The organism is Streptomyces sp. NBC_00414 (assembly GCF_036038375.1).
Lineage (GTDB): Bacteria > Actinomycetota > Actinomycetes > Streptomycetales > Streptomycetaceae > Streptomyces.
Genome location: NZ_CP107935.1, coordinates 8,655,232 through 8,712,116 on the forward strand (window position 1 = coordinate 8,655,232; position 56,885 = coordinate 8,712,116).

The following is a 56,885-nucleotide window of genomic DNA, read 5'->3' on the forward strand; positions in this document are numbered from 1 at the left end:
CGCAGACCACCGGATGAGGCACCGACCACGGGGTGTCGCCCACGCCCGGCGCCGGAGGGGGCCCGTCGACCAGGACGGTCTCGGGTCCGGCTCCCATCACGGCGTCGATCGAAGCGGCGATCTCCGCCACCGTGGGCGCGTCGGGGTCCACGGCGTTCAGGACGCGGGTGCCCGGACGCGCGGCGGCCAGCCGGACCAGCTCCGCGACGGTGTGGACGCTCACCGGATGGAAGCGGCTCACGCCCCCGAAGGCGAGGACGCGCCGAGCCCGGCCGTCCAGATTGCGTTTGACGAAATACAGCTCGCGGGGCGTTCGGCAGTGCGGCCCGTGAACGGCGCCCGCCCGCAGCACCGTGGTCGGCAACCGGTCCGCGGCGGCGAGGAGTTCACGCTCAAGCCCCGCCTTGCGGGTGCTGTACGAGGACTCGCCGGGCGTGATCGTCCGTTGGCCCTCCGCCAGGGGCACCGGGTACCGGGGGAACCCGTCCGGCTCGTCCTGCGAGTCGAAGTTACGGCCCTTGTCGTCCTCGTACACCGACACGCTGGAGATCACCACGGCCGATCCGACGCGACCGGCCAGACCCGCCAACTGGCGTGCGTGCTCGGGTCCGTAGGCCACCATGTCCACCAGCACGTCGCAGTCGTCGCCGACGGCGGCGGCCAGGGCGGAGTCGTCGGCGCGGTCCACCCGCGCGGTCCGTACCCCGTCGGGCCAGTCCTCGGGCCGCTCCTCGTCCGGTACGCCGCCTCGCGAGAGAGCCGTCACCTCCCAGCCGTCCCGGGCCAGCGCGCCCACGGCCGCCCGCCCGATCTGTCCCGTCGCCCCGATCACCACAGCTCGTGTCATGGACCGACCGTACGAGCCGCGGACGCCCGGTGCCCGGCGGATCTGCTGCGGGCAGAGCGTCAGCGCAGCGGCATGCGCGGGAACTTGCGCGCCTTCGCCTTCTCGGCCGCCTCCTCCGCCTTCACGTCGGCCGCGTACCGGTCCACGTACTCCTGCTCGGAGAGAGTGAGGATCGCGTACATGATCTCGTCGGTGATGGCGCGAAGGATCGCCTTCTCGTTCTCCATGCCCGCGTAGCGGGAGAAGTCGAGGGGCTTGCCGAAGCGGATCGCCACGGGGTGGATCTTGGGGATCTTCCGGCCCGGGGGCTGGGCCTCGAACGTGCCGATCATCGCGCACGGGATGACGGGCACCTCCGCCCTCAGTGCCATCACCGCGACGCCGACCTTGCCCTTGTAGAGGCGGCCGTCGTGCGAGCGGGTGCCCTCCGGGTAGATGCCGAGCAGCTCGTCCTTGCTCAGCACGCCGAGCCCCTCACGGATCGCCGCCTTGCCCGCCTCCTTGCCGGAGCGGTCCACGGGGATCTGCCCGGCGCTGCGGAAGAAGAACGCCGTCAGCCGGCCCTTGATGCCGGGGCCCGTGAAGTACTCGGCCTTGGCGAGGAACGTGATGCGCCGCTTGAGGATCGCGGGCATCAGGAAGTGGTCCGAGAACGACAGGTGATTGCCCGCGACGATGGCCGCGCCCGTCGCCGGTACGTGCTCCAGGCCCTCGATCCGGGGCCGGAAGACCAGCCGCAACAGCGGTCCCAGGATCACGTACTTGAGAACGTAATAGAACAACGGGTCGCTCCTCGCTTCGCCGGATCGGCTCAACCGCTGTGTTCTAGCTGGTCAAGAGGTGTGCTGCGGGACGCCAGTGTATGTGCAGGCATCGGCCCCTGTAACCGTCCCTGATCGGACTCATGCTGGCCCGCCGAACCCCTGCCGCACCACCCGCCGACGCGCCGGGTGGCTCGTTCCCGACGGCTTTGCACCCTCGGCTCCCACTTGCTCACGGGGCGTCGCGTGAGGTCTCGCCGTCCCATGAGTCGGCCACCGGGGACAGGTCCTCAAGGAGCCGCCGGAGGTCCGTGATCAGACCGTCCAGCGCGGGCGCGGTCCCGGGACGGCCGTCGGCCACGACCGAGGCCAGCCGGTGCTGGGCCGCCGTCGCCGTGTCCAGGGCGCGGTGGCGCTCGTCGGCCGTGCCGTCCCGCGAGTCGAGGACGTCACCGGCCGCCCGCAGCAGCGGCGACAGGATGCCCGGTACGGGGTCGGGGAGCGCGGCGGCCTCGGACAGCGAACGCGTGGCAGCCCTGATGCGCTCGGTGATCCGGTCCCAGGTGAAGTCCCGGTCGGCGGGCGGCGGCGCGGCCGCGGAGGCCGAACGGCGCAGCCTGCGCCCCGGGTTGAAGCGGTCGCTCTCGTCCGACCAGCGTCGCGCGGTCCGCAGTTCCGTCACCACGTCGGTCAGCCGCACCGCGCTGTCGTACCAGCCGCGGGCCCGCTCCTGGTCGTACGACTCCTCGACGCCGTCGGCGACCGTGTGCAGCAAGTAGGCGCAGTCCTGCGGCAGTCGGCCGCGCAGATGGTGGACGCGGCGGGAGTGGACCGGCGGCCGGACACCGGCGTTCACGGCGATTCCGATGGCAGCTCCGAGCAGGGTCTCCAGCAGCCGGTGCATGATGTCGAAGCCGCTGTAGGAGCCGTAGGCGAGGACGAACAGCGCGGCCGTCGGCGCGTAGAGGCCCTGGGTGCCGAGCCGCGCGTAGTTGCCGAGCAGCACCGTCAGGGGCAGCGCCAGCGCCATCGCGGCCATGGTGTTGTGGGTCAGCGCGAGGGCGCCGGCGGCGAGCAGGGTGCCGGTGAGGACCACCACGACCTGCTGCAGGGCGGTCAGCAGCGAACGGTAGACGGTGCTCTGCACCAGGAACAGCGCGGTCCACGGGGCCAGGAGTGCCATCGGCGCGTTCCACCACCAGCCGGCGAGCGCCCAGGCCAGCAGCGCGGCGCCCGCCGCCTTGAGGGACTGGACCGCGGTGTCGCGCTCCGGCCCGGCCTCGGCGAAGCACCGGCGCACCGAACGCCCGACGGCGGCGGCCTCCCAGGTGAGGGCATGCCACACGTGATGTTCCCCTTACTTTCATTGCGCATCGGCGACGACCGCCGGGGAGGCGCGAGGTGTCTCCGGGGGCGCCCGGCCCAGGTACCCACCGTCCGGGGATGCACGCGGGCCGGTCCCGCGGGAGGAGTGTCGGAAAGCGGAGAAAGGGGACTCGGGCGACAGAAGTGGACCACGAACACGATCGCTGGAGGAGTCACACCATGCGTGCACTGACCTGGCAGGGCAAGCGGGACGTCCGGGTGGAGACCGTGCCGGATCCACGCATCGAGAAGCCCGACGACATCATCGTCAGGATCACCTCCACCGGCCTCTGCGGTTCCGACCTCCACCTGTACGAACTCTTCGGACCCTTCATCGACCCCGGCGACATCCTCGGCCACGAGCCGATGGGCATCGTGGAGGAGGTGGGACCGGACGTCACCGCCTTCGCCCCCGGTGACCGGGTGGTCATCCCCTTCAACGTCTCCTGCCGCGACTGTTACATGTGCGACCAGGGGCTCCAGTCGCAGTGCGAGACGACCCAGGTCCGCGAGCGCGGCAGCGGCGCCTCGCTGTTCGGGTACACCAAGCTGTACGGGCAGGTGCCGGGCGCGCAGGCGGAGTTCCTGCGGGTGCCGTTCGGCAACAAACTCCCCATCAAGGTCCCCGAGGGGCCTCCCGACGACCGCTACGTCTATCTGTCGGACGTCCTGCCCACCGCCTGGCAGGCGGTGGAGTACGCGGCCGTTCCGCAGGGTGGCAGCGTCACGGTGCTGGGCCTCGGGCCCATCGGTGACATGGCCACCCGCATCGCCCAGCACCGCGGCGCCGGCCTGGTCATCGGCGTGGACCCGGTCAAGGAGCGTCTCACCCGGGCCAGCGCCCACGGAGTCACGTGCTTCGACGCCCGTATGGACGGCAAGGACCTCGCGGAGGCCGTCCGGGACCTCACCGGCGGGCGCGGGACCGACGCCGTCATCGACGCCGTCGGCATGGAGGCGCACGGGTCGCCGTTCGCCAAGGCGGCCCACTGGCTCACGGGCCTGCTGCCCGACGCCGTGGCGCAGCCGATGATGGAGAAGGTGGGTGTCGACCGCATGGGAGCCCTGTACGCCGGCATCGAGCTGGTGCGCCGCGGCGGCACGCTCTCCATCTCCGGTGTCTACGGCGGCGCGGTCAGCCCGATGCCGCTCCTGACGATGTTCGACAAGCAGATCCAGGTGCGGATGGGGCAGGCCAACGTGTGGCGGTGGGTCGAGGACATCCTGCCGCTGCTCACGGACGAGGATCCGCTCGGTGTGGACACGTTCAAGACGCATGAGATGCCGTTGGAGGACGCGCCCAAGGCGTACGCGATGTTCCAGGCCAAGGAGGACGGGATGGTCAAGACGCTCTTGAAGCCGTGACCGGCCACCGGCCCTCGTTCAGGGGCGCGGGGAACTGCGCGAACGGCCCCCACCGGGCGCACCCGACATACGCCCGCCGCCTGCGGAGGCGGGGGCAGGGCGGTCGTGTCGGCTGCGGGCCGGTGGGGGCTTGTCGCGCCGTTCCCCGCGCCCCTGAAAGCGAAGGACTGCGCCGTTCCCCGCGCCCCTGAAGGCCAAAAGACCGTGCCGTTCCCCGCGCCCCTAGGCCGTGCGCAGCACCGTTTCCAGGGTGCCCAGGGCCGTGCGGAGTTCCTCGTTCGTGATCGTGAGCGGTGGGGCCAGGCGGATGGTCGAGCCGTGGGTGTCCTTCACCAGGATTCCCTCGCGCATCAGCGACTCGCTGATCTCGCGGCCCGTACCGATGGCGGGGTCGATGTCGACGCCCGCCCACAGGCCCCGCGCCCGGAAGCCCTGTACGCCCTTGCCGACGAGGGCCGCCAGACCGTCCCGCAGCACGACGCCCGCCTCCTCGGCCCGGCGCTGGAACTCGCCGGTCTCCAGCAGCTCCACCACCGCCGAGCCGACCGCCGCGGCCAGCGGGTTGCCGCCGAACGTCGAGCCGTGCTCGCCCGGCCGCAGCACCTGGAGCACCTCCCGCCGCGCGACCACCGCGGAGACCGGCACGATGCCACCGCCGAGCGCCTTGCCGAGCAGCACCATGTCCGGGACGACACCCTCGTGCTCCACGGCCAGCGTGCGGCCCGTGCGCCCGAGGCCCGACTGGATCTCGTCGGCGATGAACAGGCACCCCGTCCGCCGGGTCAGCTCGCGGACACCCCGCAGATAGCCGTCGTCCGGGATGACGACTCCCGCCTCGCCCTGGATCGGCTCGATCAGCACGGCCGCCGTCGTCTCGTCGATCGCCGCTTCGAGCGCGGCGAGGTCGTTGTACGGGACCACGCGGAACCCCGGCGTGAAGGGGCCGAACCCCGCACGGGCGCTCTCGTCGGTGGAGAAGCTGACGATCGTCGTCGTACGGCCGTGGAAGTTGTCCGCGGCCACCACGACGGTCGCTCGGTCGGCGGGGACGCCCTTCACGTCGTACGCCCACTTGCGGGCCACCTTGATGGCACTCTCCACGGCCTCGGCGCCGGTGTTCATCGGCAGCACCATGTCCAGACCGGTCAGCCGGGCCAGCGACTCGGCGAACCCGGCCAGCCGGTCGTTGTGGAAGGCGCGCGAGGTCAGCGTCAGCTGGTCGAGCTGACGGTGCGCGGCCTCGATCAGGGCCGGGTGGCGGTGCCCGAAGTTGAGGGCCGAGTAACCGGCCAGCATGTCGAGGTAGCGACGGCCCTCGACGTCCTCGACCCAGGCGCCCTCGGCGCGGGCGACGACCACGGGCAGCGGGTGGTAGTTGTGCGCGAGGACGGGCTCCTCGGCCCGGATCAGCTCGGCGGACGAGCGCAGGGAACGGCTGGGCGCGACAGTCATGAGCGGATCTCCTGGGTGCAGCACTTGATGCCGCCGCCGGCCTTCTGGAACTCCGAGAGGTCGACGGGGACGGGAACGTAGCCGTGGCGGTCGAGCTCGCCCGCGAGGGCCTCGGCGCGCGGCGCGATGAAGACGTGGCGGCCGTCCGAGACGGAGTTCAGCCCGAACACCATCGCGTCCTCGTGAGTGGCGATCACCGCGTCAGGAAAGAGTAGGCGGAGCACCTCGCGGCTGCCCGCCGAGAACGCCTCGGGGTAGTACGCGATGTTCGCCTCGGGGCCGTCGTCGAGCACGAACAGCGCGGTGTCGAGGTGGTAGAAGCGGGGGTCCACCAGCGTGAGGCTGACCGTGGGGACGCCGAAGAACTCCTGCGCCTCGTGGTGGGCGGCCCGTGCCGTACGGAATCCGGTGCCCGCCAGGAGGACGCGGCCGACGAAGACCAGGTCGCCCTCGCCCTCGCACACCGACTCGGGCTGGTGGACGTCGAAGCCCGCGTTCTTGAACCACGTCTCGTACGCGGTCGACTCCGGGCGGCGCTGCGGGGCGTGGAAGAGCGAGCCGAAGACCCGGCCCGCCACGACCAGCGCCGAGTTCGCGGCGAAGACCATGTCCGGCAGACCGGCGACCGGCTCGACGCTGTCGACGGTGTGGCCGTGGGCGCGGTAGGCGGAGATCAGCTCCGCCCACTGGCCCCGGGCCAGCTCGACGTCGACCTGTGTGTCCTCACGCATCCAGGGATTGATGGCGTACTGCACGGCGAAGTGTCTGGGTTCGCAGACCAGAAACCGTCTGGTACGCGGCACACGGCTCATGGGCACAGAGGGGTTCCTCCGCTTTCCTGAGGTGTCGGGTGGGATGCCTCAACGGTAGAAAGCGGGGGAGCGGCGCGACAAGAATCAGAAATTGCGCGCTGCCGAAGAAATGCTGCGTCTTGGGCCCGTTCGGCGCACGATCGATGCGCGGTTGACCCGAAAGAGTGGAAGAAGAACCGGACCCTCGCCCTCCGACGAACTCACGCCTCCCCGCCCGCGGTCACCCACGCGTCCCCCGGGTCCCGCCGGGCTCACGCCTCCGGAGCCGGCTGGTTCGCCCCCGCCTCCGGGCTCTCCGGCAGCAGATGGGACAGCACCATGAAGCTGACCGTCTTGCGGATGAACGGCTCCACCCGGATCCGTTCAAGCACCTCCTCGAAGTGCTCCACGTCCCGGGCCCGCACATGCAGCAGCGCGTCCGCCCCACCCGTCACCGTCATCGCGGCCGTGATCTCCGGATGGTTGCGCACCACCTCGGCGAGGCGCCGCGGCGGCGCCGCGCCCTCGCAGTACACCTCCACATAGGCCTCCGTACGCCAGCCCAGCGCGGCCGGTTTCACCGTCGCCGTGAACCCCGTGATCACGCCCGTCTCGCGCAGCCGGTCCGCCCGGCGCTTGACCGCCGTGGCGGACAGCCCGATCGCCGCACCGATCTCGGCGAAACTCGTGCGGGCGTTCGCCATCAGAGCGGTGACGATCTTCCGGTCGAGATCGTCGAAGGAAGCGGACGTGGGTCTCATGCGGGCACTGTATCCAGCGGCGATCCGGCCACCACGACCTTGCCCGCCGCATGTGCAGACGTACGAATTGCTCCTACACTCCGGGTTCATGCTGCGCGCCCTCGCCGTCGACGACGAACCGCCCTCCCTCGAGGAACTGCTCTATCTGCTGGACGCCGATCCACGGGTGAGCAGTGTCGAAGGCGCGAGCGACGCCACGACGGCGCTGCGGCGCATCAACCGGGCCCTGGACAGCGGCCCCGGCGGCGACGAGGGCATCGACGTCGTCTTCCTCGACATCCACATGCCGGGGCTCGACGGACTCGACATGGCGCGGCTGCTCGCCGGGTTCGCCAAGCCGCCGCTCGTCGTGTTCGTCACCGCCCACGAGGGATTCGCCGTCCAGGCCTTCGACCTCAAGGCCGTCGACTACGTCCTGAAGCCGGTCCGCAGGGAACGCCTCGCCGAGGCCGTCCGCCGGGCCGTCGAGCAGATGGACGCGGCCCCGCTGATACCCGTGCACGAACCCGACCCGGACCACATATCCGTCGAGCTCGGTGGGGTCACCCGCTTCGTCGCCGTCGAGGACATCACCCATGTCGAGGCCCAGGGCGACTACGCGCGGCTGCACACCGACCAGGGCAGCCATCTCGTCCGCATCCCCCTGTCCACCCTCGAAGAGCGCTGGCGCTCGCGCGGTTTCGTCCGCATCCACCGCCGCCATCTCGTCGCTCTCGGTCACATCAGCGAGCTCCGCCTGGACGCGGGTACCGTGAGCGTCCTGGTCGACTCGGTCGAGCTCCAGGTCAGTCGCCGTCACGCACGAGAACTGCGGGACCTGCTGATGCGCCGGACCGCGAGCTGAGGAGGCCGGAGTTGCCCCACGACCCCACCGACCGCCGGGTCGCCAACGACCGCCGGGTCGTCGTCACCGGCCCGCCGCGTCGTACCCGCCCGCTGAGCCGCTACCGGCCGCGTACCGAGATCGACGAGCAGACCACGCTCGGCCACACCTACGTCCGCTCCCTGATGCGCAGCCAGTTGCGGGCCGCGCTCACCGTCTTCGCCGTGCTCGTCCTCCTCGTGGGCCCACTGCCCCTGGTGTTCACCGCGCTGGGAGACAGTTCGAGCCTCGAATGGATCGTGCTCGGCTTCTGCATCTACCCGCCGCTGGTGCTGCTCGCCCGTTGGTACGTGCGCCGCGCCGACCGCAACGAGAAGGACTTCGTCCGCCTCGTCGAGGACCGCTGAGCCCGTGGACGACCGGCCCGTCAAGGATCAGCGCGTGAGCGAGAACCGCCCGTGAACGAGAACTACGCCGTCCCGGCGGTCGCCCTCGTGGTCGTCGCGACCGTCTTCGTCGGCGCCTTCGGCCTGCGCATATCCCGCACCACCTCCGACTTCTACGTGGCCTCCCGCACGGTCGGCCCCCGCCTGAACGCGGCGGCCATCAGCGGCGAGTACCTCTCCGCCGCCTCCTTCCTCGGCATCGCGGGCCTCGTCCTCGTCCAGGGCCCGGACATGCTCTGGTACCCCGTCGGCTACACCGCCGGCTATCTCGTCCTGCTGATCTTCGTCGCGGCCCCGCTGCGCCGCTCCGGCGCGTACACCCTGCCCGACTTCGCCGAGGCCCGGCTCGCCTCGCAGGGCATGCGCCGGCTGGCCGGAGCCTTCGTCGTCGGCGTCGGCTGGCTGTACCTCCTGCCCCAGCTCCAGGGCGCGGGACTGACGCTGAACGTGCTCACCGGGGCGTCCAAGTCCCTCGGCGGCGTCATCGTCGCGGTCGTCGTGGTGGCGACCGTCGCCGCGGGCGGCATGCGCAGCATCACCTTCGTCCAGGCCTTCCAGTACTGGCTCAAGCTCACCGCCCTGCTCGTCCCCGCGCTCTTCCTCGTCCTCGCCTGGCAGGACGACGGGGCGCCGCGCCACCCCTTCGACGAACCGGCCATGTTCCGCGAGCACCGGGTCGTACGCGTCGACGCCGGACTCGACCTGAAGCTGGACCGGCCGCTCACCGTCACCGCGGACGGCACGGTCGACGACGTCCGCTACGAGAGCAAGCGGGTCCGGCTGCCCGCGGGCGTCCACCGCATCGAGGGGGGCACCCGGCTGTCCTTCGCCAAGGGCGACCCCGTGCCCGTCGCCGACCGCGGCAGCAACGGCGGCATGTCCACCTCACTCGCCGCCGGCCGCGAGGAACGCCCGCTGTACGCCACGTACGGGCTGATCCTCGCGACCTTCCTCGGCACCATGGGGCTGCCCCACGTCGTCGTCCGCTTCTACACCAGCCCGCACGGCGTGGCCGCCCGCCGCACCACCGTCGCCGTGCTGGTGCTGATCGGCTTCTTCTACCTGCTGCCCCCGCTCTACGGCGCGCTGGGCCGCCTGTACGCCCCCGAGCTGACCCTGACCGGTGACGCCGACGCGGCCGTCCTGCTGCTGCCCGACCGGGTCATCGGCGGGCTCGGCGGGGACCTGCTCGGCGCGCTGGTGGCCGGCGGGGCCTTCGCCGCGTTCCTGTCCACGGCGTCGGGCCTCACCATGGCCGTGGCGGGCGTGCTGACCCAGGACGTCCTGCCCTCGCGCGGCGTACGGCACTTCCGGCTCGGTACGGCCCTCGCCATGATCGTGCCGCTCGCGGCGAGCATGCTCGTGGGCGGACTGCCGGTCGCCGACGCCGTGGGACTCGCCTTCGCGGTGTCCGCCTCCTCGTTCTGCCCGCTGCTCGTCCTCGGCATCTGGTGGCACCGGCTCACCCCGCCCGGCGCCGCCGCCGGGATGCTCGTCGGCGGCGGCTCGGCGCTCCTCGCGGTCGCGGCCACGATGGCCGGCTTCCCGGGGACGGGCTCGCTGCACGCACTCCTCGCCTGGCCCGCGCTGTGGTCGGTGCCGCTGGGCTTCCTCACGATGGTCCTGGTGTCCCTGGCGACACCCGGCCGCGTACCGGTCGGGACGGCGGCGATCCTCGCCCGCTTCCATCTGCCGGAGGAACTGGCCGGGGGACAGGTACGTACGGAGGCCAAGGACACCAGGGAGATCAAGGCATGAGCGGATTCCTGGCGGGACTCTGCGTGGCCGTGCTGCCGCTGCTGGCGGTCGGCTTCTGGTTCGGCCGGCGCACCGCGCGCTCGCCGGGCCCCGGAGACCTCGGCACCCCCGTCGAGCACGCCACCTTCGAGACCCTGCACACCGCCTCGCTCGCCGCGCCTCCGCTGCGCGCGGGCCTGACCGGCGAGACGGCCCGCAAGTCCGCGCGACGGCTGCGCACGCTGCTCGGCACCGACGCGCTCTGCCTCACCGACCAGGACACCGTGCTGGCCTGGGAGGGCGCGGGCGAGCACCACCGCGAGCAGATCATGGAGCGGATCGGCGGCCCCCTGGAGACCGGCCGCGGGGAGGCCTTCCGCCTCGTCTGCGACGAGCCCTACTGCCCGCTGCGCTGGGCCGTCGTCGCACCCCTCACCGTCGACGACCGGGTGTACGGGGCACTCGTCGCCTGCGCGCCCCGCGAGTCCGCCGTGCTCGTGCGGGCCACCGGAGAGGTCGCCCGCTGGGTGTCGGTCCAACTGGAACTCGCCGATCTCGACCAGTCCCGTACCCGGCTGATCGAGGCCGAGATCAAGGCGCTGCGGGCCCAGATATCCCCGCACTTCATCTTCAACTCGCTCGCCGTGATCGCCTCGTTCGTGCGCACCGACCCCGAGCGGGCCCGTGAACTCCTCCTCGAATTCGCCGACTTCACCCGCTACTCGTTCCGCAGGCACGGCGACTTCACCACCCTCGCCGACGAACTGCACGCCATCGACCACTACTTGGCGCTGGTCCGGGCCCGCTTCGGCGACCGGCTCGCGGTCACCCTGCAGATCGCCCCCGAGGTGCTGCCGGTGACCCTGCCCTTCCTCTGTCTGCAGCCGCTCGTCGAGAACGCCGTCAAGCACGGCCTGGAAGGCGGTCCGGGCAACGTAGACAAGAGCCGCATCAGCATCACCGCGCAGGACGCGGGGGCCGAGGCGCTCGTCGTCATCGAGGACGACGGCCCGGGCATGGACCCCGGCCGGCTGCGCCGCATCCTGGCGGGCGAGGCCAGCCCCTCGGACGGCATCGGTCTCTCGAACGTCGACGACCGGCTGCGGCAGGTCTACGGGGACGACTACGGCCTCGTCATCGAGACCGCTCCGGGCGCGGGCATGAAAATCACCGCCCGGTTGCCGAAATACCAGCCGGGCGTGCACTCGGCGGGGCTGCTGGCCCGCGAATGACCCGCTCGCGATCGAGGCACCCACCATCGGGTCCCGCGCGAACGAGTCCCCCGGGAAAGAGCCGCAGGGCTTCCCGGGAGACCGGTCGCGCGCTACCTCAGGTGGGCCGCGAGGCCACCATCGCCAGTGTGATCAGACCGAGCACCACCCAGCCGAACCACAGCCAGCCGCTGCTGCCGAGCGCCACCGTGTAGGCCGTGACCATCACCAGGCCGCCGACGGTGAGCACTCCCATGGTCTTCGTGGAACCGGGCATCGCAACACCCTCCTCATGGTTCGTCCTTCTCCATGGTGCCCCCGTCTTGGCGAATTGCAGTGCAGACCACGATATGAGTGCCGGAGTTCCAGCCGCTGTTGCCCACCCAGGACGAGCCCGTATAGACGCTCGGGTCGTAGCCGTAGTCGTTGGGCGGTACGTTTTCCCGGCAGGCCAGGGATGCCTCCCGTTGGGCCTCCTCAAGGGTGGTGTCCCGGCTCATCCGGTGGAAGTCGAGCACCTGCTCCTCGTGCGGGCCCTGGCAGGAGACCAGCTTGGCGCCGGTGTCGGAGACCCGGTCGAGGCAGTCCCGCTTCTGCATGGTGGCCGTGTCCTTGAACACCATGCCGAGCGGGCGGTTGTCCCCGAGCGGGCCGAACAGCGGCTTGCCGCGTGCGTCGAGCAGCAGACAGGCGACGCGGTGCCCGGCGGCGTCGAAGCCGTCCGCGGTCGGCACGACGGCGTAGGAGCGGACGTCCGCGAGCTTCTTGCGGGTCTCCTCGGTGCGCTGCTCGCACTGCGTGGCGCCACCCGAGCGGGCGTCCTCGGCGGACCCCGCCTCGAACACGGCCATCACCTGCCCGTACGTGTTCTGCGTGTCTTTCGTGTCCTCGCCGAGGCACTTCACGAGCTTGAGTTCCGGGTCGCCGACGAAGGGGGTGCTGGTCCACTTGGTCCGGACGCAGTTCCCGTCGGCGAGCGGCTCGGACAGCCCGACGGCCTCCCCGTACGGCTTGGCGTCGTCGTCCTTCCCCGGCGGGTTCGCCAGGGCGTACCAGGCTCCGCCGCCCGCGAGGGCCAGCCCGAGCGCGGTCGCCAGTACGGCCCTCAGGGCGTGGTTGCGCCTGCGGCGGCGTCGGCCGGTGGCCGCCGGGGGAGGACCGTAGCCCTGCCCGGTGGACCACGGGGCCTGAGCCTGTCCGGGAGGCCATGGGAGGGGGGTCTCCTGCGGGGGCGGCCACCCGGCCGGGCTCTCCTGGCCAGGAGAGCCCGAGGACGCCTCCTGCCCGGCGGACGGCGCGTACCACTGCGAGTCGCCCCCGTGGCTCTGCGGGGCCTCGGGACCCGGGGGAGTGCGGGGCGGGGCCGTACGGGTGATCTCGCCCGCCCACGGCGGTTCCGAGCCCGGGTCGAGCTGGGTCCGGGGATGCGGCTGGGGCGTCAGGATCGCGGACAGCGCGGCCTCGGTCTCCTCGGCGGTGATCCGGTGGACCGGGTCCTTGGTGAGCATCGCCGACAGGAGCGGTTCCAGCGCCCCCGCGTGCAGCACGGGGCGCGGCTCCTCCAGGACGACGGCGGTGAGCGCCGCGAGTCCCGACTCACGGTCGAAGGGCCCGTACCCCTCGACGGCGTAGTAGAGCGTGCAGCCCAGCGAGAACAGGTCCGCGGCCGCGGTGGGCGGCCCGCCCTGGGCCCGCTCGGGCGCCAGATAGCCGGCGGTGCCCACCAGGGCGGAGGTCAGCGTCCACCGGGTCTCGTCGCCGTCGGGCTGCACGGAGATGCCGTAGTCGGTGAGCAGGACCCGGGCGTACGGCGATCCCGTGCGGTCCGGGGCGAGAAGGATGTTGGCGGGCTTCACGTCCCGGTGCATGACCCCGCGCTCGTGCCCGGCGGTCAGCGCGTCCAGCACGGCGAGCCCGATGCGGGCGCACTCGGCGGGGGCGACGGCCCCGCGCTGGGCGACCAGGGCGCTGAGGTCCAGCGCCCCGGCCACGTACTCCATCACGATCCAGGGCAGGCCCTCGTGCTCCAGGACGTCGTGCACGGTCACGACGTGCGGGTGGCCGCGCAGGCCCGCGGCGTGCCGGGCCTCGGCGCGGGCCCGGGCCACCCGGGCCGAGCGGTCGTTGTCCGCCTCGCCCGGGTCGCGGAACACGATCTCCTTGAGCGCGACCTCACAGGCCAGCCGCTGGTCGTACGCGAGCCAGACGTGGCCCATGCCGCCACTGCCCAGCCGGTTCAGCAGGAGGTAGCGGCCGGCGATGACCCGGCCGACTCCCGACTGCGGTGTTCCTGATGCCATCCGGTCACTCCCGGGGTTCTGCTCCTCGTGGGCCTATGCCGGGCTCCGGGCCGCCTCGCCGGTGCCCGACCCGCCGGAGGTGGCGGGTGTGCTCGACACCGGCTCGCTCGACACCGGTTCGCTGTCCGTGGGCTCACTGACGGTCGGCTCCACCGGAGTGGGGTCGGTGGGCGGCGAGGCCGTGGACGTGGGACCGACCGTGGGCGGTGTGCTCGACGCGGTCGGGGTCGACGGGTCCGGGTCCGGGGGCGGTGGCTTCGAGACCGGCGTGGACTCGGTGGGCGTCTCGTCGGCGGGCGAGGAAGCCGTCCCGCCGCCGGGTGACGACCGCGTCCCGGACGGTGTCCCGCCGGGTGTCGTGGAGTCCTTGTCCGAGGGCGTACCGCCACCGGGCTCGGACTCCTTGTCCGACGGCGTGCCCTTGCCCGGGGACGATTCGGTCCCGCCGCCCGAAGGCGATTTCGACCTGTCCGACTCGGTGGGAGACGACGGGGTGGGCTCTTCACCGGAGCCGGAGCCGGAGCCGGAGCCCGAACCGGAGTCCGAGTCCACGCTCAGTGTCACGGCCTCGCCGAACGCCAGCGGCGTCCCGGGCCCGGGCGTCGAGCCGGTCACCTGCGCGTCACCCGGCGGGAGTTCGTCCCCGGAGTACGCGGCGGCCAGCCGGAGCCGGGCCAGCGCCTCACCGGCCTGGTCGAAGGTCATCCCGGCCACGGTCGGAACCTCGTGCTGTTCCGTCGCGTCGAACGTGCTGTCCTGCTCGCCCGTGGTGCCGACGGGCCGGTCGATGGCCGTGTCGGGATCGTCCACGTCCAGGAGGGCGATCCGCTCCAGCGGCCGCGGCGCGGGCTTGACGGTCACCACCTCGGCCTTCTCGTAGCCCGCCCACTTCTTGTTGCCGTCCTCGAACTTGACCGAGATCTTCTCGGGATCCTTGTCGAAGGCCTTCAGCGGATTTCCGCACGAGCACTTCACGGCGGGAAGTCCCTGGTCGTTCACCAATACCGCGACCCCGGCCTCCAGCAATGAGTCGTAGGGGACCGCTTTGCCCTTCTTGTAGTCGTGGTTCTTCACGAGAGTGTCGTGACGCAACAGGACCGGTGTGAGGTCGTCGAGGTACTCCTCGATCCGATCAGGCGTAATGCCGACGATCCGTGCCCATTCCCGGGCTTTTTGTTTGTTCTTGGGATCGGTGAGGAAATCCTTGAGCCGTTCGATGTCGCAGACCTGCTGGTCGCGCGTACCCCCGTACAGACCTGGGGTGTTGCCCTGCTGCAGGCCGCTGTGGGCTTCCTCCGGCGCGAGTCCCTTGCGGTCCTTGCCGAGAGATCCGTCCTCTTCGAAAAAAGGTGCGAGTGACGGTATTCCGGCTGCGACGGCCCGCACCGCGAACAGGCGTTGTTCGGTGCATCCGCTGAGGATCAGCACAGCGGCAAGTAGAACGGCGAGCCTTCGGATCACGGTTTTACCGGTCCTCAGCAAGCATGCGTGAATTGTCATGACCGCTCCCCCCGGCGGCGGTTCCCCCGAACCCTGCGGAACGGAAGCAGGGCGTCACGCATCATGCTACTGAATGGAAAAGCCTTTCAGTCAAGGGAATTTAGCAGAGCGCGCGCAGTGACCGAAAGGAGAAAGGGGGTGAAAAGGGGCTCAGCGACCGCGTGCGTTGAGAGTGGCCAGATAGGCGTTGTACGCCTCAAGCTCCTTGTCGCCGTCACGGTCCGCGGCCCGGTCCGTACGCCGTGCCTGCCGCTGCTCGGAGCGGTACCACTGGAAGAGCAGCGCCAGCAGCACGAGCACGGACGGGATCTCGCTGAACGCCCAGGCGATGCCGCCCGCCGCGTTCTGGTCGGAGAGCGCGTCGATGCCCAGCGAGGCGGCCGGGTTCTTGTACGTGTCGACCATCGGCTCGGACGCCATCATCAGCGCGATGCCGAAGAACGCGTGGAACGGCATACCGGCGAACAGCTCAAGCATCCGGATCAGATGGCCGGGCCGGTGGGGGCCGGGATCGACGCCCATGATCGGCCAGAAGAAGACCAGGCCGACGGCGAGGAAGTGGCACATCATCACGACATGGCCCGTGCCGGACTCCATCAGGAAGTCGAAGATCCCGGAGAAGTACAGCGCGTACAGGCTGGCGATGAACAGCGGGAGCGTGAAGGCAGGATGCGTGACGACCCGCATGAACCGGCTGTGCAGCAGCATCAGGAGCAACTCGCGCGGTCCCTTGCGGCCGCGCCCCGCGGTCGGCAGTGCGCGCAGCGCGAGGGTGATCGGGGCGCCGAGCAGGATCAGGATCGGCGACAGCATGCTGATCACCATGTGCTGCACCATGTGCACGCTGAACATGACCATGCCGTAGTCGTTCAGCCCGGTGCAGAGCACGAGCATGACGCTCAGGACGCCGGTGGCGAACGCCACGGTCCGGCCGACCGGCCACGCGTCACCGCGCCGTACCAGCCGTGCGACACCCCACCCGTAGAGCGCGAGCCCCGCGAGGCAGGCGACGAGGAAGAACGGGTCCGGGGACCATTCGAGCCCCCGCCCCAGCGTGAACGGCGGCAGATCCATGGTCGTGCCGTGCCCGCTGTGATCCATCCGCCGGCTCCTGTTTCGTACGGGTTGCGCGCTGTCTGTCCCACCCAGACTAGAACCGCCCCCGGTCACGTCGGCGACCGGGGGCACTTCTTCCGGGGCGCCCCGTAGGGGCGCGGGGAACTGCGCGCTCAGCCACAGGCGACCCGCAGCCTACGAACCCCACCCGCGGCCCCGCAGCTCTCCCGGCTCTCCCGGCTGAGCGTCAGAGCACGGTTTCCGCTTCCGCGTACCGCGAATCCGGCACGGTCTTCAGCGTCTCCACGGCCTCCGCGAGCGACACCATCACGATGTCGGTCCCCCGCAGCGCGGTCATCTTGCCGAACTCACCCCGGTGCACGGCCTCCACCGCGTGCCACCCGAAGCGCGTCGCGAGAACACGGTCGTACGCGGTCGGCGTACCCCCGCGCTGGACATGTCCGAGGATCACCGGCCGGGCCTCCTTGCCGAGGCGCTCCTCCAGCTCGATGGAGAGCTGCCGGGCGATGCCCGCGAACCGCTCGTGCCCGTAGACGTCCTTGCGGCCCTCGTCGTAGGTCATCGTGCCCTCGCGGGGCTTCGCGCCCTCCGCGGCGACGACGATGGCGAACTTCTTGCCCGCGGAGAAGCGTGTCCCGACCTTGGCGGCCAACTCCGCGATGTCGAAGGGCCGTTCCGGCACGACGATCGCGTGGGCGCCCGCGGCCATACCGGAGTGCAGGGCGATCCAGCCGGTGTTGCGGCCCATGACCTCGACGATCAGGACGCGCTGGTGCGACTCGGCGGTGGTCTTCAGCCGGTCGAGGGCCTCGGTGGCCACACCCACGGCCGTGTCGAAGCCGAAGGTGACGTCCGTGACGGCGATGTCGTTGTCGATGGTCTTCGGCACGCCGACGATCGGCAGACCGCTGTCCGACAGGAGGCGGGCCGCCTTGAGCGTGCCCTCGCCGCCGATCGGGATGATCGCGTCGAGCCCGAGTTCCTCGACATGGCCCCTGGCCCGCTCCACACCGTCGCGCAGATGCGCGGGCTGGACCCGGGAGGAACCGAGGATCGTGCCGCCGCGAGCCAGGATGCCGCTCACCGCGTCGAGGTCGAGCTTGAGGTAGTCGCCTTCCAGGAGGCCTTTCCAGCCGTCACGGAAGCCGATGACCTCGTCGCCGTGGTCGACGACGGCGCGGTGTACGACGGACCGGATGACGGCGTTCAGACCGGGGCAGTCGCCGCCGGACGTGAGCACACCAATACGCATAGTCCGAAATACCTTCTCAACGTGGACCGGGGACCGGACCACGCTGTCCGGCAGGACGCCGCCACCCTACCGGCGGCAGGGGGCGGGTCCGCACTGTGCGTCCGCCTGCTGGACGTGCCCGCACAGGTGAGCGGGCACGTTGCCAGACGGGCTGCTCCCGGCGGCTCAGGCAGGCTGCTGAGCAGCCGCGATGCGCTCGGAACGCAGTGCCTCGTACCACCGGTCGTCGATCGGCGGCAGCGCGTTCACGTCGAGCGCCAGCTTGAGCAGCAGATCCGCGATCAACGGGTTCCGGGCGAGCACGGGCCCGTGCATGTACGTACCGAAGACCGTGTCGTTGTACGCGCCCTCCGTGCCGTCGCCCGTTCCGTTGCCCTTGCCGAGCCGCACGTTCGCGAACGGGCGGGCGGTGGGGCCCAGGTGCGTGATGCCCTGGTGGTTCTCGAATCCGGTCAGCGGCGGCAGGCCCAGCCGCGCGTCGATGTCGCCCAGCACGTCACCGACGCACCGCTCGCCCTCGCCGCGCGTGGAGACCACGTCGAGCAGACCGAGGCCCGGCTCGCGCTGGCCCAGGTCGTTGATGAACTCGTGGCCGAGGATCTGGTAACCCGCGCACACCGAGAAGACGATCGCGCCGTTGCCGACCGCGCGGTGCAGACCGCCGTCGCGGCGCAGCCGCTCGGCCGCGAGACGCTGCGGCCGGTCCTCGCCGCCACCGATGAGGTAGATGTCGCCGGAGGTGGGGATCGGCTGGTCGCTGCGTACGTCGAGACGGGCCACGTCCAGACCGCGCTGGCGCGCCCGGCGCTCGACGACGAGCGCGTTGCCCTGGTCGCCGTACGTGCTCAGCAGGTCCGGATAGATCCACACCAGCCGAAGGCTGTTGTCAGTCATTCTCTTCGTCCTCCGGGGTTCAGTTGCCGACACGACGCCTCAGGTCCTGGAAAGCGGTGTAGTTCGCGATGACCTCGATCCGGCCGGGCGGTGCCTGCTGCACGGCCTGGTCGAGGCTGTCGCAGACCTGGAACTGCTGGTTCGCGACCTCCAGGCGTACGGCGAGGTCCAGCTTGCGGTCACCGAGCACGAAGATCGGGTGACCGGTGAGCCGGGTGTAGTCGACGTCCCACAGCCAGGAGGTGTCGGTGCCGTCGGCGCCGCGCGCGTTCACCGAAAGGATCACCGGCGTCGGCGGCGGGTCGATCAGGGAGAACGTCTCCAGCCAGCCCGCCGGGTTCTTGGCGAGCAGCAGGCGCAGGTCGCGCTGCATGAACTGCACGACGTCGTAGCGCCCGGCCACGGCCTGCACCTTGTACATGCGTTCCAGGGCGACCTGGGGCGGCACGCCGAAGACGGCGGCGACGGCGGCCGACGAGGCGGCGTTGGCCTTGTTGGCGCGGCCCGGCAGCTGGAGGTGGATCGGCCACGCCGATCCGTGCGGGTCCAGGACGTGGTCCCCGGAGAGCGCCCAGCTCGGCAGGGGCCGGCGGAAACCGCAGTCGCCGCAGAACCAGTCGTCGCCGGGGCGCTGCATCACACCGCCGCAGGACGGGCACGACCAGGCGTCGTCCTTCCACATCTGACCGGCGGCCACCCACACCACGTTCGGCGAGGAGGACGCGGCCCAGACGACCAGCGGGTCGTCCGCGTTGGCGACCACGACCGCCTTGGACCCGGCCAGGCCCTCGCGCCAGTGCTCGGCCATCATGCGGGTCTCTGCCGCGCGGTCGAGCTGGTCGCGCGAGAGGTTGAGCAGGGCGATGCACTTGGGATCCGTGTCCCGCGCCACCCCGGACAGGTACTTCTCGTCGACCTCGATCACGGCGAACCGCGAGTCGGAGCCGCCTGCCAGCGCCGAGGTGATGCCGGCCGGCATGTTCGCGCCCAGCGCGTTCGACACGACGGGCCCCGCGGCCTGCAACGCCTCGGCGATCAGCCGGGTCGTCGTGGTCTTGCCGTTCGTGGCCGACACCAGGATGACGTCCAAGTGCTGGGCGAGCCTGGCCAGCAGGTCGGGGTCGAGTTTGAGCGCGACCCGGCCGCCGATCACCGATCCGCTGCCGCGGCCCGCGGCACGTGATGCCGCCGCGACCGCTTTGCCCGCTGTCACGGCGAGCTTGGCCCGCGGCGACAGCGGGTCCGAGTTGCCTGCCATCAGTTCCCGATCCTCCTTGCGTACGGCGCCGCGCACTGCCCCCGGCAACGACTGGCCCTCAGCCTATCGAGATCCACTCGCAGGCCCGAACCGCGGCACCTCTCCGGAACCCGCGCGACAGTGAGGACCGTACCCTTGCGGCCATGCGACACGGCTCGATCCCCGGCGCCCGAGGGCGCGTCCTTCCTCTGTCTTTGCTCGGTGACCCCGTGTTGCACACACGGTGTGAAGAAATCACGGAGTTCGGTCCTCAACTGGCGCGACTGGTCGAGAACATGTTCGCGACGATGTACGCGGCGGAAGGGGTCGGGCTGGCCGCGAACCAGGTCGGTGAGTCGTTGCGGGTCTTCGTATACGACTGTCCCGACGACGACGACCGGCGGCATGTCGGGCATGTGGTGAACCCGCGGCTCGTCGAGGCGGACGGGGTGGTACTGCGCGGGCCCGAGGGGTGTCTGTCGCTGCCGGGTCTTGAGGCGGGCACCGAGCGGTTCGACCATGCCGTGGTGGAGGGGGTGTCCCTGGACGGGGCGCCGGTGCGGGTGCATGGGAGTGGGTGGTTCGCTCGGTGCCTTCAGCATGAGTGTGATCACCTTGACGGTGGGTTGTATGTGGACCGGGTCACGGGGTGGCGGCGGCGGAAGGTGCTTTGGCAGGCGGGGCGGGCCGGTTGGGGGCGTTGAGGGTTCGTTGTCGGGTGCGGGTGCGTTGTGGCTGGTCGCGCAGTTCCCCGCGCCCCTGGAAGCGACAAGATTGCGCCGTTCCCCGCGCCCCTGAAGGGCAAAGGCGAAAGACTGCGCCGTTCCCCGCGCCCCTGAAGGGCGAAAAGACTGCGCCGTTCTCCGCACCCCTGGAAGGCAAGAGATCGCGCCGTTGCCCGCGCCCCTGGGAGTCCGCGTGCTCCTGAGGGTGGGTCAGAAGCCCGGGCCGCCTGCTTTGTCGCCCGCTGCTGCCAGGCGGCCCCAGAGGAGGTCGGCCAGGGCGCGGACCAGTTCGGCGCGGGCGCAGGGGCGTTCGCCCAGCCACCAGTCGCCGGCGGCGTGCATCATGCCGACGATGCCGTGGCCCCAGACCCGGGCCAACTGCTGGCTGTTCGGGCCGAGATCGACGCGCTCCTCGATGACCTCGGCCAGCTCCTCGCCCATGCGGCGCAGCAGCGGGAAGGAGTACGCCCCCATGTCGAAGCCCTGCTCGTTCTGCGGGCCGCCTTCGGAGGGGTGCATCAGGAAGCGGTACACCTGCGGGCGGGCCTCGATGGCCGCGAGGTAGGTGTCGAGCGTGGCCTCGACGCGCTCCCGGCGCTCGGCGGGCGCGTCCAGCGCGGCGCGCAGCGCTCCGAGGAGGGCGTCGGTGTGACGCTTGGCGAGGGCCGCGTAGAGTCCGCCCTTGTCGCCGAAGTGGCGGTACAGGATCGGCTTGGTGATGCCCGCCTCCGCCGCGATGGCGTTCATGGAGGCGCCCGGGCCGTCGCGGAGCACCACCCGGTCGGCGGCCTCCAACAGCTCGCGCCGTCGGCGGTCGGCGGACCTCTGCTGATCGGTCCGCTGCGTGGTGTCCATGATGTCTCCCCACCCGTGCTGATTCGGTGACGCCTGCGCAACGTAACACCATGCGCCGACCCCGCCTCGAACGGGCTGCCGACCTGGAACGGGGAGTTGACTTTTACTACCGACCAGTAACAGGCTACCGTTACCGCAAGTAACATGTGAGTGCAGCGCTGGAGGGGACATGGCCGAGTTCACCATGGAGCTCAACGACGAACAGAAGGAGGTGCGGGACTGGATCCACGGCTTCGCCGCCGACGTGATCCGCCCCGCGGCCGCCGAATGGGACGAGCGGGAAGAGACTCCCTGGCCGGTCATCCAGGAGGCCGCGAAGGTCGGCATCTACTCCTTGGACTTCTACGCCCAGCAGTACTTCGACCCCACCGGCCTCGGCATCCCGATGGCCATGGAGGAGCTGTTCTGGGGTGACGCGGGCATCGCCCTGTCGATCGTCGGCACCGGCCTCGCCGCCGTGGGCGTCCTCGCCAACGGCACCGAGGAGCAGATCGGCACCTGGATCCCCCAGATGTACGGCGACGCCAACGATGTCAAGGTCGCCGCCTTCTGCTCCTCCGAGCCCGACGCCGGTTCCGACGTCGCCTCGATGCGTACCCGGGCCGTCTACGACGAGGCCAAGGACGAGTGGGTCCTCGACGGTACGAAGACGTGGGCGACCAACGGCGGTATCGCCAACGTGCACGTCGTGGTCGCGGTCGTCGACTCCGAGCTGGGCTCCAAGGGCCACGCGTCCTTCATCGTCCCGCGGGGCACGCCCGGTCTGTCGCAGGGGCAGAAGTTCAAGAAGCACGGCATCCGCGCCTCGCACACCGCCGAGGTCGTCCTGGAGAACGTCCGCGTTCCCGGCTCCTGCCTGCTCGGCGGCAAGGAGAAGCTCGACGAGCGCCTCGCCCGGGCCCGTGAGCGGGCCGCCAAGGCGGGCAACGGCGAGCGGTTCAAGAACGCGGCGATGGCCACGTTCGAGGCGTCCCGCCCGGCTGTCGGCGCCATGGCGGTCGGTACGGCACGGGCCGCGTACGAGGTGGCCCTCGACTACGCGAAGACGCGCGAGCAGTTCGGGCGGCCGATCATCGACAACCAGGGTGTGGCCTTCCAGCTCGCCGACATGCGTACGTCGATCGACGCGGCGCGGCTGCTGGTGTGGCGGGCCTCCTGGATGGCGGTGAGCGGGAAGCAGTTCACCTCCGCCGAGGGGTCCATGTCGAAGCTGTTCGCCAGTGAGACGGCGAAGAAGGTCACCGGGCAGGCGATCCAGATCCTCGGCGGGAACGGGTACACCCGGGAGTACCCGGTCGAGCGGATGCATCGGGACGCGGCCATCTACACGATCTTCGAGGGCACGAGTGAGATCCAACGGCTGGTGATCGCCCGCACACTTTCCGGCATGCCGATTCGTTGAGGGCCGTGGGCATCTGCGGGTCCGCTGTGGCTGGTCGCGCAGTTCCCCGCGCCCCTAAAGGCAAAAGACTGCGCCGTTCCCCGCGCCCCTCAGGGGCGAAAAGCTGGGGCGCAGCCCCGTTTTTCAGGGGCGCGGGGAACTGCGCGGCCGGCACCAGCGGACCCGCACTGTGCCGGCGAGCGGACGCTCACCCGTGGCGCAGCGGCGTCAGCTGCTCGATGTCGTAGCGCGACCGCAGCTCCTCGATCGCCGCCACGTCCGGCGGACCCCCCGCGTCGAGAATGCGGAGCAACTCGTCGAAGTACCGCTCGTGATCCGGCGGCGGCGAAGCCTGGAAGAACATCTTCGCCGGACTCTCCGTGGGGTTGGCGAACGCGTGCGGACACCCGGGTGGCACGACGATCACCGTCCCCGGCGTCGCCCGCACCACCCGGTTGCCCGAACCCGACTGCCAGCGCTGCCAGTTGCCGGGCGTCCGGACCAGCGGCTCGAAGGCGAGCACGTCCAGCTCGCCTTCGAGCACGTAGAACAGTTCCTCGCTGCGCGCGTGGACGTGCGCGCCGACGTCGAACCCGGGCGGCACGACCACCTCGAAGCTGGACGCCGCCCGGGAGTGCGTACCGGTCACCTTGAAGGTCACGTGCTGGGCCGGCGTCCGGACCGTACGGCCGTGACCCGGTGGCACCAGCAGACCCTCGGGCGGCGTGAGCGCGGTCACCAGGTGACGGGCAGAGCCTCGGGCCCGCGGATCAGCGCGCCGCGCCGCCACGGCACCTCGTCCGCCGAGACCGACAGCCGCAGCGTCGGGATCCGGTCGAGGAGCGTGTTCACCATCAGCTCCGACTCCAGGCGGGCGAGCATGCCGCCCACGCAGTAGTGCGGGCCGTGCCCGAACGCCACATGCGGGTTGGAGGCGCGGTCGAAGTCGATCCGGTCCGGGTCGGGGAAGACGTCCGGGTCCCGGTTGGCGGCCAGGTAGGACACGTAGATCGGGTCGTCCTTCCTGATCCGTACGCCGTGCAGGACGACGTCCTCCGTGGCGATGCGGGACAGACCGACGGCGTTGCGGTGCGGGATGTAGCGCAGCAGTTCGTCGAGGGCCCGGGGGCGCAGTCCCGGCTCGTCGCGCAGCCGGTCGAACAGCGCGGGCCTGGTCAGCAGGATGTAGAGCATCTGCCCGGTGTTGTTGGTGACGGCCTCGCCGCCGATCTGGATCGGGCCCGCGAGCGCCACCGCCTCCTCCTCGGTGATGTCGCCCCGGCCCACCGCCGCGCCGAGCAGCGAGGTGACGTCCTCGCCGGTCGCACCTCGGCGCTCGGCGATGAGCTTGGCGAAGTACACCTCCATGTCCTGCTTGGCCCGCTCACTGGCCTCGGCGCCCTGGCTGGAGGAGAGGATCGACTGTGTCCAGGTGTGCAGGGTGTGCCGGTCGTCGGCCGGGACCCCCATCAGCTCGCAGATGACGGTGATCGGGAAGGGGGACAGGACCCGGTCGATCAGGTCGGCCGGCGGACCGTCCCGGAGCATCTCGTCGACCATGGTGTCGAGGGTCCGCCGGGCGTTCGCCCGCAGGCGCTCCACACCGCGCGTCGTGAACGCCGCGTTCACCGCCCTGCGCAGCCGGGCGTGGTCGGGTTTGTCGACGAAGCTCATCGCGCCCGCCGCCGGGATGAAGTGCGGGGCCAGCCTGGTGACCTGCCGGCCGAGCACCGCCGCACGGCTGAACCGGGGGTCGTTCGTCACCAGCCGTACGTCCTCGTAGCGCGTGACCAGCCAGGCCCAGCCCTCGCCGTTGGGCAGCTGGATCCGGTTGATGGGGCCTTCGCGCATCAGCTCGGACAGGACGGGGTCGAAGTCGACCCCGGTCAGGTCCAGGGCCGGCCAGTGCCGTACCGGGGGTGGGGCCGTCGTCTCTTTGCCGAGGGTCATGTCAGAGGTCATGTCACGCCGTCTCTTCGTCCGTACGGTGCCAGCGGCCCAGTGCCATCTCGGCGGTGATCCCCGGCCCGAAGCCGGCGAGCAGTCCGCGCGCCTTGTGATGCGAGCCCCCCTCGTCGAACAGCCGGCGCAGTGCGTCCAGGACGACGGCGCTGGCGATGTTCCCGTACTCGGTGAGCGTCGCCCGGCTGAACCGGAAGGCCTCCGGAGCCACTTGGAGGAATTTGCTGAGGTCGTCGAGGATGCGCGGACCCCCGGCGTGGATGATGTAGAAGTCCAGGTCGGAGGCGTCCCAGCCGTGCAGGCCCGCGAGGTCCTGAAGGGCGGGGGCGAGCGGCTCCATGGTGGCCGGCACCCGCTTGTCCAGCAGGAAGTGGAAGCCGGTGGCCCGAACGTCGTACATGATCCAGTCCTCGGTCTTGGGGATCAGGTACGAGCCGTTGCGCTCCAGGCGGATGCCCTCGCCGCCCTGTCCGCGGACCACCGCGGCGGCGATGCCGTCCCCGAAGAGGCCGTTGCACAGCAGCGAGCCGACACCGAGGTCGGTCGGCTGGTAGCACAGCGAGCAGAACTCGCAGGCCACGATCAGCGCGTTGGCCTTGGGGTAGGCGGTGCAGAAGTCGTGCGCCCGGTTGATCGCAGCGCCCCCGGCGGCGCAGCCGAGCTGCGCTATGGGTATCTGGCGGGTGTCGCTGCTGAACCCCATCGAGTTGATCAGCCAGGCCGTCATCGAAGGCATCATGAAGCCCGTGCACGACACGTAGATGATCACGTCGATGTCGGCGGCCAGGACCTCCGCGTCGTCGAGCGCGCGCTGGACGACGGCCGGGACACGGGCCTTCGCCTCGGCCGTGTACACCTTGTTGCGTTCCTCGAAGCCGGGGTGCTTGAGGGTCTCCTCGATGGGCTGCACGATGTGCCGGGTGCGTACACCGGTGTTCTCGATCAGCCGCAGCGCGAGCGGCAGTTGGGGGTGATCGGGGTGGCGGGAGCGCGCCAGCTCAAGCGTCTCCTCCATCGTGATCACGTATTCCGGAACAGAGACCGCGGGTCTGCACAAAGTCGCCATGTGCCTGCGCCTTCTCTAGCCCGCCGGGAACTCCCTCTCCCCGGCGGAAGGGTGGTCCCACCACGATCACCCGAGAAGTCCCGTTTATCGCGTCGGACTAGGCCAGACCGGGGACGGGGGCGGTGGACGGCCCCTGGGCGCAGGCCCGCAGGGGCGCGCCCTTCAGGGGCGCGGGGAACGGCGCGGTCTTTTGTCCTTCGCTGTGAGGGGCGCGGGGAACGGCGCGCCCAGCCACGACGCACCCGCACGGTGCAGGCCACCTCACGGTGCAGGCCACCTCACGGTGCAGACCCCCGCACTGTGCGGACCGCCTCAAAGAGCCCCCTCAGCCGGAGGCGCCCCCACTGCTGTGCGCGATGCACGCCACATCGATCCGGTCGGCAAGCTTGGCCAGCTCGATGGTGAGCGCCGCGACCGTGTCCTCGTCGAGCCCGTCCTCCCCGGCCTCGACCAGATGCAGCCACCGCCCCCCCATCGTGCGCAGCAGCTTGCTCACATCGGCGGCAGCCACCTGCAAGGTCCCGCGGTCGTCGACGATCAGAGGCAGGGTCACTTCGCGGTTCACACAGGGGATCGTAGCTGCGGAAGGCTCACGCTCCGTGCCATACGGTGGTGATGTTGCAGAACTCTCGGATTCCGTGGCCCGACAGCTCACGCCCGTAGCCGGACCGCTTGATGCCGCCGAACGGGAACGCCGGGTGGGACGCGGTCATCCCGTTGAAGAAGACCCCGCCGGCCTCCAGGTCCCGTACGAAACGGTCGGTCTCGGCCTCGTCGCGGGTCCAGACGTTGGAACTCAGCCCGAACGGCGTGTCGTTGGCGATGGCCACCGCCTCGTCGAGATCGGCGGCGCGGTAGAGGGTGGCGACGGGTCCGAACGCCTCCTCGTGGTGGATGCGCATCTCGGGGGTGATGTCGGCGAGGACGGTGGGCGGGTAGTACCAGCCGGCACCGTCGGGAAGCTCACCGCCGCACAGCACGGTCGCACCGTTCTCGACGGCGTCGTCGACCAGCTCCGTCAGATCGTCGCGCCCCTGCTCCGTGGAGAGCGGGCCGACGTCCGTGCCCTCGTCCAGCGGATCGCCCACCGTGAGGGCCTTCATGCCCTCGGCGAAGCGCTCCGCGAAGGCGTCGAAGACGTCCGTGTGCACGATGAACCGCTTGGCGGCGATGCAGGACTGGCCGTTGTTCTGCACCCGGGCCGTCACCGCGGTCTTCGCGGCCTTGTCGATGTCCGCCGACGGCATCACCACGTACGGGTCGCTGCCGCCCAGCTCCAGGACGGTCTTCTTGACCTCGTCCCCGGCGACCGAGGCGACCGCGCGGCCCGCCGGTTCACTGCCGGTCAGGGTGGCCGCCTTGATCCGGGGATCGCGCAGGATGTCCTCGATCGCGCCCGAGCCGACGAGCAGTGTCTGGAAACAGCCCTCGGCGAAGCCGGCCCGGCGGAACAGGTCCTCCAGGTAGAGGGCGGTCTGCGGGACGTTCGAGGCGTGCTTGAGCAGCCCGACGTTGCCCGCCATCAGCGCGGGCGCGGCGAAGCGGATGACCTGCCAGAGCGGGAAGTTCCACGGCATGACGGCGAGGACCGGCCCGAGCGGGCGGTAGCGCACGAGGACGCGGGAGGCGCCGGAGTCCTCCGCGTCGGTCTTCGCGCCCTCCTCGTCGGCGAGGAGTTCCTCGGCGTGGTCGGCGTACCACCGCATCGCCTTCGCGCACTTCGCCGCCTCGGCGCGGGCCTGCTTGACGGGCTTGCCCATCTCGATGGTCATCGTCCGGCCGATGTCCGGCGCGTCGCCTTCCAGGAGGTCGGCCGCGCGGTGCATCAGGCGGGCACGCTCCTCGAACGAGGTGGTGCGGTGCGTTCGGAACGCGGCCTCCGCGGTGGCGAGGCGGTGTTCGATCTCCTTGTCGTTCAGGGCGTCGTAGGTTTTGAGGGTTTCTCCTGTTGCCGGGTTCACTGTCGCGATGGGCATGGTGCTGGCCTCCTGGTGCGGTGTGTCGTGTGCGGGTCCGTGGGGGCCGGGCGCGCGGTTCCCCGTGCCCCTGGAGGGGCGCCCTGACGGGGCTGCCCGGGTGGACGCGTGCCCCTCTCGTCAGTGCGTATGCCGTTCCAGGCGGTCCAGGAACTCCGTCTGGGCCTTGATCAGGACCGCTCTGGCGCGGTTCGTGTCCAGCCACTCCACCCGGTCCAGTTCCGGGAACTCCTGGACGCGGCCCGAGCCGCGGGGCCATTCCATCGTGAAGGTGCCGGGGACCACGGTCGCCGGATCGAGGTCCGCCTCGACGGCCCAGACCGTGACGATCTTGCCGTTCGTCTGGGTGACCTCGCCGAGGGGGACGGGCTCGCCGTCGGGCGGCGGCAGGCCCAGCTCCTCCTGGAACTCGCGGCGGGCGGCGTCCCAGGCCGGCTCGTCGGGCCCGTACTCGCCCTTCGGCACGGACCAGGCCCCGGCGTCGCGCCGCGCGAAGAACGGGCCGCCCATGTGGCCCAGCAGCACCTCGACGCCGTTCTCGACACGGCGGAACAGCAGCAGGCCCGCGCTGCGTTTCGCGGCGGCCGGAGTCATGAGGCGACCCCCGGGTGCGCGGCGAGCACCGTCTCGACGGTGTCGGCCTCGGCGGGCGTCTTGTCCTCGCGGTAGCGCACGACCCGGGCGAAACGCAGGGCGACGCCCGCCGGGTAGCGCGTGGAGCGCTGCAGGCCGTCGTACGCGATCTCCACGACCAGTTCGGGGCGTACGGTCACCACGTAGCCGTTCTCCCCGGCGGGAGCGGCGGCGTCGGCGGGGTCGACGGCGAGTTCCAGGAGCCGTTCGGTCTGCCAGGCCAGCAGCACGTCGGTGAGGCCCTTGAACGTCTTGCCCAGCATCGCGAAGGAACCGTCCGGCCTGCGGGCGCCCAGGTGCAGGTTGGAGAGCTTGCCGGTGCGCCGCCCGCTGCCCCACTCGGCGGCCAGCACGACCAGGTCGAGCGTGTGTACGGGTTTGACCTTCAGCCAGGAGGCTCCGCGCCGGCCCGCGCTGTAGGGGGCGTCCAGGGACTTGAGGACGACACCCTCGTGGCCGCGTGCGAGCGTGTCGGTGCTGAACTTCTCGGCGGCGGCCCGCGCCTGCTCGTCCGTGGGATCCGGCACGAGGAGCCGTCGTACGCGCATCGGCTCGGGGACCAGCCGGGCGAGTTCCGCGTGGCGGTCGGCGAAGGGCAGGTCCAGCAGGTCCCGGCCGTCCACGGACAGGGCGTCGAAGAAGACGGGGGAGACGGGCACGGCCTCGGCGGCGGTCGCCACATCCACCCGGGAGCCCACGCGGCCCGCGGTCTCCTGGAACGGCCGGGGCCGCCCGTCCCCGTCGAGCGCGATGACCTCGCCGTCCAGGATGAAGCGGTCGGCCTTCATCTCCCGCGCGGCGTGCGTGAGTTCGGGCAGGCGGTCGGTGATGTCGTCCAGGGTGCGTGTGTGGACACGTACGTCGTCGCCGTCGCGGTGGACCTGGACGCGGATGCCGTCGAGCTTCTCCTCCACCACGCAGGCGCCGAGCTTGTCGAGCGCCTCGGCGACGGACGGGGCGCTGTGCGCCAGCATCGGCAGCACGGGCCGGCCGACGGTGAGCCGGAACGCCTCCGGTCCGTCGGCGAGCAGCCGCTCGGCCACGGTCTGCAGGGAACCCGCCAGCATCACGGCCCTGCGCACGTCGGCGGAGGGCGCGCCGGTCGCCTGGGCGAGGCCCTCGACCGCGACGGCGTCGAGGGCGCCCTGCCGCACCTCGCCGCCGATGAGCGCGCGCAGGAACCGCTGCTCGGGTTCGGTGGCCGCGCCCATCAACTCCCCGACGAGCCGCACCCGTTCCGCCTGTGAGCCGGCGCCCGAGACCGCGCCGAGGTCCGTGAGACGGGCGTCCACCTCGCGGACGGTCATCGTGGGTTCCTCGGCGGGCGGGACGGGCGCGCCGAGGATCTTCCAGCCGACACCGAGCCGCCCCTGCGGGAGGCGGCCCGCCAGATACGGGATGACGATGGGCACGTCGGCCGCCTCCGCGTCCCGGAACAGCTCCGCGAGCAGAGCGACCTTCCGGGACCGCGCCGAGGTGGCGGCGACCTCCTGGGACACACGGGCGAGCCGGGTCAGCAGCATGCCGCCCATGGTGCTACGGAGGCGTCCGGTCCACACCTGGGCGGACCCGTCCCCACCCAGGAGCGGGCACGTCCCTACACCCGCACGGCCGCGTCGAGGTCCGCGAAGAGCAGCTCGCCGTTGATCGTGGCCCCCGCCCGGTAGCCGCCGCTCGCCGCGTTGACGACCTGCTCGCCGAAACCGATCGCGTTGCCCGCCGCCCAGACGCCGGGCACGCTGGTCAGACCCGTCGCGTCGACCGCGGCGTACGAGCCGAACGGGGTCTCCTGGAGTGCGGCGCCCAGCTGCTCCAGCAGGCCGGTGCGGGGCACCGCCCGGGGCGCCACGAACAGCACCGAGCGCTCGTGCGCCGTGCCGTCCGCCAGCCGGACCGCGGTGAGCCGGTCGTCGACGACGTCAAGACCCGCGACCTCACCGGGCACCACGTCGACCCCGGCCGTGGCGAGCCTGCGCAGATCCTCGTCCGCCAGCTCCTCCTCGGCGACCGTGTGCAGGAACAGGGTCACGTCCTTGGACCACTGGGAGACCATCAGGGCCTGGTGTACGCCCATCGGGGTCGTGGCCAGTACTCCGAAGGCCTGGTCCCGGACCTCCCAGCCGTGGCAGTACGGGCAGTGCAGGACGTCCCGGCCGAAGCGCTCGGCGACCCCCGGTACCGTCGGCAGCTCGTCCGCGAGGCCGGTGGCGACGACCAGTCGGCGCCCGTGCACCGCGCGCCCCCCTTCCAGCGTCACGTCGAACTCCCCGGCCGTGTCCCGGGCCACGTCGACCGCCCGGTCCCGGACGAGCTCGACGCCGTACCGCGCGATCTCCTCCCGGCCCACGGCGAGGAACTCGGCCGGCGACATCCCGTCCCGGGTCAGATAGCCCTGCATGTGTGCGGCGGGCGTGTTGCGCGGCTCGCCCCCGTCGATCACGAGCACACTCCGGCGTGCGCGCCCCAGGACGAGCGCTGCGGACAGTCCTGCCGCACCGCCGCCGACGACGACCACTTCGTACGTATCGGTCATGGTGACCACCTCCACCCAGAAGGTCGCCCCACCGGACCCATATTGACAAATGGCTTTGCCGAAACTGCAATAAGGGCATGAGTGAGCACGAAGGTCACGGAGAGCACGGGCAGCGCGGGGAGCAAGGAGAGCAGGGGGATCGCGACACCGAAGGCGTCCTCGCGGAGGTCGGTCCCCGGCTGCGCCGTGTCCGCAAGGAGCGCGGCGCCACCCTCGCCGGACTGTCCAGCGCCACCGGCATCTCCGTGAGCACCCTCTCCCGCCTGGAGTCCGGTCTGCGCAAACCCAGCCTGGAACTGCTGCTGCCCATCGCCCGGGCCCATCAGGTACCCCTCGACGAACTCGTCGGAGCGCCGCAGGTCGGCGACCCGCGCGTGCGGGCGGCGAAGCCGATCGTCATGCACGGCCGTACGCACTGGCCGCTCACCCGCCAGCCCGGCGGCCTCCAGGCCTACAAGGTGCTGGAGCCGAAGCGGAAGGAGGAGCCGGAGCCCCGCGTCCACGAGGGCTACGAATGGCTGTACGTGCTCTCCGGGCGGCTGCGCCTCGTACTCGGCGACCATGACGTGGTGCTCGGCGCGGGGGAGGCGGCGGAGTTCGACACGCGTGTGCCGCACTGGTTCGGGTCGACGGGGGAGGGGCCGGTGGAGTTCCTGAGCCTCTTCGGGCGGCAGGGGGAGCGCATGCACGTCCGGGCGCGCCCGAAGCGGGGCGGCGGGCAGGGCGGCTGACGTCGGTTGCGCCGTTCCCCGCGCCCCTGGGGAGTTTGGGGGCGCCGTGGGTCTGAAGGGGGGCCCGGCTGGTGTGGACGTGCGCAGTTCCCCGCGCCCCCGGAACCTGCGGCCCTACCTGTTCCCTGTATGGCAAGCGACCGCTTAGTATGCGGTTGACCCCGAGGCGCGAACAGAACAGACACAGTCCCGTGGAGGCCCCGCATGCAGGCATGGCAAGTGCACGAGAACGGCGAGCCCGGCGAGGTGATGCGGCTCGCGGAGGTGGAGCGGCCCGTACCCGGTGACGGCCAGGTCCTGCTCAAGGTGCGCGCGGCGAACATCAACTTCCCGGATGCCCTGATGTGCCGCGGCCAGTACCAGGTCAGGCCGCCGATGCCGTTCACGCCCGGGGTGGAGATCTGCGGCGAGACCGAGGACGGCCGACGGGTGATGGCCAACCCCGCGCTGCCGTACGGCGGCTTCGCCGAGTACGCCGTCGCGGACGCCGCGGCCCTGCTGCCCGCACCCGAGGCGCTGGACGACGCCGAGGCGGCGGCCCTGCACATCGGCTACCAGACCGGCTGGTTCGGCCTGCACCGGCGGGCCCGTCTGGAGGCCGGCGAGACGCTGCTCGTCCACGCTGCCGCGGGAGGGGTCGGCAGCGCGGCGGTGCAGCTCGGCAAGGCCGCGGGGGCGACCGTCATCGGCGTCGTGGGCAGCGCCGGCAAGGCCGCCGTCGCCCGAGAGCTGGGCTGCGACCTCGTCGTGGACCGGCGCGCCGAGGACGTCGTCGCAGCCGTCAAGGCGGCCACCGGGGGCCGGGGCGCCGACGTGATCTACGACCCCGTCGGCGGGGACGCCTACACGCAGTCCGCCAAACTCGTCGCCTTCGAGGGCCGGATCGTGGTCGTCGGCTTCGCGAGCGGCACGATCCCCAGCCCGGGGCTCAACCACGCCCTGGTGAAGAACTACTCGATCCTGGGCCTGCACTGGGGCCTCTACAACACCAAGGACCCGAAGCTGGTCCTGCACTGCCACGAACAGCTCACCGAGCTGGCCGCCCGGGGAGCGATCAAGCCGCTCGTCAGCGAGCGCGTGCCGCTGGCCGGCGCGGCCGACGCCGTCCAGCGGGTCGCCGACGGCGTCACCACGGGCCGCGTCGCCGTGCTGCCCTCCCTCGGAACCGCCCTTGCGGACACCGGCGAGAACGGAGCCGTCGCATGACCGACACCGCGAACACGGGCAGGCCCGTCGACGCCGCCGAACTGCGCCGCCGCACCCAGGAGTTGCTGGCCGCGCACCCGGTCGCCGACACCGGCCGGGCGGACTTCCTCAAGGCCCGCTTCGACGCCGGACTCGCCTGGGTGCACTACCCCGAGGGCCTCGGCGGCCTCGGCGCGCCGCGCTCCCTCCAGGCCGTCGTGGACACCGAGTTGGAGGCCGCGGGCGCCCCCGACAACGACCCGCGGCGCATCGGCATCGGCCTCGGCATGGCCGCCCCCACGATCCTCCGCTACGGCACCGAGGAGCAGAAGCGCGGCTTCCTCCGGCCCCTGTGGGTCGGCGAGGAGGTCTGGTGCCAGCTCTTCAGCGAGCCGGGCGCGGGCTCCGACCTGGCGGCGCTGGGCACACGCGCCGTCAGGGACGGCGACAGCTGGGTGGTCAACGGCCAGAAGGTGTGGACGTCCAGCGCCCACCTCGCCCGCTGGGCCATCCTCATCGCCCGCACCGACCCGGACGCGCCCAAGCACCGCGGCATCACGTACTTCGTCTGCGACATGACCGACCCCGGCGTCGAGGTGCGGCCACTGCGCCAGATCACCGGGGAGGCCGAGTTCAACGAGGTGTTCCTCACCGACGTCCGCATCCCCGACGCACACCGCCTCGGCGAGGTCGGCGACGGTTGGCGGGTCGCGCAGACCACCCTCATGAACGAGCGGGTCTCCATCGGCGGCATGCGCATCCCCCGCGAGGGCGGGATGATCGGCCCCGTCTCGAAGACCTGGCGCGAGCGCCCCGACCTGCGCACCCACGACCTGCACCAGCGCCTGCTGAAGCTGTGGGTCGAGGCCGAGGTCGCGCGGCTCACCGGTGAACGCCTGCGCCAGCAGATGGTCGCGGGACAACCGGGCCCCGAGGGCTCCGGCATGAAACTCGCGTTCGCCCGCCTCAACCAGGAGATCAGCGGCCTGGAGGTCGAACTCCTCGGCGAGGAAGGCCTGTTGTACGAGGACTGGACGATGCGCCGCCCCGAGATGGTCGACTTCACCGGCCGGGACGCCGGCTACCGCTATCTCCGCTCCAAGGGCAACAGCATCGAGGGCGGGACCAGCGAGGTCCTGCTGAACATCGTCGCCGAACGCGTGCTGGGACTGCCCTCCGAGCCGCGCACCGACAAGGACGTCGCCTGGAAGGACCTCGCCCGATGACCACGCAGAGCGCACAGCCCGACCTGCTGTACTCGGAGGAGGAAGAGGCGCTGCGCGCCGCCGTCCGTGACCTGCTCGCCGACCACTGCGACGCGGCCGGCGTGATCGCCCGCACGGAGTCGGACGCGCCGCACGACCGCGAGGCGTGGAAGGCGCTCGCCGAGGGCATGGGCCTCGCGGGCCTGCTGGTGCCCGAGGTGCTCGGCGGCCAGGGTGCCACGCACCGCGAAGCCGCCGTCGTCCTGGAGGAGCTGGGCCGCTCGGTCGCTCCCGTCCCCTATCTGACGAGCGCGGTCGTCGCCACCGAGGCACTGCTCGCGTGCGACGCCGACGACCTCCTCTCCGAGCTGGCGTCCGGACGCCGTATCGCCGCCCTCGCCGTCGCGCTGAACATCGCTCCGGGCGCCGCCCACAAGGCCGTACGGATCGAAGACGGCCTGCTGCACGGCGAGTTGACCGGCATCGCGGACGCCGCTGTCGCCGATGTGCTGCTCGTGCCCGCCGAGGACGGTGGCCTGTACGCGGTCGAAGCGGACGCCGTGACCATCACCGCGCAGGTGTCCCTGGACCTGACCCGGCCGGTCGCGAAGGTCGTCCTCGACGGGGCGTCCGCCCGCCGCGTCGGCGACGCCGAACCCGCCGTACGCCGCGCCCTGCGGGCCGGAGCCGGGCTCCTCGCCTCCGAGCAACTCGGCCTCGCCGATTGGTCGTTGACGGAGACGGTGCGCTATCTGAAGGAGCGCAAGCAGTTCAACCGCCCGGTCGGCGGCTTCCAGGCGCTGAAGCACCGGCTCGCCCAGCTGTGGCTGGAGACCGTCCACGCGCGCGCCGCGGCACGCAACGCGGCCGACGCCCTGGCCACCGGGAGCCCGGACGCGGACGTGGCGGTGGCCCTCGCCCAGGCGTACGCGGCGCCCGTCGCCGTCCACGCCGCCGAGGAGGCCCTCCAGTTGCACGCCGGCATCGGCATGACCTGGGAGCATCCGGTGCACCTCCACCTGAAGAGGGCCAAGGCCGACTCGATCGCGTACGGCACGGCGGGCAGCCACCGGGAGGCACTGGCCGCACTGGTGGACCTCCAGGCTCCCTGACCCCTCACACCCGGCTCGCCGCTCGCCGGCTCACGACTCACCGGCACGCAGCGCACGAAGGCCCGCTTCTGCCCCCTGGGGGACGGGAGCGGGCCTTTTCGCGTGTACGTGGCCCGATGAAGTGAACGCACAGCGGCAGTCCGGCCAACTCCCCGCACGGCTCTGCTCCTTGGGCATGTCCACGCCTCATACTCTCCCCAGTCCCGACTTCGCCGGCCGGGGCGCCACGGCGCCGTACGGCACTCCCAGGGAGGCAGACATGGCCCTCACCACCCGTCGCAGAGCCCTCACCACCCTCGCCGCCGGACTGGCGGGCAGCATCGCCCTGCCCGCGTACGCACAGGCGGGCGAGGACAGGCACCGTCCGCGCCCCCTGTGGCGTGCCCACGCCCACAACGACTATCTCCATCCCCGGCCCCTCCTCGACGCGCTCGACCACCGCTTCGGCAGCGTCGAGGCCGACATCTACCTCGTCGACGGTCAACTCCTCGTCGCCCACGACCCGGTGGAACTCGACCCGGCCCGCACCCTCGAATCCCTCTACCTGAACCCCCTCGCCGCCCGGGTGAAGGCCAACCGCGGCTCGGTGTACCGGGGATACCGCAAGCCGCTCCAGCTGCTGATCGACATCAAGACCGAGGGATCGTCGACGTACCTCGAACTGGACCGCCGACTGCGCCGCTACCGGCACCTGTTCACCACGTACGCCCATGGCCGTGTCCTGCCCGGCGCGGTGACGGCCGTGGTCTCCGGCGACCGTGCGGCCAGGGTGCCCATGGAGGCCCAGACCGTGCGGCGCGCCTTCTACGACGGCCGGCTCCTCGACCTGCTGGCCCCCGTCCCGGCCCCGGCCTCCTTCATCCCGCTGATCAGCGACAACTGGACGCTCAACTTCACCTGGCAGGGCGTCGGCGCGTTCCCCGAGGCCGAGCGGCAGAAGCTGCGGGGGATCATCCTGGCCGCGCACTCCCGTGGACAGAAGGTCCGCTTCTGGGCCACCCCTGACCTGGCGGGCCCCGCCCGTGACGCGGTCTGGAGCGAACTCCTCGCCGCGGACGCCGACTACCTCAACACCGACGACCTCGCGGGCCTGGAGGCCTTCCTGGACGCCGACCGGCGGGCGTAGCGCGGCGGCGGGACCGGCCCGGTGCCGTCACACGCAGTCAACACACGTTCGGCGGACACGTCAGCCGCACGGACGAACCCCCCACTACGCCACACTTGCGGCCGAAAGCCGCGGTGTGGCGTGGCGGAGGAGGTTGACGGTGGCTGTTTCCATCTCTGTGGTGCTACTGCTCGTGATTCTGACGGTGGTCTTCCTGCGCAACGGCGCGCTGAAGCTCTCGCACGCGGTGGTCTGCGTCCTGCTCGGCTTCTATCTGGCGAGCACCAGCATGGCGCCGACCATCCACAACGGGGTCACGGCGACCACCGACATCGTCAGCAGCCTCAGGCCCTGACAGCCTCAGGTCCGAAGAGTCTCAGGCTCTGGAGAACACGCCGATCCCGTTGGGCACCGGGCGTTCGGCCCCGCCGCTGGGGTGGTTGCGTACGGTGGCGGTGGTCGACCCGGGTTCCCGGGCGGCCAGCGTGGTGGACCCGCCGCCGTCCAGGCTGAACGCGTCCACCGCACCCAACTGCTCCATGGCGTCGGCGACTTCCGCGATGGTGAGACCACTGCGGAACTCCGGCGCCCCGTCGAGCGCCAGCAGCAGCAGCCGGTTGCCGCCGTCGGAGATGCCCGCCGCGGTCCGTACCGCCGCCGTCACGGTGTCGAGCCCCGCGAGCGGCTGCCCGCCCCGCAGGACCGGATACCCACCGATCGCGAAGCGGTACGGGGTTTTCGACGCGGCCGCCACCAGCCGGTGCCGGACCACGACCCGCTCGCCCACGGACAGCTTCCGCAGTTGCTGGGCCCCTGCCTCCCGGCCGACCAGAAGTGTGGTGTCCGAAGCGATGGTTCCGCTGCCGGGGGTGTCGGCCGATGACACGACGCGGCCGTCCTGGACCGTCACCTCGTAGGTGTCCGTGCTGCAGGGCGCGGCCCGGTCGGTGTCCGTCCCGCAGGTGGCCCGCACCCGGGAGACCTGACCCCAGTCCGAGGTGAACGCTCCGACGGAGTTCACGGGCAGCGCGTACTGGTTGAGGCCGCCGAGCGGAAGCCTGGCCCCGGTGGTCTGCACCGAGCCGTCGAGGGCCAGGCTGTCGAGCCGGGCCCGGTGGTCCGTGCCCACGCCGAGGACGTCCTCGGTGCTCGTGCCGGGCGGCAGGGCCGGGCCGAAGCGCTGGCCGTTCGGGACGGCCGCCTTGAAGGTGTGACCGCCCGCGACGGCCGGGCCGACGGACGCGCCGGTCGCCTCGACGCCCGGGTGCTGGGTCTCGGTGATGTTGAAGAAGTCCCCGTTGACGCCCGCCACGGCACCCTGGGCGTCGGTCAGCCGGGAGACCGTCGCCCGGGCCGCCACCACGCCCGGGTGGAGCAGGTCGACGCTCACCTTGGGGTTGCCGAGGTCGACGCTGAGTACGTGTGCGTGCGCCACACCCTTGGCGGCCGGGATGTCGAACTCCGTGTAGCGAACGCCGGGCGCGATCCGGCTGAAGACCGGCGCGCCGCCGGTCGGCACACCACTGGCCGGTGCTGCCCCGACGAGGGCGGCACCGGCCAGCGCGCTCCATGCGGCGAAGACCGTCAGTGCGGTTCTGAGTCGTCCGGTGCGTAGTGTCACGGTGCCCCTGCTCTCTCCGCTGTCTCCTCAAATGGCCCAGGACACGGGGGAGTTCACCACAGAGTGGGTGCCTTGACGATGACTACGTGCCGACGAGGCGTGAACGCGTCAGGAAACGTACCCCTTCGGGTGCCTCCAGGGAGAAGCCGCTGCCTCTGCCCGGTACGACGTCCACGATCAGTCTGGTGTGGCTCCACACCTCGTGTTGGCTCCGGGACATCCAGAACGTGACCGGCTCCTCGACCCCCTCGACGGCCAGCGAGGCGAGCAGGACGTCGGAGTCGCCTGTCCTGAACTCGCCCTCCGGGTAGCACATGGGCGCGCTGCCGTCGCAGCAGCCGCCGGACTGATGGAACATCAGCGGGCCGTGGGCGGCTCTCAGTTTGCGCAGCAGCTCGGCTGCGGCGGGTGTCAGCTCGACGGTGGGGGCGGGGTCGGTTCTGGTCACCGGGCATCACTCCTCACGGGACTCTACCGAGGGGGGCGGGTGGGCGTACAGAAGTTCGTCCGCGGCCCGGTGGGAACTGCGCGGCCCGCCCCCATCGGGCCGCGGACGAGCCTCAAACAGCCTGTTGCACCACCAGAACCGTCGCCCCGGCGACAGCCACCGCCATCGCCGCGGCCCGCGTACGCCGTACGTTCAGGTGACGGCCGAGCGGCCGGGCGAGCAGCACGCCGACCAGCGCCGCGGGCGCGAGCAGCGCGGTGCGCCGCAGGGAGTGCGCACCGACCGCGCCGGCCACCGTCAGCGCGCCCAGGCTCATCAGCGAGCCGACGAGGAAGAACGCGCTCATCGTGGCGCGCAACCGCGCTCCGCTCAGCCGCTGCCACACCATGGCCATGGGCGGGCCGCCGATGGACGTCGCGGTGCCCATCAGTCCCGACGCCATGCCCGCCAGCAGCACCGACGAACGCCGTTCCCGGGGCACGTAGCCGGCGATGCTCAGCACGACTCCGGCGAGCACCACCGCGGCGATGAACAGGGTGAGAAACCGGGCGGGCAGCAGTGCCACGAGCAACGCGCCCGCCAGCACCCCCGGCACCCGTCCGACCAGCGCCCAGCCGCAGCCGCGCAGGTCCGCCCCGTGCCGTTCGCGCACCACGACCGTCGCCGTCACCCCGGTGGCGAGCAGGAGGACCACCGTCGGGGCCAGGGACGGGTCGACGAGGGCGAAGACCGGCGCCGCGATCATGCCGAGGCCGAAGCCGATGGAGACCTGCAGCAGCGCGCCGATGCCGACCGTGAGGGAGAGCAGGGCGAACTCCGCCCCGCTCATGCCCACCCCGCTCAGGCCCACCCCACTGAGGCCGACCCCGCTCAGGCCCACGCGGACTCTGCCTCCAGCGGGAAGTGGCACAGCGCCGAGTGGGAGGCCGCCGCCCCCTGCGTCTCCCGTACGAACAGCGGTGGTTCCTCGGTGGCGCACAGGTCCTCGGCATGCGGGCACCGGGTGCGGAAGCGGCAGCCGGACGGGATGTCGAAGGGGGAGGGGATCTCGCCCTTCAGCTGGATCTCCCGGTCGCCGGTGGCGCCGGAGGCGTCCAGGACCGGCGCGGCCGACATCAGGGCCGAGGTGTACGGGTGCTGAGGGCGCTCGAAGACGTCCTCGGTGGCGCCGTGTTCGATGACCTTGCCCAGGTACATCACGGTCACCCGGTCGGCGATGTACCGCACCACGGACAGGTCGTGGGAGATGAACACGTAGGCGACGCCGAGGCGTTCCCGCAGCTCCGACAGGACGTTCAGGACCTGGGCCTGGACCGACAGGTCCAGGGCGGACACCGGCTCGTCGCAGACGATGAGATCGGGGTCCAGGGCCAGCGCACGGGCGATGCCGATGCGCTGGCGCTGTCCGCCGGAGAACTCGTCGGGGTAGCGGTGGGCGTCGCTGTCGCGCAGCCCGACCAGGGAGAGGAGTTCGCGGACGCGCTTCTCCCGGGCCTTCGCGTCCGGTACGACGTCCCGGTGGGTGCGCCAGGGCTCGCCGATCAGGTCGGCGGCCGACATCCGGGCGTTGAGCGAGGCGAAGGGGTCCTGGAAGACCATCTGGACGCGGCGGCGCCAGGCCAGCAGGTCCTTGCCGCGCAGGGCGAAGGGGTCGGTGCCGTCGAACCGTACGGTGCCCGCGTCGGGGCGTTCCAGGCCGAGCAGCACCCGGGCGAGGGTGGACTTCCCGCAGCCCGACTCGCCGACGAGCCCCAGGGTCTCGCCCCGGCCGAGCTGGATGTCCACCCCGTCCAGGGCGGTCAGCCGGCGGCGGCCGTGGCCGAAGGTCTTGGTGACGCCCCGGACCTCCAGCAGGGGCGGGGACCCCTCCGGTCCGTCGGGGCGGTGTCCTTCGACGGCGGTGGTGGCGCTGCTCTCAGACACGGGCGAGCTCCTCGGAGAAATGGCAGGCGGCCGAGCGTCCGTCGCCCGACGCGCGCAGGGTCGGCCGTTCCTGGACGCAGCGCTCGCGCACCAGCGGGCAGCGGTCCTGGAAGACGCATCCGCTCGGCACCGCGCTCAGTTCGGGCGGGCTGCCGGGCACGGCGGGCAGCGGGCGTCCGCGCACGGCGTGTTCAGGAACCGAGTCGAGCAGCCCCCGGGTGTAGGGGTGGCGGGGGGCGGCGAAGACATCGCGCACCGGCCCGTTCTCGACGACGGTGCCCGCGTACATGACGACCACGTCGTCCGCCCGCTGGGCGACCACGGCCAGGTCGTGGGTGATCAGGACGAGGGCCATGTCCCGCTCGTCCTGGAGGTCCCGCAGCAGCCGCATGATCTGCGCCTGCACGGTCACGTCGAGGGCGGTGGTGGGTTCGTCGGCGATGAGCACGTCGGGGTCGAGGGCGACGGCCATCGCGATCAGCAGCCGCTGCCGCATGCCGCCGGAGAACTGGTGCGGGTAGGAGCGGGCCCGCTGCCGCGGCTCGGGGATGCCCACCCGGGTCATCAGCTCGATCGCCTTCTCGTGCGCCTGGCGCCGGGAGAGCCCGCGGTGGATGCGGAACGGCTCACCGATCTGCCGGCCCACCGGCTGTACCGGGTTGAGGGCGGTCAGCGCGTCCTGGAAGACGATGGACAGCACGGGCCCGGCGAGTTTCCGGCGCTCCGCCGGGCTCATCCGCAGGGTGTCGCTGCCCCTGACCCGGACGGCACCGCCGGTCACCTCGGCCGCGGGGTCCAGCAGCCCCACGACCGACAGCGCGGTCATCGACTTGCCGCAGCCCGACTCGCCGAGGAGGGCGAGGGTCCGGCCCCGACGGACGCTGAAACTGACGCCGTCGACGGCGCGTACCCGCCCTGCGGGTGTACTCAGGTCGACGCACAGCCCCTCGACGTCGAGGGCGGGGCTGTCGGAGGTGTCGGCGGTGGGCGGTGAGGGCACGGCGGTGGTCGTCACGGGATCAGCTCCGGAGGTACGGCGGCGGAGGCACCGCGGCGCTTGGTGGGCAGCGTCAGTCGCCAGCGCTGGGCGGGGTCGGTGGCCATGCGGACCCAGGCGGCGAGCACCGTGGCGGACACCGTCGTGAGCACGATGGCGAGCCCCGGGAGCACGGTGATCCACCAGGCGGTCTGGAGGTACTGCCGGCCCTGGGCGACCATCAGGCCCCAGCTGACGTCCGGCGGCTGGATGCCGATGCCCAGGAAGCTGAGGGAGGACTCGGTGAGCATGACGAAGCAGAAGTCGAGGGTGGCGACGGTCAGCAGCGTCGGCAGGGCGATCGGCAGAATGTGCCGGACGATGATGTGCCGGCCGGGGGTGCCGAAGGTGCGGGCAGCGTCGACGAACAGGCGGCTGCGCAGTTCGGCGGCCTCCGCCCGCGCGGTGCGCAGATAGACCGGTATGCGGGCCACGGCGAGGATCAGCACGATGTTCAGCGCGCTCGGCGAGAACACGTACAGCACGACCACCGCGATCAGCAGTGAGGGGAAGCTGAGGATCACGTCGGCGACGCGCATGGCGAGGCTCTCGCGGCGGCCCCCGTGGTAGCCGGCCCACAGGCCGAGCGCCGAGCCGATCAGCAGCGAGCACAGCACGGCCGGGACGGCCACGGACAGGGTCGTCGCGGCGGCGTCGACCAGCCGGGCCAGCACGCTGCGTCCGAGGACGTCGGTGCCGAGCAGCCCGTACACCCCCTCGCCCAGGGACGGTGGCCGCAGGGAGGAGTCCAGGTCCTGCTGCTCGGCGCGGTCGCCGATGACGAGCGGGCCGACGAGCGCCACGAGGGCGACCAGGGCGAGGACGACGGCCGCGACGGCCGCCGCGCGGTCGCGGCCCAGCATCCGCCACCAGCTCGCCCGGTCGGGCGCGGATCTCCTGTCGGCCGCGGCGTCGGCAGCGCTGGTGGCCGCGGGGTCGGCGGCGGCGGTCTTGTCCGCCGTGGTGCCCACGGCGGTGTCCGCGGTGGTGGGTCCTTCTTGGGGCATCGTGCTTCCTTCGCTCACGCCGGCACCGCCAGTCGCACACGGGGATCGGTCAGCGCGTGACAGACGTCGACCAGGATGTTGAGCGCGAAGATCGTCACCGCGGTCAGGAGCACGGCCGCCTGGAGGACCGCGAAGTCGCGCTGGAGGATGGAGTCGATCATGAGTTTTCCGATGCCGGGCCAGCCGAAGATCGTCTCGACGATCACCGCGCCGTTGACCAGGCCCACCGTCAGGTCGCCCGCCACGGTCAGGACCGGCGTCACCGCGTTGCGCAGGGCGTGGCCGAAGATCACCCGCTGGGGCGTGGCGCCCTTGCTGCGGGCGATCTTGATGTAGGGCGCGGAGAGCGCGCCGACCATGCTGCCGCGCACCACCTGGACCAGCACTCCGAAGGGGCGGATCAGCAGGGTGGCGATGGGCAGGACCCAGATCTCGGGTCCGCCGAGGGTGCCGGAGGTCGGCAGCCACCCGAGGCTCACCCCGAAGACGAGCACGCCCATGATGGCGAACCAGAAGTCGGGAATGCTGGCGGCCGTCATCGACAGCAGGCTGGCGATGCGGTCCATCAGGGAGTTGGGGCGGTAGGCGGCCAGGCTGCCGACCAGTACCGCCCCGGTGATCGCGAGCAGCATGGTCACGCCGGCGAGCTGCAGAGTGACCGGGAAGGCGTCGAGCACCATCTCGGTCGCCGACTGCCCGGTGCGCAGCGAGGTGCCGAAGTCCAGGTGCGCGGCGTCGACGAGGTAGTTCCACAGCTGGGCGGGGATCGACAGGTCGAAGCCCTGGGCGGCGGAGAACTCCGCGCGCTGCTCGGCGGTGGCGCTCAGGGGGAGGTAGAGGTCGACCGGGTTGCCGGTCATGCGGGCCAGGAAGAAGACGCCCAGCACGACACAGAACAGGGGGATGGCGCTGGACAGTACGCGTTTGCGCAGGAAGGGGAACATGTCAGTCCTTCGCCCCCTCGGCGGGGCCGACCTCGGCCAGCCGCATTTCGTCGCCGGTGGCGGAGTTCGGTTCGTACCGGATGGACGGTGACAGGCCGAGCAGCCCGGTCATGTGGGCGATGTGGGTGTACTGGACGACGTTGTTGTTCTGGTCGGCGAGCAGTTCGGCGAAGGCCTTCTGGCGCTTCTCGCCGGACAGCAGGCCCGCGTCGGCGATGCGCCGGTCGAGGTCCTTGGTGCCGAACGTGGACTGCGGGCCGTCGCTGAGCAGGTACTGACTGGCGGTGAAGGCCGCGTCACCGGCCTGGTTGCCGTGCATGATCAGCAGGGCGATCGGCCCGACGTTCTTCGGTAGCGGCCTCAGTTGGTACTGGAGCTGGGTGGCGGTGTCGGCCATGCGCACCCGGACGCTCAGCCCGATCTCCTTCATCTGGTACTGCAGGGCCTCCGCGGTCTCCGACACCCCGGAGAACATGCCGTTGCGGGCGACCAGGGTGATGGTGCGGCCGGTGGGTACGCCGTCGGCCTTCGCCTCCTTCACCAGGGCCCGGGCCTCGGCCACGTTCTGCCGGGTCGGCTTGATCGCGTCACTGTGTCCGACCACTCCTGGCGGGACGAGCTGGCCCGCCGGTTCGGCCAGTCCGCCGAGCAGCGCGTCGATGATGCCCTGGCGGTCCACGGCCAGGTCGATCGCCCGGCGCACCCGCAGGTCGTCGATCGGCGCCTCGCGGCCGTCCAGCCGCAGCGCGGTCGTCTCGTTGTTGGGGTAGGCGACGGTCGTGTCCTTCTCCGCCTCCATCGAGTCGAGGGCGACGGCGATCTCCGCCTCGTCCTTGTCGATCATGGCGGCCCGGACACTGGCGTCGCTGCGCCAGACGTAGCGGGCCCGTGGGAAGGCGGGAGCCCTGCCCCAGTAGTCGTCGTTGCGGCTGAGGGAGATCGCGGTGCCGGCCTGCCACGAGCGCACGGCGTAGGGCCCGGTGCCGATCGGGACGCGCACCTTGGCCTTGGTGCTCGTGGTGCGCGGCACGATCTCCACGAAGCTCAGGCGCAGCGGAAGGATGGGGTCGGGCTCCGCGGTGGTGACGGTCAGCCGGTTGTCCCCGGACGTCTTCACTTCGAGGTCGTCGTCGCCGAAGACATAGCCCTCGACGTTGCAGGCGAGGTCGGAGTTGACCGCCCGGTCGATCGAGAAGGCGGCGTCCTCGGCCGTGAACGGCTCACCGTTCTGGAAGGTCACCCCGCTGCGGGTGTCGAAGGTCCAGGTGCGGGGCCCGGTCTGTTTCCAGCCGGTCGCGAGCAGGGGGCGCAGGTCGCCGGAGTCGGGATCACGTTCGACGAGCGGCTCGGTGATGTTGGACCGGACGACGACGCCGGTGCTGGTCAGTGAGGCTTCACAGGGTTCCAGCGTCGGTGGTTCCTGGGTGAGCACCACGCGCAGGGTGCGGCCGTCGGCCTGGCCGGCGTCGCCACCGGCGCTGTTGGCCACGGCACAGCCACTGGACACCAGCACCGTGCCCGCCAGCAGCAGGGCGGTCGTCGGGCGGGACCGCCGTCGTCCGGGCGGAAGGGAGGAAACGGGGGACTTCATCGTCGGCGTATCTCCGGGGGAGTGCTGATGTGTCACGTTCCGAGTTCGGGCCGACCTCCTGAGCTGTTTACACTTACGTACTCGGTCCGCATCTGTGAACGCCGAAGCTAAACCGGCTCCGTGGCAGCGTCAAGGGATGGGCGTCGACGGATCTTCTCGGACCCGTCGCCACCGGGGCGCCGCGGCGGCGTCGCCGTGACCGCCTGTCGCCGCGCGATCACCATCCGGTCCGGCCCATCCGATCCGGTCCGGCCGCCGGTGAGTGCGGGCCGGCTGTCGCACGTCACCCGACCTCCAGAGCCCGACCTCCAGCACCCGACCCCCCAGCGCCCGACCTGCGGCGCCCGACCTCCAGTGCCCAGTCCCCAGCGCCCACCACCGAATCTTCAGCAGTGGATTTTCAGACTGACGGGAGTACCACCATGTCCCACTCCGCCACCCCCGCCCCCAGTAGCCCGGCCGCCCCGGGCACCCTCCTCCAGGTGTCCCCGCTGCTCCCCGCCCTGGAGGAGGCGCTGGACGAGCGTTACCGCACCGTACGCCTGCATGAACTGCCCGACCCCGCGGCCTACCTGCGCGAAGAGGCGGGCGACGTGGTGGCGGCGGTCACCAGCGCGCGGTTCGGCGTCGCCAACTCCCTGATGGACGCGCTGCCCCGGCTCGGCGCGATCGTCCACTTCGGCGTCGGCTACGAGACCACGGACGTGGCCCACGCGCGGGCGCGTGGCATCGACGTCAGCAACACCCCCGACGTGCTCACCGACTGCGTGGCCGACCTCGCCGTCGGCGGTCTGATCGACGTCATGCGCGAACTGTCGGCCGCCGACCGGTACGTCCGGGCCGGCCGGTGGACCGCGGCGCCCTACCCGCTGACCACCAGGGTGAGCGGCAAGCGGGTGGGCATCCTCGGCCTCGGCCGGATCGGCCGGGCCGTCGCTCGACGCCTCGAAGGCTTCGGCACGGACATCGCGTACTGCTCACGGGTCCCGGTGCCCGACGTCCCCTACCGCCACCTGTCCACCGCGCGGGAGCTGGCCGCCGAGTGCGACGCGGTCGTCGTCACGGTCGCGGGCGGGGCGGGCACCCGGGGGCTGGTCTCGGCCGAGGTGCTCGACGCGCTCGGCCCCCGGGGCTTCCTCGTCAACGTCGCGCGCGGGAGCGTCGTCGACGAACCGGCCCTGGTCGCGGCGGTACGGGAGGGGCGGATCGCCGGTGCCGCCCTCGACGTCTTCGCCGACGAACCGAACGTGCCGCAGGCGCTGCTGGAATCGGACCGGGTCCTCCTGCTGCCCCACGTCGCCAGCGGGACGCACGAGACCCGGCAGGCGATGGGTGACCTGGTCCTGGGCAACGTCCGGCGGTTCATGACGGAGGGGGTCCTGCTCACCCCCGTTCCGTAGCCGGCCATTGACAGCCGCAAGGGTCGCTGTCTACAAATGAGAACGCGGACTACATATGAGGACGGCATTCATGACAGGGAACGCAGCACGCATCGCCGACGTCACCGTGACCCCCGTGGCCTTCAAGGACTACCCACTGCTCAACACGGTCGGGGTGCACGAGCCCTACGCGCTGCGCACGATCGTCGAGATGACCACGGAGTCCGGGGTCACCGGCATCGGTGAGACCTACGGCGGCACGGTCCACCTGGAACGGCTGCGCCGCGCCGCCGAGGGACTGATCGGCCTGGACGTCTGGAACCTCAACGACCTCGTCGCCCGCACCACACGCACCCTGGGCGAGGACACCTCCGGCGGCGACGGCATGTCAGGGATGGTCACCGGCAGCAGCGCCGTGGACCGGGTCATGTCACCGTTCGACGTCGCCTGCCTGGACATCCAGGGCAAGCTGATCGGCCGGCCGGTCAGCGACCTGCTGGGCGGAGCCGTCCGCCCCTCGGTCCCCTACAGCGCCTACCTCTTCTACAAGTGGGCCGCGCATCCCGGGCAGGAGGACGACGACTGGGGCGCCGCCCTCGACCCGGCGGGCCTCGTCGACCAGGCCCGCCGCATGATCGACACGTACGGCTTCTCCTCCATCAAACTCAAGGGCGGTGTCTTCCCGCCCGACGAGGAGATCGCGGCGGTCAGGGCCCTGCGCGAGGCCTTCCCCGACCTGCCGCTGCGCCTCGACCCCAACGCCGCCTGGAGTACGGAGGCCTCGCTGTACGTCGCCCGCGAACTGGACGGAGCCCTGCAGTACCTGGAGGACCCGACCGAGGGCCTCGACGGCATGGCGGCCGTGGCCGCGGGGACCCCGACACCCCTGGCGACCAACATGTGTGTCGTCTCCTTCGACGACCTCGCCCCGGCCGTGGCCCGTGGCTCCGTCGGCATCGTCCTGTCCGACCACCACTTCTGGGGCGGTCTGCGGCGCGGCCTCCAGCTCTCCGCGATCTGCGACACCTTCGGCCTCGGCCTGTCGATGCACTCCAACTCCCACCTCGGCATCAGCCTCGCCGCGATGACCCATCTGGCGGCGGCCACCCCGCGCCTCACCTACGCCTGCGACACGCACACGCCGTGGAAGCAGCCCGACGAGGACGTCGTCGACACCGAGGTGCTGCGCTTCAGCGAGGGCCGCGTCACCGTCCCGACGGCTCCCGGCCTCGGTGTGGAACTGGACCGGGACGCGCTCGCCCGGCTCCACAAGCAGTACCTCGACTGCGGACTGCGCGACCGCGACGACACCGGCTACATGCGCCGCGTCGACCCCTCCTTCTCGACCAAGACCCCCCGGTGGTGACCCGCACGTGCACATCATGCTCAACCACCGCATCCTGAGCCGCTTCCATGAACCCCTCAAAGCCCGTGCGGAGGGCCGGCACACGTGGCTGGAGTCGTTCGACTGGAGCGCCGCACGGATCTCCGAAGCCATCACCGACGTCGAGGTGTTCGTCGGTTCACACCTGCCCGCCGAGGACGCCCGGCGCGCCGAACGGCTCCGGCTCGTCCACGTAGTCGGCGCCGGATACGACGGCATCCCGCTGGACGCGCTCGGCCCGGAAGTGTCCGTCACGACCACGCACCACCACGGCCGTTCCATCGCCGAGCACGTCCTGATGTCCGTCATGATGCTGTCCCGCGACGTCCTGGGCGCCGACCGCGCACTGCGGGCCGGACAGTGGCGCAACGTGGCCGTCGACCCGGAACTGCCGTTCGGGACGACGCTGGAAGGCCGCCGGGTCGGCATCATCGGTTTCGGCGAGACCGGCACCGAGGTCGCCCGCCTCTGCCAGGCGGTCGGCATGCGGGTGCGTGCCGTGCGGCGCGACCCTGCCGCGCCCGTCCCCGACGACCTGCGGACCGACTGGATCGGCGGCAACGACCGGCTGCCCGAGCTGCTGGCCGAGTCCGACGTCGTGGTGGTCACGGTTCCTCTCGGCCCAGCCACCCGCGGTCTGATCGGCCCCGCCGAACTGGCGGCCATGGGACCGGGAAGCCTGCTGGTCAACGTGGCCCGCGGGCCGGTCGTCCAGGAGGAGGCCCTGTACGAGGCGCTCGACTCCGGGGCCATCGCCGGTGCCGCGCTGGACGTGTGGTGGTCGGGCCCACCGCAGGCGCCGAGCCGGCTGCCGTTCCACCGCCTGCCCAACGTGCTGATGACCCCGCACCACTCGGGCCACACCACCGACACCTTCGCCGCCCGCGCGACGGAGATCGCCGACAACATCAACCGCCTGGAACAGGGACGACCGCTCGTCAACGTCGTGCGCGCGGCCACCTCCACAGCCCCCTGAAGCCCTCTGGCCCGGCACCCACCCACCCCCACCGGCCGCGCAGCCCCTCTACTTCGCAGCCCTCTACCTTGCAGCCCTTCGCCTTTCCGCCTCTCTGCCTCTCTGCCTCAGGAGTTGAAGACCCCCATGCTCGATGGCGTCCTCTTTTTCCCCGTCACGCCCTTCACCGATATCGGCGAGGTCGACCTGACCGTCCTGCACCAGCACGTGGCGGAGGGGACCGACGCCGGTCCCGGCGGTGTGTTCGTCGCCTGCGGCACCGGTGAGTTCCACGCCCTGGACGTCGAGGAGTTCACCGCGGTCGTACGCACCGCCGTCGACGCGGTGGCCGGTCGCGTCCCGGTGTACGCCGGGGCCGGAGGCGCGCTCGGGCTGGCCAGGCGCTTCGCCCGGGCCGCCGCCGAGGCCGGCGCGGACGGCCTGCTGCTCATGCCGCCCTACCTGGTCGACTCGCCCGCCGAGGGCCTGGTCTCGTACGTCCGCGCGGTCGCCCAGGAGACCTCCCTGCCGGTGATCGTCTACAACCGGGGGAACGCGCGCTTCGACGAGCGCATGGCTGCGGAAGTGGCCCAACTGCCCACGGTGACAGGCTTCAAGGACGGCACCGGCGACCTCGACATGGTGGCTCGCATCATTCCCGCTGTACGTGAGTCGCTGAGCGCGTCCGGCAAGGAGTTCCAGTTCTTCAACGGCATGCCCACCGCCGAGGCGAGCCAACTGGCCTACCGCGCCCTGGGCGTGAAGCTGTACTCCTCGGCCGCGTTCGCCTTCGCCCCCGACATCTCCCTCGCCTTCCACCGGGCGGTGGAGGAGGACGACATCCGACGGGTCGACGCGCTGCAGCAGGCCTTCTTCCACCCCTTGGTCAGGCTGCGCAAGCGGGTCCCCGGATACGCGGTGGCCCTGGTGAAGGCGGGGGTGACGCTGGAGGGGAACAAGGCGGGTCCGGTCCGCCCGCCGCTGGTGTCCCTCGGCGCGGGCGAGGTCGAGGAACTGGCGGCCATCATCGCCGAGGGGCGCGCCGTACTCGCCTCCTGATCCGCAAGACGCAAGACGCAAGACGCAAGACGCAAGACGCAAGACGCAAGACGCAAGACGCAAGCTGCACGCCGCAGCCGTCGGCGTGCGGCCTGCGGCCGTCGGTTCGGGAAGCGGTGCCTCCCGAACCGACGGTTCCCAGGGACGCGGCCGATCGCGGCCACTCGCCCGACGGCGCCGTCAGGGGGACGCCGAGAGCCAACCGGCGTGCCGTACCCATCATCTGGGCGCCCTACTACACCTGCCACAAGTGCACCTGCCACAAGACCATGCGCGGCCTCCTCGACGCGTACACCGCCGACGGAGGTGACCGGCCGGCGTCAGGCGCCCTCACAGCCGGATCGTTAGGTAAGGCATGCCTAATAGCAGATAATGTTCTACGTACAACCACTCGCCGGACGTACGTATGTTTGGAGTCGGCCTTGCCGCACACGATCGACACCGCCGGAAAAGGGCCGGACACCGTGACCGAGGAGGGCTGGGTCGAGCTGGGGTCGGGCGCCGAACTGCGCGAGCTGATGGGCGAGCCGTGGCCCGTCGTGATCGAGAAGGTGCACGACCGGCTCGCCGACCAGGACCGGGACATCATCGCCCGCTCCCCGTTCTGTCTGCTGGCCACCTCCGACTCGCGCGGCAACTGCGACGTCTCCCCGCGCGGGGACACCCCGGGGTTCACGCACGTCATCGACTCCGGCACGCTCGCGCTGCCCGACCGGCCGGGGAACCGGCGGGGCGACAGTTTCCACAACATCCTCGACAACCCGCACGCCGGCCTGCTGTACCTGATCCCCGGCAGCAAAGAGGTCCTGCGGGTCAACGGCAGAGCCCGCATCCTCACCGACGCCCCGTTCTTCGACGCCATGACGCTGAAGGGCCAGCGCCCCACGCTGGCCCTGGTCCTGGAGATCGAAGAGATATACCTGCACTGCCCGGCGTCGCTGCGGCGCTCGGGAGTGTGGAATCCGGAGTCGTGGCAGACCGGATGAGCCGGTTCGCCGCACCGGGTGAACCGGCGGGCAGGACCGGACGGGCCGGTATGTGGACGCCCCCTGTCAAGGCGAATTTAGGTTAGGCTAACCTTCGTCGGGTGAGATCTGGTGAAGAAACAGCCGACACGCCGCGTCTGCGCGGTCATGCACTGTCGGCCACGAGCGTGACCGTGTCGTACGACGGCGTCGACGTCGTGCACGACGCGGCGGTCGCACTCCGCCCCGGAGACGTGACCGTCCTGGTCGGCCCCAACGGCAGCGGCAAGTCGACGCTCCTGCGGACGATCGCCCGTCTGCAGCGCGCCCGCCACGCCGCGCTCAGGATCGACGCCGACACCGACGGACTCGCCCTGAGCGCCCGTGAGTTCTCGCGGCACGTCGCCCTGTTGACACAGGGCCGTCCCACGCCCAGCGGACTGACCGTGCGGGACGTCGTCGAGTTCGGCCGCTACCCCTACCGGGGCCGCTTCGGCCGGCCCGACCCGGACGCGTCGGCCGCCATCGACCGCGCACTCGCGTTGACAGGTGTCACGGACCTCGCCGAGCGGGGCGCCGACCACCTGTCCGGCGGGCAGTTGCAGCGGGTGTGGCTCGCCAGTTGCCTCGCCCAGGAGACCGGCGTGCTGCTGCTGGACGAACCGACGACCTATCTCGACCTGCGCTACCAGATCGAACTCCTCGACCTCATCCGCGACCTGGCGGACGACCACGGCATCGCCGTCGGAGTCGTGCTGCACGACCTCGACCAGGCGGCGGCCATCGCCGACCGGATCACCCTGCTCGAAAAGGGCCGGATCGTCGCCGACGGCCTGCCCGAGGACGTCCTCACACCGGAACGCCTCACCGCCGTCTACGGCATCCGGATCGACGTCGACACAGACCCCCTCACCGGCCGGCTGCGCACCCGCCCGATCGGCCGACACCACACCCGGCACACTCGAACCGAAAGGCTCGGCACCACCTCATGAGACGCCTCCTGCTCACCGCGGCCGCCACCACCGCCGCGGCGCTCACCCTTGCCGCGTGCGGCACCACCGAGCCTGCCGCCGACAAAACCGACAAGGCCGACAAGGGCTCTGCGGCCATCACCCTCACCGACGGCGGCGGCAAGAAGCTCAAGCTCGACGGCCCGGCCACCAAGGTCGTCGCCACCGAGTGGAACGAGGTCGAGAGTCTCATCACGCTCGGCGTCGACCCGGTCGGCGTCGCCGACGTCAAGGGCTACAACACCTGGGACTCCGCCGTCCCGCTGAAGAACGAGCCGAAGGACATCGGCACCCGCGGCGAGCCCAGCATGGACACCGTCGCCGCCCTCGCGCCCGACCTCATCCTGGCCTCCTCGGACCTGGCACCCGCGGCCGTGAAGCAGCTGCGCAAGGTCGCCCCGGTGCTGGAGATCAAGTCCGCCGACGGTTCCGACCAGATCGGGCAGATGCTGGAGAACCTCGACCTCATAGCCAAGGCCACCGGCACCACCGACCAGGCCAAGACCGCCCGCGCCGACTTCGAGGCCAAGATCACCGAGGGCAAGAAGGCCCTCGCCGACGCCGACCTCGCCGGCACGCAGATCGCCTTCGCCGACGGTTACGTCACCTCCAACCAGGTCACCCTGCGCCCGTACACCAGCGGGTCCCTCATCGGCTCCGTCAACGAGCGCCTCGGCCTGAAGAACGCGTGGAAGGTCAAGGGCGACGCGGCCTACGGCCTCGGGTCCACGGACGTCGAAGGCCTCACGGACCTGCCGAAGGACACCCAGTTCGCGTACATCGGCAACGACGACGACAAGTCCGCCACTCCCTTCACCGGCGTGCTCGCGAAGAACGCCGTGTGGAAGTCCCTGCCGTTCGTGAAGGCCGGTGACGTGCACCGACTGGACGACGGCATCTGGATGTTCGGCGGTCCCGGTTCGATGTCGGCGTACATCGACGCTCTCGTCGCCGCGCTGACCAAGTAGAAGAAGCAGAAACAGAGAAGCAGGCGAAGCAGAAGCAACGGAGCCATGGCCGTCACCGCAACCTCCCCCGTCCACCGCCCGTCGACGGCCACGTCCTGGGCGGGCGGGGCCGCGGTGACGGCCGCGCTCCTCCTCCTGGTCGCGGTCCTCGCGGTCGTCGACATCGCGCAGGGCACCGCCGACGTCGGACCGGGCGAGGTGTTCAAGGCCCTGACCGGGCAGGCCGACGCGGCCGACGCGGCCGACGCGTCCGTCGTGATCGCCTCCCGGCTGCCGCGGATGGCCGCCGGCATCATGGTCGGCGTCATCCTCGGCGTGGCGGGTGCCGTGCTTCAGGCCGTCAGCCGCAACGTGCTCGCCTCACCCGACACGCTCGCGGTGAACGCCGGTTCGTACCTGGCGCTCGGCCTGGCCGGCGCCACCGGCATCTCGCTCCCGCTGCTCGCGTCCTCCGGAATCGCCTTCGTCGGCGGACTCCTGGCCGCGGCCGTCGTACTCGCCCTGTCCGGCCTCGGCACGGGCACCGTACGACTGGTCCTCGCCGGCACCGCGCTCGCACTGGGCCTCAACTCCGTGACGGAGGGCCTGCTCCTGCTGTTCCCCGAGCAGACCGAGGGCCTCTACCAGTGGAACCAGGGCAGCATCAGCCAGAACGGCTTCGACGGCGTCCTCCAGATGCTGCCCATCGCCCTGGTCGGGATCGTCGGGCTGCTGCTGACCGCCCGCCGCGTCGACGCCCTCGCCCTCGGTGACGACGCGGCGCGCGGCCTCGGCGTCCCGGTCCGCGCCACCCGCGTCACGGTGGTCGTCCTGGCGTCGCTGCTGTCCGCGGCGGCCGTCACACTCGCCGGGCCCATCGGCTTCGTCGGCCTGTGCGCACCGGCCCTGGTGCGCCCGCTCGCCCGCCGACTCCGGGGCTTCGCCCGCGCCCGTACGACCCTGCCCGTCGCGGGACTCGTCGGCGCGGCGCTGGTCCTCGGGTCGGACGTGCTGCTGCGGGCCCTCGTCCCCTCGGACCGCGCGGTGGCCGTGCCCACCGGCGTCGTCACCAGCCTGGTCGGCGCCGTGTTCCTGGTGGTGATGGCCCTGCGGCTGCGGGACACGTCCGGAGCCGAGGCCCCGGACCGGATACGTACCCCCAGCCGGACGGCGTTCCTGGTGACGCTGGTCGGCCTCGTCGCCGTGGTCGTCGGTGTCGCGATCGCCGGCGCCCTGCTGGGCGACAGCAAACTCCTGCTCGGGGACATCGCGAACTGGGCGCAGGGCCGGGCCGGCCGGGGCGTGTCCTTCGTCCTCGAAACCCGCGTGCCCCGTGTGCTCGCGGCCCTGTGCGCGGGCGCGGCGCTCGCCCTGGCCGGCACGCTGGTGCAGGCCGTGACCCGCAACCCGCTCGCGGAACCCGGCGTCCTGGGCGTGTCGGGCGGCGCCGCGCTGGGCGCCGTCCTCCTCGTCACCACCGTGCCCGCCGCCAGTACGTGGGGCGTCGCGGGTGCCGCGTTCGCGGGCGCCGCGGTGACCTCCGTCGTCGTCTTCGGGCTCGCCGCCCGGGGCGGCTACCAGCAGAACCGCCTGGTCCTCGTCGGCATCGGCGTCGCCGCCGGTACCGCGGCGCTGATCAGCCTGCTCATCGTGCTCACCGACCCGTTCAACGCCACGAAGGCGCTGACCTGGCTCTCCGGTTCGACCTACGGCCGGACCATGCCGGACGTGCTGCCCGTCGCACTCGTACTGGTGCTGGGCCTCGTCGTCGCGGTCGCCCGGCGCACCGAACTGGACCTCGTCTCCCTGGACGAGGACACCCCGCGGCTCCTCGGCCTGCGGCTGTCCCGGGCCAGGCTCGGCTTCCTGGTGCTGAGCGTCCTGCTCAGCGCGACCGCCGTCGCCTCGGCAGGCACCATCGGTTTCGTGGGCCTGGTCGCACCGCACGCGGCCCGTGCCCTCGTGGGCCGGCGGCACGTACGGGTGGTGCCGGTGGCCGTCCTCATGGGCGCCGCGCTCGTCTGCACGGCCGACCTCCTCGGCCGTACGGTCATCGCCCCCGCCCAGCTGGGCGCAGGCCTGATGACAGCGGTCATCGGCACGCCGTACTTCCTGTATCTGCTGGTACGGAGCCGGCGCTAGGCCCTGCGGAAGCCTCGGGCCGGTCGGCGCTCAGCCGTCCAGCGACGCCACGCAGGGCGACAGCTCGGCCGGATTCATGACTCACATGTCTCGGCGACCTGCCGGTAGGGGTGGTCGAACGCCTCCCGCGGGGCGTAGGCGGCCCGCTGCACCGGGTCCGGCTTTCTCCAGGAGGTCCCAGGGGTGCGCGTGCAGCACGCGGGGCCTGAGGAGCGGGTACCGGTGCGTGGTTCAGCGGGCCTGCCACTGGGGCTCGCGCTTCTCGGCGAAGGCGCGCGGGCCCTCGACCGCGTCACTGCTGTGCATCCGGCGTTCCTCCCACGGGTACCGGGCGGTGAACGCCGACTCCAGTGGCAGAGCGGCCGACTTGGTGGCCGCCTCCTTGACGGCGCGGACCGCCAGGGGCGCGCAGCGCACGATGTCCGCCACCCAGGTCTCGGTGGCGTCGTCGAGGTCCCCGGACGCTGCGACCTCGTTGACGAGGCCGAGCTCGTAGGCACGCTGCGCGGTCATCGGCCGCCCTGTCAGCAGATGCCCCATCGCCGTCTTCCACGGCAGCTGCCGACTCAGCCGGAACACTCCGCCGGCCCCCGCGACGAGCCCGAGCCTGGCTTCCGGAAGGGCGAAGGTCGCGTCGTGGGAGGCGACGACGACATCGCAGGCCAGGGCGAGTTCGAACCCGCCGCCCAGGGCGTACCCGCGCACCTTGGCCACGACCGGTTTGGCCAGATCGAACCGCTCGGTGAGCCGCGGCCAGCCGGGCTTTCCCCGACTGCCGAACGTGGAGGGAGCGGCCTGCCCCTCCGCCTCCCGGCGCGCCAGCTCCTTCAGATCCTGTCCGACGGAGAACGCGCGGGAGCCGGCGCCGGAGAGAACGGCGACCCACAGGTCGTCGTCGCCCTCGAAGTCGTCCCAGATCTCCGCGAGTTCCTCGTGCATCCGCAGATCCATCGCGTTGAGGACCTCGGGCCTGTCGAGCGTTATCCGGGCGACGTGGGCGCTCTTCTCGTAGCGCACTCTTGAACGCTGGGGCATGCGGGGCCTTTGCCTAGGACGAGGTCGGGCTGCCCGGTGCCGACGGCGGGCTCGGGCTGTCCGACGGGCTGGGGCTGCTCGGTGACGGGCTCGGACTGTCGGACGGGCTGTCCCCCGGAGGGGCTTGTTCCTTGTCGTTGTGCCCACAGGCGGCCAGCGTGGCCACGAGGCTCGCCGTTCCCAACCCGGTGACGAAGGTGCGGCGGGACATCGCTCCCGGAATGCCGGACGTCTTGGCCATGCGTCACTTCCTGTCGCCTCGTCTCGGACCGGCCGGCGAGGCACCGCCGACCGGAGCGTGAGAATACGCTTCCGCTCACCGTATGGATCAGGAGCGCCGGGTGCGCAATCTCCCGGCGGCAGACACCTCGCGCACGACACGATCGAGACAGGCACGGCAGGGGCGACAGGCGAGGGACGGACGCCGTGGAGGGCGGGCACAGGAGGGCGGACATAAGGGGCGGACGCAGGGGGCAGGTGACAGCCCGCGTCATCGTCACGACGTCCACGACGGTGTGTCAAGCGGCCCGCGATCCGTGCGGCCGAACGCGGAAGCGGGCCCCGGCTGTTCAACCCGCGCGGGGCCGCAGTTGAACGACCGCCCTGGTGAACACACCATTGATCGCCCGTGTGACGGCGGGTCATAGTGCTGCGGCAAGGACCCTTTTCCCGTGCCGGAGGTACTCCCGTGGCAGTGCGAGACATCGCGTACACCGAGCGGCACTTCCATGCTTGAGCTGACCGGCGCGGACGTGGCCGGGCTGCTCGGCAAGATCGATCTCGTCGACGTCGTGCGCGAGGTGTTCCTGGCGCACGCGAACGACCGGACCGTACTGCCCGAGGAGAGCTGTCTTCGGTGGACCAACGACCAGGGTGAGTCCTGTCGCAGTCTCAACATGCCCGGTCTCGTGGAGATCGACGGCCGGCGCATCGCCGGCACGAAGATCATCAACGCGAGTCTGGGCAACCCGGACCGCGGTCTGCCCCGCGCCGGCGGCATCGTCCTGCTCTTCGACGTCACCACCGCCCGACCGGTGTGCTCGTTGGACGCGGCGCACATCTCCGCCGGACGCACGGCGGCGGTGAGCGTGCTCGCGGCGGAACTGCTGTGGGCCCGACCCGCCCGCTCCATCGGGGTGGTGGGCGCCGGA

At 71.4% G+C, this 56,885-nt stretch carries 53 protein-coding genes and 1 pseudogene (2 of these 54 only partly in view); 22 read left to right on the forward strand and 32 right to left on the reverse strand.

The genetic code is table 11. The annotated features are described in order from the left end of the window. The 3 genes from OHS59_RS37705 to OHS59_RS37715 form a co-directional block, all read right to left on the reverse strand. Positions 1–835: the 5' portion of an NAD-dependent epimerase/dehydratase family protein gene (locus OHS59_RS37705; protein WP_328499513.1), read on the reverse strand. It extends 233 nt beyond the left edge of the window; the window shows 835 of its 1,068 coding nt (coding positions 1–835); the start codon lies at positions 833–835; the stop codon falls past the left edge of the window. Positions 836–906: 71 nt separating this feature from the next. Next, entirely contained in the window at positions 907–1,629 is a 723-nt protein-coding gene (locus OHS59_RS37710) for a lysophospholipid acyltransferase family protein (protein ID WP_328497809.1), read from the reverse strand. 211 nt (positions 1,630–1,840) lie between these two features. After that, positions 1,841–2,953 carry an FUSC family protein gene (locus OHS59_RS37715; protein ID WP_328497810.1) on the reverse strand — a complete coding sequence of 371 codons (1,113 nt, stop codon included), beginning with the start codon at positions 2,951–2,953 and terminating at the stop codon, positions 1,841–1,843. A gap of 200 nt (positions 2,954–3,153) precedes the next feature. Here OHS59_RS37715 and OHS59_RS37720 point away from each other — a divergent pair, with 200 nt between their 5' ends. Continuing rightward, positions 3,154–4,338 carry an alcohol dehydrogenase catalytic domain-containing protein gene (locus OHS59_RS37720; RefSeq protein WP_328497811.1) on the forward strand — a complete coding sequence of 395 codons (1,185 nt, stop codon included), beginning with the start codon at positions 3,154–3,156 and terminating at the stop codon, positions 4,336–4,338. Between the two features lie 222 nt (positions 4,339–4,560). Here OHS59_RS37720 and rocD read toward each other — a convergent pair whose 3' ends face one another. The 3 genes from rocD to OHS59_RS37735 all read right to left on the reverse strand — a co-directional run bounded on the left by rocD (position 4,561) and on the right by OHS59_RS37735 (position 7,342). Then, a complete protein-coding gene (rocD, locus tag OHS59_RS37725; protein WP_328497812.1) occupies positions 4,561–5,790 on the reverse strand; it encodes an ornithine--oxo-acid transaminase in 1,230 nt (409 codons plus the stop codon). Then, positions 5,787–6,608, reverse strand: a complete 822-nt coding sequence (gene ddaH, locus OHS59_RS37730; RefSeq protein ID WP_328497813.1) for a dimethylargininase — start codon at positions 6,606–6,608, stop codon at positions 5,787–5,789. Before ddaH ends, rocD begins: the two co-directional genes overlap by 4 nt. Positions 6,609–6,853: 245 nt before the next feature. After that, the gene (locus OHS59_RS37735; protein WP_328497814.1) at positions 6,854–7,342 is read right to left on the reverse strand and encodes an Lrp/AsnC family transcriptional regulator; all 489 of its coding nucleotides are present in this window, start codon (positions 7,340–7,342) and stop codon (positions 6,854–6,856) included. Between the two features lie 88 nt (positions 7,343–7,430). On the opposite strand from OHS59_RS37735, the gene OHS59_RS37740 reads away from it, so the two are divergent. Genes OHS59_RS37740 through OHS59_RS37755 form a run of 4 tightly spaced genes read left to right on the forward strand, consistent with a single transcriptional unit; the run spans position 7,431 to position 11,580 of the window. After that, positions 7,431–8,186, forward strand: coding sequence for a LytR/AlgR family response regulator transcription factor (locus OHS59_RS37740; RefSeq protein WP_328497815.1), 756 nt, complete (start codon positions 7,431–7,433; stop codon positions 8,184–8,186). A gap of 11 nt (positions 8,187–8,197) precedes the next feature. Continuing rightward, a complete protein-coding gene (locus OHS59_RS37745) occupies positions 8,198–8,572 on the forward strand; it encodes a hypothetical protein (RefSeq protein ID WP_328497816.1) in 375 nt (124 codons plus the stop codon). Between the two features lie 51 nt (positions 8,573–8,623). Beyond that, the gene (locus tag OHS59_RS37750; RefSeq protein WP_328497817.1) at positions 8,624–10,369 is read left to right on the forward strand and encodes a sodium/solute symporter; all 1,746 of its coding nucleotides are present in this window, start codon (positions 8,624–8,626) and stop codon (positions 10,367–10,369) included. Then, positions 10,366–11,580, forward strand: coding sequence for a sensor histidine kinase (locus OHS59_RS37755; RefSeq protein ID WP_328497818.1), 1,215 nt, complete (start codon positions 10,366–10,368; stop codon positions 11,578–11,580). Before OHS59_RS37750 ends, OHS59_RS37755 begins: the two co-directional genes overlap by 4 nt. A 97-nt stretch (positions 11,581–11,677) precedes the next feature. Here the strand turns inward: OHS59_RS37755 and OHS59_RS37760 are convergent, their stop codons facing one another. The 7 genes from OHS59_RS37760 to OHS59_RS37790 form a co-directional block, all read right to left on the reverse strand. Continuing rightward, a complete protein-coding gene (locus OHS59_RS37760; RefSeq protein WP_107018800.1) occupies positions 11,678–11,836 on the reverse strand; it encodes a hypothetical protein in 159 nt (52 codons plus the stop codon). 13 nt (positions 11,837–11,849) lie between these two features. After that, positions 11,850–13,859 carry a serine/threonine-protein kinase gene (locus tag OHS59_RS37765; protein WP_328497819.1) on the reverse strand — a complete coding sequence of 670 codons (2,010 nt, stop codon included), beginning with the start codon at positions 13,857–13,859 and terminating at the stop codon, positions 11,850–11,852. A 33-nt stretch (positions 13,860–13,892) separates the two neighbouring features. Beyond that, the gene (locus tag OHS59_RS37770; RefSeq protein WP_328497820.1) at positions 13,893–15,287 is read right to left on the reverse strand and encodes a DUF6777 domain-containing protein; all 1,395 of its coding nucleotides are present in this window, start codon (positions 15,285–15,287) and stop codon (positions 13,893–13,895) included. Between the two features lie 222 nt (positions 15,288–15,509). Continuing rightward, positions 15,510–16,460, reverse strand: coding sequence for a cytochrome c oxidase assembly protein (locus OHS59_RS37775; RefSeq protein WP_328497821.1), 951 nt, complete (start codon positions 16,458–16,460; stop codon positions 15,510–15,512). 202 nt (positions 16,461–16,662) lie between these two features. Next, positions 16,663–17,688: a 6-phosphofructokinase gene (locus tag OHS59_RS37780; protein WP_328497822.1), complete on the reverse strand. Its 1,026-nt coding sequence runs from the start codon at positions 17,686–17,688 to the stop codon at positions 16,663–16,665. A 165-nt stretch (positions 17,689–17,853) separates the two neighbouring features. Then, the gene (locus OHS59_RS37785; RefSeq protein ID WP_328497823.1) at positions 17,854–18,582 is read right to left on the reverse strand and encodes a type 1 glutamine amidotransferase; all 729 of its coding nucleotides are present in this window, start codon (positions 18,580–18,582) and stop codon (positions 17,854–17,856) included. 19 nt (positions 18,583–18,601) lie between these two features. Next, positions 18,602–19,840, reverse strand: coding sequence for a MurT ligase domain-containing protein (locus OHS59_RS37790; protein ID WP_328497824.1), 1,239 nt, complete (start codon positions 19,838–19,840; stop codon positions 18,602–18,604). Between the two features lie 143 nt (positions 19,841–19,983). On the opposite strand from OHS59_RS37790, the gene def reads away from it, so the two are divergent. Then, on the forward strand, positions 19,984–20,523 hold the full coding sequence (gene def / locus OHS59_RS37795; protein WP_328497825.1) for a peptide deformylase: 540 nt from the start codon (positions 19,984–19,986) through the stop codon (positions 20,521–20,523). Positions 20,524–20,754: 231 nt separating this feature from the next. Here def and OHS59_RS37800 read toward each other — a convergent pair whose 3' ends face one another. Next, on the reverse strand, positions 20,755–21,399 hold the full coding sequence (locus OHS59_RS37800) for a TetR family transcriptional regulator (protein ID WP_328497826.1): 645 nt from the start codon (positions 21,397–21,399) through the stop codon (positions 20,755–20,757). A 169-nt stretch (positions 21,400–21,568) separates the two neighbouring features. Between OHS59_RS37800 and OHS59_RS37805 the strand changes: the two genes are divergently transcribed. Continuing rightward, positions 21,569–22,801, forward strand: coding sequence for an acyl-CoA dehydrogenase family protein (locus OHS59_RS37805; RefSeq protein ID WP_328497827.1), 1,233 nt, complete (start codon positions 21,569–21,571; stop codon positions 22,799–22,801). Positions 22,802–22,988: 187 nt separating this feature from the next. Here the strand turns inward: OHS59_RS37805 and OHS59_RS37810 are convergent, their stop codons facing one another. The 8 genes from OHS59_RS37810 to OHS59_RS37845 all read right to left on the reverse strand — a co-directional run bounded on the left by OHS59_RS37810 (position 22,989) and on the right by OHS59_RS37845 (position 30,950). Beyond that, positions 22,989–23,519, reverse strand: coding sequence for a cupin domain-containing protein (locus OHS59_RS37810; RefSeq protein ID WP_328497828.1), 531 nt, complete (start codon positions 23,517–23,519; stop codon positions 22,989–22,991). After that, complete coding sequence (locus OHS59_RS37815) at positions 23,516–24,730, reverse strand: cytochrome P450 (RefSeq protein ID WP_443061669.1); 1,215 nt, start codon at positions 24,728–24,730, stop codon at positions 23,516–23,518. The genes OHS59_RS37810 and OHS59_RS37815 overlap by 4 nt, the downstream gene beginning before the upstream one ends. A 13-nt stretch (positions 24,731–24,743) precedes the next feature. Continuing rightward, entirely contained in the window at positions 24,744–25,808 is a 1,065-nt protein-coding gene (locus tag OHS59_RS37820) for a type III polyketide synthase (RefSeq protein WP_328497830.1), read from the reverse strand. Positions 25,809–26,133: 325 nt separating this feature from the next. Next, positions 26,134–26,373 (reverse strand): DUF6213 family protein, encoded by a 240-nt coding sequence (locus tag OHS59_RS37825; protein ID WP_107018811.1) that lies wholly within the window; start codon positions 26,371–26,373, stop codon positions 26,134–26,136. Between the two features lie 25 nt (positions 26,374–26,398). Continuing rightward, positions 26,399–27,784, reverse strand: a complete 1,386-nt coding sequence (locus OHS59_RS37830; protein WP_328497831.1) for an NADP-dependent succinic semialdehyde dehydrogenase — start codon at positions 27,782–27,784, stop codon at positions 26,399–26,401. Between the two features lie 120 nt (positions 27,785–27,904). Then, positions 27,905–28,378, reverse strand: coding sequence for an NUDIX domain-containing protein (locus tag OHS59_RS37835; protein ID WP_328497832.1), 474 nt, complete (start codon positions 28,376–28,378; stop codon positions 27,905–27,907). Beyond that, positions 28,375–29,940: an ATP-dependent DNA ligase gene (locus OHS59_RS37840; protein ID WP_328497833.1), complete on the reverse strand. Its 1,566-nt coding sequence runs from the start codon at positions 29,938–29,940 to the stop codon at positions 28,375–28,377. The genes OHS59_RS37835 and OHS59_RS37840 overlap by 4 nt, the downstream gene beginning before the upstream one ends. 74 nt (positions 29,941–30,014) lie before the next feature. After that, complete coding sequence (locus OHS59_RS37845; protein ID WP_328497834.1) at positions 30,015–30,950, reverse strand: NAD(P)/FAD-dependent oxidoreductase; 936 nt, start codon at positions 30,948–30,950, stop codon at positions 30,015–30,017. 77 nt (positions 30,951–31,027) lie between these two features. Between OHS59_RS37845 and OHS59_RS37850 the strand changes: the two genes are divergently transcribed. The 6 genes from OHS59_RS37850 (at position 31,028) to OHS59_RS37875 (ending at position 36,643) form a co-directional block, all read left to right on the forward strand. Next, positions 31,028–31,681: a helix-turn-helix domain-containing protein gene (locus OHS59_RS37850; protein WP_328497835.1), complete on the forward strand. Its 654-nt coding sequence runs from the start codon at positions 31,028–31,030 to the stop codon at positions 31,679–31,681. Positions 31,682–31,885: 204 nt separating this feature from the next. Continuing rightward, complete coding sequence (locus tag OHS59_RS37855; RefSeq protein ID WP_328497836.1) at positions 31,886–32,887, forward strand: NADPH:quinone oxidoreductase family protein; 1,002 nt, start codon at positions 31,886–31,888, stop codon at positions 32,885–32,887. Beyond that, entirely contained in the window at positions 32,884–34,092 is a 1,209-nt protein-coding gene (locus OHS59_RS37860) for an acyl-CoA dehydrogenase family protein (protein WP_328497837.1), read from the forward strand. Before OHS59_RS37855 ends, OHS59_RS37860 begins: the two co-directional genes overlap by 4 nt. Continuing rightward, positions 34,089–35,183, forward strand: coding sequence for an acyl-CoA dehydrogenase family protein (locus OHS59_RS37865; protein WP_328497838.1), 1,095 nt, complete (start codon positions 34,089–34,091; stop codon positions 35,181–35,183). The genes OHS59_RS37860 and OHS59_RS37865 overlap by 4 nt, the downstream gene beginning before the upstream one ends. Before the next feature lie 259 nt (positions 35,184–35,442). Then, on the forward strand, positions 35,443–36,309 hold the full coding sequence (locus OHS59_RS37870; protein WP_328497839.1) for a phosphatidylinositol-specific phospholipase C/glycerophosphodiester phosphodiesterase family protein: 867 nt from the start codon (positions 35,443–35,445) through the stop codon (positions 36,307–36,309). 139 nt (positions 36,310–36,448) lie between these two features. Continuing rightward, positions 36,449–36,643, forward strand: a complete 195-nt coding sequence (locus OHS59_RS37875) for a hypothetical protein (RefSeq protein ID WP_328497840.1) — start codon at positions 36,449–36,451, stop codon at positions 36,641–36,643. 21 nt (positions 36,644–36,664) lie between these two features. Here the strand turns inward: OHS59_RS37875 and OHS59_RS37880 are convergent, their stop codons facing one another. From OHS59_RS37880 to OHS59_RS37915, 8 genes are all read right to left on the reverse strand, one after another. Then, positions 36,665–37,909, reverse strand: a complete 1,245-nt coding sequence (locus tag OHS59_RS37880) for a phosphodiester glycosidase family protein (protein ID WP_328497841.1) — start codon at positions 37,907–37,909, stop codon at positions 36,665–36,667. 82 nt (positions 37,910–37,991) lie between these two features. Further along, positions 37,992–38,357: a DUF779 domain-containing protein gene (locus OHS59_RS37885; protein ID WP_328497842.1), complete on the reverse strand. Its 366-nt coding sequence runs from the start codon at positions 38,355–38,357 to the stop codon at positions 37,992–37,994. A 112-nt stretch (positions 38,358–38,469) separates the two neighbouring features. Beyond that, complete coding sequence (locus OHS59_RS37890; RefSeq protein WP_328497843.1) at positions 38,470–39,237, reverse strand: sulfite exporter TauE/SafE family protein; 768 nt, start codon at positions 39,235–39,237, stop codon at positions 38,470–38,472. After that, complete coding sequence (locus OHS59_RS37895) at positions 39,228–40,280, reverse strand: ABC transporter ATP-binding protein (RefSeq protein ID WP_443061566.1); 1,053 nt, start codon at positions 40,278–40,280, stop codon at positions 39,228–39,230. Before OHS59_RS37895 ends, OHS59_RS37890 begins: the two co-directional genes overlap by 10 nt. Continuing rightward, complete coding sequence (locus tag OHS59_RS37900) at positions 40,273–41,295, reverse strand: ABC transporter ATP-binding protein (RefSeq protein WP_328497844.1); 1,023 nt, start codon at positions 41,293–41,295, stop codon at positions 40,273–40,275. The genes OHS59_RS37895 and OHS59_RS37900 overlap by 8 nt, the downstream gene beginning before the upstream one ends. After that, on the reverse strand, positions 41,292–42,323 hold the full coding sequence (locus OHS59_RS37905) for an ABC transporter permease (protein ID WP_328497845.1): 1,032 nt from the start codon (positions 42,321–42,323) through the stop codon (positions 41,292–41,294). The genes OHS59_RS37900 and OHS59_RS37905 overlap by 4 nt, the downstream gene beginning before the upstream one ends. Before the next feature lie 14 nt (positions 42,324–42,337). After that, the gene (locus OHS59_RS37910; RefSeq protein ID WP_328497846.1) at positions 42,338–43,267 is read right to left on the reverse strand and encodes an ABC transporter permease; all 930 of its coding nucleotides are present in this window, start codon (positions 43,265–43,267) and stop codon (positions 42,338–42,340) included. Between the two features lies 1 nt (position 43,268). Further along, complete coding sequence (locus tag OHS59_RS37915) at positions 43,269–44,858, reverse strand: ABC transporter substrate-binding protein (RefSeq protein ID WP_328497847.1); 1,590 nt, start codon at positions 44,856–44,858, stop codon at positions 43,269–43,271. A 422-nt stretch (positions 44,859–45,280) separates the two neighbouring features. Between OHS59_RS37915 and OHS59_RS37920 the strand changes: the two genes are divergently transcribed. From OHS59_RS37920 to OHS59_RS37955, 8 genes and pseudogenes are all read left to right on the forward strand, one after another. Next, positions 45,281–46,258, forward strand: a complete 978-nt coding sequence (locus tag OHS59_RS37920; RefSeq protein ID WP_328497848.1) for a 2-hydroxyacid dehydrogenase — start codon at positions 45,281–45,283, stop codon at positions 46,256–46,258. Positions 46,259–46,328: 70 nt separating this feature from the next. Next, entirely contained in the window at positions 46,329–47,603 is a 1,275-nt protein-coding gene (locus tag OHS59_RS37925) for a glucarate dehydratase family protein (RefSeq protein WP_328497849.1), read from the forward strand. Between the two features lie 16 nt (positions 47,604–47,619). After that, on the forward strand, positions 47,620–48,597 hold the full coding sequence (locus tag OHS59_RS37930; protein WP_328499515.1) for a 2-hydroxyacid dehydrogenase: 978 nt from the start codon (positions 47,620–47,622) through the stop codon (positions 48,595–48,597). A 114-nt stretch (positions 48,598–48,711) separates the two neighbouring features. After that, entirely contained in the window at positions 48,712–49,635 is a 924-nt protein-coding gene (locus OHS59_RS37935) for a 5-dehydro-4-deoxyglucarate dehydratase (protein WP_328497850.1), read from the forward strand. 422 nt (positions 49,636–50,057) lie between these two features. Next, positions 50,058–50,621, forward strand: a complete 564-nt coding sequence (locus OHS59_RS37940) for an MSMEG_1061 family FMN-dependent PPOX-type flavoprotein (protein ID WP_328497851.1) — start codon at positions 50,058–50,060, stop codon at positions 50,619–50,621. A 101-nt stretch (positions 50,622–50,722) separates the two neighbouring features. Beyond that, positions 50,723–51,592, forward strand: a complete 870-nt coding sequence (locus OHS59_RS37945; RefSeq protein ID WP_328497852.1) for an ABC transporter ATP-binding protein — start codon at positions 50,723–50,725, stop codon at positions 51,590–51,592. Beyond that, a complete protein-coding gene (locus tag OHS59_RS37950) occupies positions 51,589–52,578 on the forward strand; it encodes an iron-siderophore ABC transporter substrate-binding protein (RefSeq protein ID WP_328497853.1) in 990 nt (329 codons plus the stop codon). Before OHS59_RS37945 ends, OHS59_RS37950 begins: the two co-directional genes overlap by 4 nt. Positions 52,579–52,620: 42 nt before the next feature. Next, positions 52,621–54,699 (forward strand): annotated as a pseudogene (locus tag OHS59_RS37955) (iron ABC transporter permease); the annotation flags it as partial. Positions 54,700–54,930: 231 nt separating this feature from the next. Here OHS59_RS37955 and dpgD read toward each other — a convergent pair. Together dpgD and OHS59_RS37965 are read right to left on the reverse strand one after the other, a co-directional pair. Beyond that, positions 54,931–55,716 (reverse strand): enoyl-CoA-hydratase DpgD, encoded by a 786-nt coding sequence (gene dpgD, locus OHS59_RS37960; RefSeq protein ID WP_328497854.1) that lies wholly within the window; start codon positions 55,714–55,716, stop codon positions 54,931–54,933. Positions 55,717–55,747: 31 nt separating this feature from the next. Next, a complete protein-coding gene (locus OHS59_RS37965; protein ID WP_328497855.1) occupies positions 55,748–55,975 on the reverse strand; it encodes a hypothetical protein in 228 nt (75 codons plus the stop codon). Between the two features lie 487 nt (positions 55,976–56,462). On the opposite strand from OHS59_RS37965, the gene OHS59_RS37970 reads away from it, so the two are divergent. Continuing rightward, a protein-coding gene (locus OHS59_RS37970) for an ornithine cyclodeaminase family protein (RefSeq protein WP_328497856.1) crosses the window boundary here: on the forward strand, positions 56,463–56,885 show its 5' end (the start). The gene runs 609 nt beyond the window's last position; only the first 423 of its 1,032 coding nucleotides appear in the window; it begins with the start codon at positions 56,463–56,465; the stop codon falls past the right edge of the window.

Coding starts and splice junctions, on each gene's coding strand:
- OHS59_RS37915 (WP_328497847.1), bottom strand. CDS start 44,858: ATGAAGTCCCCCGTTTCCTCCCTTCCGCCCGGACGACGGCGGTCCCGC.
- OHS59_RS37785 (WP_328497823.1), bottom strand. CDS start 18,582: ATGACTGACAACAGCCTTCGGCTGGTGTGGATCTATCCGGACCTGCTG.
- OHS59_RS37740 (WP_328497815.1), top strand. CDS start 7,431: ATGCTGCGCGCCCTCGCCGTCGACGACGAACCGCCCTCCCTCGAGGAA.
- OHS59_RS37815 (WP_443061669.1), bottom strand. CDS start 24,730: ATGACCCTCGGCAAAGAGACGACGGCCCCACCCCCGGTACGGCACTGG.
- OHS59_RS37925 (WP_328497849.1), top strand. CDS start 46,329: ATGACAGGGAACGCAGCACGCATCGCCGACGTCACCGTGACCCCCGTG.
- OHS59_RS37755 (WP_328497818.1), top strand. CDS start 10,366: ATGAGCGGATTCCTGGCGGGACTCTGCGTGGCCGTGCTGCCGCTGCTG.
- OHS59_RS37805 (WP_328497827.1), top strand. CDS start 21,569: ATGGCCGAGTTCACCATGGAGCTCAACGACGAACAGAAGGAGGTGCGG.
- OHS59_RS37720 (WP_328497811.1), top strand. CDS start 3,154: ATGCGTGCACTGACCTGGCAGGGCAAGCGGGACGTCCGGGTGGAGACC.
- OHS59_RS37775 (WP_328497821.1), bottom strand. CDS start 16,460: ATGGATCACAGCGGGCACGGCACGACCATGGATCTGCCGCCGTTCACG.
- OHS59_RS37950 (WP_328497853.1), top strand. CDS start 51,589: ATGAGACGCCTCCTGCTCACCGCGGCCGCCACCACCGCCGCGGCGCTC.
- OHS59_RS37800 (WP_328497826.1), bottom strand. CDS start 21,399: ATGGACACCACGCAGCGGACCGATCAGCAGAGGTCCGCCGACCGCCGA.
- OHS59_RS37765 (WP_328497819.1), bottom strand. CDS start 13,859: ATGGCATCAGGAACACCGCAGTCGGGAGTCGGCCGGGTCATCGCCGGC.
- OHS59_RS37865 (WP_328497838.1), top strand. CDS start 34,089: ATGACCACGCAGAGCGCACAGCCCGACCTGCTGTACTCGGAGGAGGAA.
- OHS59_RS37830 (WP_328497831.1), bottom strand. CDS start 27,784: ATGCCCATCGCGACAGTGAACCCGGCAACAGGAGAAACCCTCAAAACC.
- OHS59_RS37920 (WP_328497848.1), top strand. CDS start 45,281: ATGTCCCACTCCGCCACCCCCGCCCCCAGTAGCCCGGCCGCCCCGGGC.
- OHS59_RS37905 (WP_328497845.1), bottom strand. CDS start 42,323: ATGCCCCAAGAAGGACCCACCACCGCGGACACCGCCGTGGGCACCACG.
- OHS59_RS37910 (WP_328497846.1), bottom strand. CDS start 43,267: ATGTTCCCCTTCCTGCGCAAACGCGTACTGTCCAGCGCCATCCCCCTG.
- OHS59_RS37790 (WP_328497824.1), bottom strand. CDS start 19,840: ATGGCAGGCAACTCGGACCCGCTGTCGCCGCGGGCCAAGCTCGCCGTG.
- rocD (WP_328497812.1), bottom strand. CDS start 5,790: ATGACTGTCGCGCCCAGCCGTTCCCTGCGCTCGTCCGCCGAGCTGATC.
- def (WP_328497825.1), top strand. CDS start 19,984: ATGCGACACGGCTCGATCCCCGGCGCCCGAGGGCGCGTCCTTCCTCTG.
- OHS59_RS37820 (WP_328497830.1), bottom strand. CDS start 25,808: ATGGCGACTTTGTGCAGACCCGCGGTCTCTGTTCCGGAATACGTGATC.
- OHS59_RS37735 (WP_328497814.1), bottom strand. CDS start 7,342: ATGAGACCCACGTCCGCTTCCTTCGACGATCTCGACCGGAAGATCGTC.
- OHS59_RS37860 (WP_328497837.1), top strand. CDS start 32,884: ATGACCGACACCGCGAACACGGGCAGGCCCGTCGACGCCGCCGAACTG.
- OHS59_RS37840 (WP_328497833.1), bottom strand. CDS start 29,940: ATGCTGCTGACCCGGCTCGCCCGTGTGTCCCAGGAGGTCGCCGCCACC.
- OHS59_RS37870 (WP_328497839.1), top strand. CDS start 35,443: ATGGCCCTCACCACCCGTCGCAGAGCCCTCACCACCCTCGCCGCCGGA.
- OHS59_RS37965 (WP_328497855.1), bottom strand. CDS start 55,975: ATGGCCAAGACGTCCGGCATTCCGGGAGCGATGTCCCGCCGCACCTTC.
- OHS59_RS37835 (WP_328497832.1), bottom strand. CDS start 28,378: ATGACTCCGGCCGCCGCGAAACGCAGCGCGGGCCTGCTGCTGTTCCGC.
- OHS59_RS37760 (WP_107018800.1), bottom strand. CDS start 11,836: ATGCCCGGTTCCACGAAGACCATGGGAGTGCTCACCGTCGGCGGCCTG.
- OHS59_RS37850 (WP_328497835.1), top strand. CDS start 31,028: ATGAGTGAGCACGAAGGTCACGGAGAGCACGGGCAGCGCGGGGAGCAA.
- OHS59_RS37930 (WP_328499515.1), top strand. CDS start 47,620: ATGCTCAACCACCGCATCCTGAGCCGCTTCCATGAACCCCTCAAAGCC.
- OHS59_RS37780 (WP_328497822.1), bottom strand. CDS start 17,688: ATGCGTATTGGTGTGCTCACGTCCGGCGGCGACTGCCCCGGTCTGAAC.
- OHS59_RS37845 (WP_328497834.1), bottom strand. CDS start 30,950: ATGACCGATACGTACGAAGTGGTCGTCGTCGGCGGCGGTGCGGCAGGA.
- OHS59_RS37855 (WP_328497836.1), top strand. CDS start 31,886: ATGCAGGCATGGCAAGTGCACGAGAACGGCGAGCCCGGCGAGGTGATG.